This window comes from Pareuzebyella sediminis (assembly GCF_008367235.1).
Taxonomy (GTDB): Bacteria; Bacteroidota; Bacteroidia; order Flavobacteriales; family Flavobacteriaceae; genus Pareuzebyella; species Pareuzebyella sediminis.
This window is the reverse complement of the sequence record NZ_VTZS01000008.1, coordinates 1-57,671: the sequence shown is the minus strand read 5'-3', so window position 1 is coordinate 57,671 and position 57,671 is coordinate 1. Positions and strand designations below refer to the sequence as shown.

Annotated in this window: 46 protein-coding genes (1 of these 46 running past the window's edge); 29 read left to right on the top strand and 17 right to left on the bottom strand. The window is 39.3% G+C overall.

The annotated features are described in order from the left end of the window. A protein-coding gene (locus F2B13_RS19965) for an amidohydrolase family protein (protein ID WP_198440173.1) crosses the window boundary here: on the bottom strand, positions 1–803 show its 5' portion. It extends 310 nt beyond the left edge of the window; the window shows 803 of its 1,113 coding nt (coding positions 1–803); the start codon lies at positions 801–803; its stop codon lies beyond the left edge, outside the window. A 34-nt stretch (positions 804–837) separates the two neighbouring features. Further along, complete coding sequence (locus tag F2B13_RS19960) at positions 838–1,941, bottom strand: acyltransferase family protein (protein WP_149304966.1); 1,104 nt, start codon at positions 1,939–1,941, stop codon at positions 838–840. Between the two features lie 497 nt (positions 1,942–2,438). Here F2B13_RS19960 and F2B13_RS19955 point away from each other — a divergent pair, with 497 nt between their 5' ends. The 17 genes from F2B13_RS19955 to F2B13_RS19875 all read left to right on the top strand — a co-directional run bounded on the left by F2B13_RS19955 (position 2,439) and on the right by F2B13_RS19875 (position 23,847). Continuing rightward, positions 2,439–3,419, top strand: a complete 981-nt coding sequence (locus F2B13_RS19955; RefSeq protein ID WP_149304965.1) for a hypothetical protein — start codon at positions 2,439–2,441, stop codon at positions 3,417–3,419. A 175-nt stretch (positions 3,420–3,594) separates the two neighbouring features. Then, positions 3,595–5,037, top strand: a complete 1,443-nt coding sequence (locus F2B13_RS19950; protein WP_149304964.1) for an alpha-L-fucosidase — start codon at positions 3,595–3,597, stop codon at positions 5,035–5,037. Between the two features lie 215 nt (positions 5,038–5,252). Continuing rightward, positions 5,253–6,059 carry a hypothetical protein gene (locus F2B13_RS19945; RefSeq protein ID WP_149304963.1) on the top strand — a complete coding sequence of 269 codons (807 nt, stop codon included), beginning with the start codon at positions 5,253–5,255 and terminating at the stop codon, positions 6,057–6,059. A gap of 163 nt (positions 6,060–6,222) precedes the next feature. Further along, positions 6,223–6,675: a hypothetical protein gene (locus tag F2B13_RS19940; protein ID WP_149304962.1), complete on the top strand. Its 453-nt coding sequence runs from the start codon at positions 6,223–6,225 to the stop codon at positions 6,673–6,675. 693 nt (positions 6,676–7,368) lie between these two features. Then, positions 7,369–8,334, top strand: a complete 966-nt coding sequence (locus F2B13_RS19935) for an RNA-binding domain-containing protein (protein ID WP_149304961.1) — start codon at positions 7,369–7,371, stop codon at positions 8,332–8,334. An 83-nt stretch (positions 8,335–8,417) separates the two neighbouring features. Then, positions 8,418–8,927 carry a hypothetical protein gene (locus F2B13_RS19930; RefSeq protein WP_149304960.1) on the top strand — a complete coding sequence of 170 codons (510 nt, stop codon included), beginning with the start codon at positions 8,418–8,420 and terminating at the stop codon, positions 8,925–8,927. Between the two features lie 237 nt (positions 8,928–9,164). Further along, positions 9,165–9,935 (top strand): DUF6090 family protein, encoded by a 771-nt coding sequence (locus F2B13_RS19925; protein ID WP_149304959.1) that lies wholly within the window; start codon positions 9,165–9,167, stop codon positions 9,933–9,935. A 19-nt stretch (positions 9,936–9,954) separates the two neighbouring features. Next, on the top strand, positions 9,955–10,692 hold the full coding sequence (locus F2B13_RS19920) for a DUF6090 family protein (protein WP_149304958.1): 738 nt from the start codon (positions 9,955–9,957) through the stop codon (positions 10,690–10,692). Positions 10,693–11,188: 496 nt separating this feature from the next. Further along, on the top strand, positions 11,189–11,773 hold the full coding sequence (locus F2B13_RS19915; RefSeq protein ID WP_149304957.1) for a hypothetical protein: 585 nt from the start codon (positions 11,189–11,191) through the stop codon (positions 11,771–11,773). A gap of 148 nt (positions 11,774–11,921) precedes the next feature. After that, a complete protein-coding gene (locus F2B13_RS19910) occupies positions 11,922–13,052 on the top strand; it encodes an HNH endonuclease signature motif containing protein (RefSeq protein WP_149304956.1) in 1,131 nt (376 codons plus the stop codon). Between the two features lie 46 nt (positions 13,053–13,098). Next, entirely contained in the window at positions 13,099–13,593 is a 495-nt protein-coding gene (locus F2B13_RS19905; protein WP_149304955.1) for an FHA domain-containing protein, read from the top strand. A 147-nt stretch (positions 13,594–13,740) separates the two neighbouring features. Then, a complete protein-coding gene (locus F2B13_RS19900) occupies positions 13,741–14,763 on the top strand; it encodes an amidohydrolase family protein (RefSeq protein WP_149304954.1) in 1,023 nt (340 codons plus the stop codon). Between the two features lie 826 nt (positions 14,764–15,589). Next, positions 15,590–16,873: a metal-dependent hydrolase family protein gene (locus F2B13_RS19895; protein ID WP_149304953.1), complete on the top strand. Its 1,284-nt coding sequence runs from the start codon at positions 15,590–15,592 to the stop codon at positions 16,871–16,873. Positions 16,874–17,025: 152 nt separating this feature from the next. Beyond that, complete coding sequence (locus tag F2B13_RS19890; RefSeq protein ID WP_149304952.1) at positions 17,026–17,499, top strand: GNAT family N-acetyltransferase; 474 nt, start codon at positions 17,026–17,028, stop codon at positions 17,497–17,499. Between the two features lie 126 nt (positions 17,500–17,625). Continuing rightward, positions 17,626–18,384, top strand: a complete 759-nt coding sequence (locus F2B13_RS19885) for a CPBP family intramembrane glutamic endopeptidase (RefSeq protein WP_149304951.1) — start codon at positions 17,626–17,628, stop codon at positions 18,382–18,384. 273 nt (positions 18,385–18,657) lie between these two features. Next, on the top strand, positions 18,658–20,331 hold the full coding sequence (locus tag F2B13_RS19880) for a hypothetical protein (RefSeq protein ID WP_198440172.1): 1,674 nt from the start codon (positions 18,658–18,660) through the stop codon (positions 20,329–20,331). Between the two features lie 1,173 nt (positions 20,332–21,504). After that, entirely contained in the window at positions 21,505–23,847 is a 2,343-nt protein-coding gene (locus F2B13_RS19875; protein ID WP_198440171.1) for a glycosyltransferase, read from the top strand. Between the two features lie 31 nt (positions 23,848–23,878). On the opposite strand, the gene F2B13_RS19870 is transcribed toward F2B13_RS19875, so the two are convergent. From F2B13_RS19870 to F2B13_RS19840, 6 genes are all read right to left on the bottom strand, one after another. Then, positions 23,879–25,333, bottom strand: a complete 1,455-nt coding sequence (locus F2B13_RS19870) for a glycoside hydrolase family 130 protein (protein ID WP_149304950.1) — start codon at positions 25,331–25,333, stop codon at positions 23,879–23,881. Between the two features lie 669 nt (positions 25,334–26,002). Continuing rightward, positions 26,003–26,560, bottom strand: a complete 558-nt coding sequence (locus tag F2B13_RS19860) for a type 1 glutamine amidotransferase domain-containing protein (RefSeq protein WP_149304948.1) — start codon at positions 26,558–26,560, stop codon at positions 26,003–26,005. Positions 26,561–26,761: 201 nt separating this feature from the next. Beyond that, the gene (locus tag F2B13_RS19855; protein ID WP_149277703.1) at positions 26,762–27,247 is read right to left on the bottom strand and encodes a YciE/YciF ferroxidase family protein; all 486 of its coding nucleotides are present in this window, start codon (positions 27,245–27,247) and stop codon (positions 26,762–26,764) included. 221 nt (positions 27,248–27,468) lie between these two features. Next, on the bottom strand, positions 27,469–28,314 hold the full coding sequence (locus F2B13_RS19850; protein WP_149277702.1) for a transglutaminase-like domain-containing protein: 846 nt from the start codon (positions 28,312–28,314) through the stop codon (positions 27,469–27,471). Positions 28,315–28,326: 12 nt separating this feature from the next. Next, entirely contained in the window at positions 28,327–29,040 is a 714-nt protein-coding gene (locus F2B13_RS19845) for a peptidase (RefSeq protein WP_149304947.1), read from the bottom strand. 1,351 nt (positions 29,041–30,391) lie between these two features. After that, positions 30,392–30,913, bottom strand: coding sequence for a hypothetical protein (locus F2B13_RS19840; protein WP_149304946.1), 522 nt, complete (start codon positions 30,911–30,913; stop codon positions 30,392–30,394). Positions 30,914–31,275: 362 nt separating this feature from the next. On the opposite strand from F2B13_RS19840, the gene F2B13_RS19835 reads away from it, so the two are divergent. Beyond that, positions 31,276–31,650, top strand: coding sequence for a hypothetical protein (locus F2B13_RS19835; protein ID WP_149304945.1), 375 nt, complete (start codon positions 31,276–31,278; stop codon positions 31,648–31,650). A 226-nt stretch (positions 31,651–31,876) separates the two neighbouring features. Here F2B13_RS19835 and F2B13_RS19830 read toward each other — a convergent pair whose 3' ends face one another. Continuing rightward, positions 31,877–33,265 carry an exonuclease domain-containing protein gene (locus F2B13_RS19830; RefSeq protein WP_149277697.1) on the bottom strand — a complete coding sequence of 463 codons (1,389 nt, stop codon included), beginning with the start codon at positions 33,263–33,265 and terminating at the stop codon, positions 31,877–31,879. A 331-nt stretch (positions 33,266–33,596) separates the two neighbouring features. Between F2B13_RS19830 and F2B13_RS20550 the strand changes: the two genes are divergently transcribed. After that, positions 33,597–33,803, top strand: coding sequence for a hypothetical protein (locus tag F2B13_RS20550; RefSeq protein WP_198439916.1), 207 nt, complete (start codon positions 33,597–33,599; stop codon positions 33,801–33,803). A 114-nt stretch (positions 33,804–33,917) separates the two neighbouring features. Here the strand turns inward: F2B13_RS20550 and F2B13_RS19820 are convergent, their stop codons facing one another. The 3 genes from F2B13_RS19820 to F2B13_RS19810 form a co-directional block, all read right to left on the bottom strand. Continuing rightward, positions 33,918–36,590, bottom strand: coding sequence for a glycoside hydrolase family 2 TIM barrel-domain containing protein (locus F2B13_RS19820; protein ID WP_198439915.1), 2,673 nt, complete (start codon positions 36,588–36,590; stop codon positions 33,918–33,920). A gap of 37 nt (positions 36,591–36,627) precedes the next feature. Continuing rightward, positions 36,628–38,694, bottom strand: a complete 2,067-nt coding sequence (locus F2B13_RS19815) for a glycoside hydrolase family 3 protein (RefSeq protein ID WP_149277696.1) — start codon at positions 38,692–38,694, stop codon at positions 36,628–36,630. A 237-nt stretch (positions 38,695–38,931) separates the two neighbouring features. After that, complete coding sequence (locus F2B13_RS19810) at positions 38,932–40,056, bottom strand: helix-turn-helix domain-containing protein (RefSeq protein WP_198439914.1); 1,125 nt, start codon at positions 40,054–40,056, stop codon at positions 38,932–38,934. 278 nt (positions 40,057–40,334) lie between these two features. On the opposite strand from F2B13_RS19810, the gene F2B13_RS19805 reads away from it, so the two are divergent. Continuing rightward, positions 40,335–40,745, top strand: coding sequence for a hypothetical protein (locus F2B13_RS19805; protein ID WP_232623088.1), 411 nt, complete (start codon positions 40,335–40,337; stop codon positions 40,743–40,745). Between the two features lie 133 nt (positions 40,746–40,878). Here the strand turns inward: F2B13_RS19805 and F2B13_RS19800 are convergent, their stop codons facing one another. Further along, positions 40,879–42,396, bottom strand: a complete 1,518-nt coding sequence (locus F2B13_RS19800) for a Gfo/Idh/MocA family protein (RefSeq protein WP_149277695.1) — start codon at positions 42,394–42,396, stop codon at positions 40,879–40,881. Positions 42,397–43,216: 820 nt separating this feature from the next. Here F2B13_RS19800 and F2B13_RS19795 point away from each other — a divergent pair. The 6 genes from F2B13_RS19795 to F2B13_RS19770 all read left to right on the top strand — a co-directional run bounded on the left by F2B13_RS19795 (position 43,217) and on the right by F2B13_RS19770 (position 49,372). Beyond that, entirely contained in the window at positions 43,217–44,224 is a 1,008-nt protein-coding gene (locus tag F2B13_RS19795; RefSeq protein WP_149304944.1) for an NAD-dependent epimerase/dehydratase family protein, read from the top strand. After that, positions 44,221–45,543 carry an NAD(P)/FAD-dependent oxidoreductase gene (locus F2B13_RS19790; RefSeq protein WP_149304943.1) on the top strand — a complete coding sequence of 441 codons (1,323 nt, stop codon included), beginning with the start codon at positions 44,221–44,223 and terminating at the stop codon, positions 45,541–45,543. Before F2B13_RS19795 ends, F2B13_RS19790 begins: the two co-directional genes overlap by 4 nt. Continuing rightward, positions 45,540–46,520, top strand: coding sequence for a polysaccharide deacetylase family protein (locus F2B13_RS19785; protein WP_149277692.1), 981 nt, complete (start codon positions 45,540–45,542; stop codon positions 46,518–46,520). The genes F2B13_RS19790 and F2B13_RS19785 overlap by 4 nt, the downstream gene beginning before the upstream one ends. A 31-nt stretch (positions 46,521–46,551) precedes the next feature. After that, a complete protein-coding gene (locus F2B13_RS19780) occupies positions 46,552–47,589 on the top strand; it encodes a sulfotransferase (RefSeq protein ID WP_149277691.1) in 1,038 nt (345 codons plus the stop codon). A 439-nt stretch (positions 47,590–48,028) separates the two neighbouring features. Beyond that, a complete protein-coding gene (locus F2B13_RS19775) occupies positions 48,029–48,919 on the top strand; it encodes a hypothetical protein (protein ID WP_149277690.1) in 891 nt (296 codons plus the stop codon). Positions 48,920–48,967: 48 nt separating this feature from the next. Beyond that, positions 48,968–49,372, top strand: a complete 405-nt coding sequence (locus F2B13_RS19770) for a GtrA family protein (protein WP_149277689.1) — start codon at positions 48,968–48,970, stop codon at positions 49,370–49,372. Between the two features lie 61 nt (positions 49,373–49,433). On the opposite strand, the gene F2B13_RS19765 is transcribed toward F2B13_RS19770, so the two are convergent. Genes F2B13_RS19765 through cysC form a run of 3 tightly spaced genes read right to left on the bottom strand, consistent with a single transcriptional unit; the run spans position 49,434 to position 52,191 of the window. Continuing rightward, positions 49,434–50,687: a sulfate adenylyltransferase subunit 1 gene (locus F2B13_RS19765; protein WP_149277688.1), complete on the bottom strand. Its 1,254-nt coding sequence runs from the start codon at positions 50,685–50,687 to the stop codon at positions 49,434–49,436. An 8-nt stretch (positions 50,688–50,695) separates the two neighbouring features. Continuing rightward, a complete protein-coding gene (gene cysD / locus F2B13_RS19760) occupies positions 50,696–51,601 on the bottom strand; it encodes a sulfate adenylyltransferase subunit CysD (protein ID WP_149277687.1) in 906 nt (301 codons plus the stop codon). Next, the gene (cysC, locus tag F2B13_RS19755) at positions 51,598–52,191 is read right to left on the bottom strand and encodes an adenylyl-sulfate kinase (protein ID WP_149277686.1); all 594 of its coding nucleotides are present in this window, start codon (positions 52,189–52,191) and stop codon (positions 51,598–51,600) included. Before cysC ends, cysD begins: the two co-directional genes overlap by 4 nt. Positions 52,192–52,959: 768 nt before the next feature. On the opposite strand from cysC, the gene F2B13_RS19750 reads away from it, so the two are divergent. Further along, on the top strand, positions 52,960–54,024 hold the full coding sequence (locus tag F2B13_RS19750; protein ID WP_149277685.1) for a glycosyltransferase family 2 protein: 1,065 nt from the start codon (positions 52,960–52,962) through the stop codon (positions 54,022–54,024). 107 nt (positions 54,025–54,131) lie between these two features. Here F2B13_RS19750 and F2B13_RS19745 read toward each other — a convergent pair whose 3' ends face one another. Beyond that, entirely contained in the window at positions 54,132–54,683 is a 552-nt protein-coding gene (locus F2B13_RS19745; RefSeq protein ID WP_149277684.1) for a serine O-acetyltransferase, read from the bottom strand. Positions 54,684–55,064: 381 nt separating this feature from the next. Here F2B13_RS19745 and F2B13_RS20755 point away from each other — a divergent pair, with 381 nt between their 5' ends. Beyond that, positions 55,065–55,187, top strand: a complete 123-nt coding sequence (locus F2B13_RS20755) for a hypothetical protein (RefSeq protein ID WP_262713837.1) — start codon at positions 55,065–55,067, stop codon at positions 55,185–55,187. An 890-nt stretch (positions 55,188–56,077) separates the two neighbouring features. Continuing rightward, positions 56,078–57,157, top strand: coding sequence for a glycosyltransferase family 4 protein (locus F2B13_RS19740; RefSeq protein ID WP_149277683.1), 1,080 nt, complete (start codon positions 56,078–56,080; stop codon positions 57,155–57,157). The last annotated feature ends 514 nt before the right edge of the window (positions 57,158–57,671 follow it).

Genomic DNA, 57,671 nt, shown 5'->3' with positions numbered 1-57,671 from the left:
GACAAACGGGTCAGATCTACATGCATATTCGGATACCTATCGAGCCGTTTTGCCAACTCATCAAGGCTCCATTCCAGACTACCCAAGTGTGCGCCCATAAAAGTTAGGTTTGGGTGTTTCTCGAGCATATGGTCCCTCGCATCTATCTGATCTTGATACGATGGGTACTCCGGATGCAGGTACATGTGGTATTCGGGATGAGCGCTATAATACCCTTGACTGAAGGTCATCTCATCAAGGGGCAACCAACAGTCCCTCGGTTCCCCATTATGACCCAGTAATGGAATATTATTTGTTTCGAGAAAATCCAGAATAGGGTCGAGTCGGGCATCATCGACCATCACGAATTTTCCATTTTCATCCCTAAGATCCATCCCGATGTTCTTCCAAATTTTGACGGCTACCGCCCCTTCCGAAACAGATTTTTTCAATTTCTCTATCGTGTTTTCACTCCATTTCTCGTTACCCCAGTCATCGACCGAAAAGGTGGTGGCAAAAACCATTCTTTTCGGAAAATTCTTCAAATGGAGCATGGCTAATTTTTGCTGCTCCTCCATGGGCAGGCCAAAGGGCCGGTCATCTACAATATCTAAAAATCGAAAATTATCCGCTTGGGCCTGCGCTATAAAAAAATCTTCTTCGGTGTTGATATGAATATGGACGTCAAACTTTTTTACGGACCCGAAATCTTCAAGGCCATAATATTCCTCTTCCCCGATATCCTCCATTTTTTCGTCGCTCTCGAATATCCGTATGTGACCGAATGCAACTGTGAGAAGAAGTACAGGAAAAAGAAACCTCATTATTTTGAACGGGCCCAGGTTCATACAATTGGTATTAAATTCTGATGAACAGTTTCTTTTTGTACATCCAATAGCAAATGTACCAAAGGATAAAAAGCACGATACAACTCAGAATGATTTGAGCGCTCAACTCGCCTGTCCAACCGAAGAGCGCATTTGACATCGGAAGAAATATTTCTTTGATCAGATCGGCACCTCCCACATGGGCGAATAGATAAATAAACAAGGGGTTCATACCAACGATAGCAAAAAACAACACGCCTTTTTGGTATTTTTTGATATCTATTACCCAATAGCATAGGGCAAGGGCAATAATAGACCATCCCCCGCTTGCAAAAACGAAGGTAGTGGTCGCGATCTTTTTTATGATAGGTGTGAACGGGCTTAGCCCGAAGCCTATGAGCAACCCTATAAACCCGGCGGCAAACAAGATTTGTAATTTTTTCTTCGCCGAATAATTACTGATAAGCAATTGGCCCGCCGCAACGCCCCAAATCGTATGTGCCGCGGTAGGGATGGCATTGAACATGGCCCAGCCGGCGCCACTGTCCGATCCTGAAATAAGCATATTGAACCAGGCCGGAAAATTTTCTCCGTTGACAAAGGCATTCGTAAACCCTTCCACGGGAAAGAACCGATATAATCCTTCGGTAATTAAAAGTAGCAGTAGGGAAAAACCTATTTGGACCCATACGGATTTACGGATGACCAAAAAGGCCAAGATATAGGTAACCCCTAGTTGTGCCAATACATTTTGAAACCTGAACACAATTTCTCCCGGCCCGATACAGTATAACCACCAACCTAAAAGCAACATCAAAAACGCCCTCTTAACCGCATGAATGCTCAAATCTTTATACGAATCCCCTCTTGCCATCCTTTTTGAAAAAGATAAGGGCATGGCGACTCCGACAATGAACATAAAAAAGGGTTGGATCAGGTCCCAGAAATGCAGTCCCTCCCAGCGAACATGGTGAAATTGAGATCCGATAGCATGAATGAAGGTTCCCTCAAATTGGGGCAACACAAAAAAAGTAAATAGATGTGTAAACTCGGCAATGAGCAAAAACATGGTAAATCCCCTATAAAAATCGAGGGATAAAAGACGACCGTTTGATTTCTCTTGTGGTTCAGGCATGGTTGGTTGTTTTATGTGGTCTTTAGATAGGTACCTAGTTCTAAGGAAGTGACATCGAACTGTTTTATGATTTCACTACCATTATGGTAATTTATAAAAAAGTTACTGAAAATAAACCACTTATATCGTAATCCTTTTTCCCTACCAGATTTTTCCTCTGCACAGTTGACTATTTACGTACAGACCTATCGGTGTTGAATGCTCGATAGCAACTCTACTCCTTATTATTCCCGCAACTGAGGTACGATGTAAATTTTCCCTATTAAAAATTGGAAATTAATAAAGTCACCCCGACCTTCACCCCTAGTATGCACGTGTCAAAAAATAGAAGGTCCGGAATATGGGTAACTTATGGTCGCAATTCTAAAAACCCCCACGGATGATCAGTATGGTACGTACTTGCAAGGTTACCTTGTCACGCCTTCCCGTCGCGTTACCGGTCGGCGGTAGTGGGCCATCATACGCAAATCTCAAGAGTCATTGAAAACAAAACGATTATGAAAACACCGTTGAAGTTGTTCCTTTTACTTGTTTTGGGTATAAGTAGCAGCAATACTTTTTCGCAGACCATCGTGGAAAGATATGAACCATTGAAAAAGGATAGCTTAAGGGTCGGAACGGGAGAAAATGACTTTTTACCTTTTATCCAAAGCGGCTATACGTTGATGCTCCCAAAAGATAAGACGGTCGAAGGAGTACTCATTTTTCTCGAGGATTCAGGGTACGATAACAAAAATAAATACGCAAAGCAGCTGTACAACCAGGGTGCTGAAAGTGGCTTTGCAGTGCTTTCCATTTCAACTGAAATCCCCTTTGATTTTTACTTTTCCAAGGCGTCCGGACTTTCCACGCATGAAGTAATTCGGCAGGTTTTCAAAGAATACCACTTACCCAACAAGAACATTTTCTTCTTGGGCACAGGTTTAGTAGGCCATCGAGCGATGAGATATATTAAATTCATGAAGGAGGAGAATTATGAGTTTCAACTCCATATAGCAGGCATTGTCATTTGTAATTTCACCATGGATTGGGTAAGAAAATGGTATCAACATGAACGCGAAATAAGGATCAACCGAAATAACCTATGGGAGCCAAAATTTATAAATTATATGTTGGAAACGCACCTAAACGGCACACCCAAAACCAATCCAAATAGTTATTTCGATTTCTCCGCGTATAGCTATACCGATACAAAAAATGAAAACATCAAGATTTATACGGAGTATTCCGTAAAAGCTTATATAGAACCCGCGATAAAATATGGGCTCACCACGTACCTTAAGACCTTGTATGAAAACAATGCGACGGATATGGTCGGTTTTTTGGCGGAATTAGAACTGGCAGGAAATGAAAATACGGAACTAACGGTGTTTCAACCCGATGATAATCCGGCACAAAAAAAGAACCCGGAGACTACTTGGAATGCCATCAACAAAGATGAACTGATGAATTGGATTCAGCAACAAATGAAAAAATAAGCCACGCTCGACCATGCTCCAGGTCATCTATTCCCCCTGGACTTTATTTTCTGGGTGTGCATCGTTCGCTATATCCGGTGGTACGGTCGGGATTCGTCAAAGGAGTATTTTAGAAAAATCAATTAGTAGCACCAATAAGGAAAACTATAGGTTGAATTAGTAAAGCATCGCCAAGATGGATACATTAGGGATTGGAATAAATTGGAAAACACTTTATAGGCGTACCTATCTTATTGCCTTTACATGTTTCATCGGCATCTTATCGAACGTGAACGCACAAAATGAGCCCTCAGTTCCGATTCCGACCCCGGCCCAACTACAATGGCAAAATGCGGAGCTGGCCGCCTTGCTTTGCATAGACCTGCATGCCTTCGATGGAAAATTATATGTACAGCAGGAAGCACGGATTACCCCGGTAGAAGATTATAATATCTTCAATCCGCAACACTATGACATGGACCAGTGGATCAAAGCTCTCCGTGATGCCGGGTTCAAAATAGCTATTCTTACCGTAAGCCATGAAACAGGCTTCTTTTTTCACCAAAGTGATGCGACCCCCTATTCCATGAAAGCCCTAAAATGGCAAGATGGGAAAGGTGATATTTTACGTGATTTTAAAACTTCCTGTGAAAAATACGGGATACTACCGGGTGTCTATATCGGAACGCGATGGAACGCTTTTTATGGCGTCTATGATTTCAAGGTGAATGGAACGAATGCTTTTGCGGAAAATCGGCAAAAGCACTACAATAGCATGATCGAGAATATAGTCACGGAAATTTTCAGCCGCTATGGCGACTGGGCCATCGTTTGGTTTGATGGCGGTGCACATGGCCCTGAGCAGGGCGGCCCTGACGTACTTTCCATTTTTGAAAAATACCAGCCAAACTGTTTGTTCTACCATAATTTACAGCGTGCCGACATGCGCTGGGGAGGTAGCGAAAGCGGTACGGTTCCTTATCCTTCTTGGGGCACGTTTCCGTATGTTTCTACGGGGGCAGGAGAAACTGCGAAGAAAGAGATTGCCGAAAACAACTTCCAACTCTTGAAAACCGGAGATCCCCATGGAGCCTACTATATGCCCGCCATGAGTGATGCACCTTTACGCGGTAATGGGGGCCATGACTGGTTTTGGGAACCCGATCGAGAGCACTTGATCTTTTCCTTGAACACCTTGGTGGATATGTACTATAATTCCGTAGGGCATAATACCAGCCTTATTTTAGGGGTGCCCCCGGGGCCCGATGGATTACTACCTGAACCCGATGTCAAGAGACTAAAGGAATTCGGAGACGAAATCAAGCGAAGGTTTTCAAACCCCATAGGCGCCACTTCAGGGTCGGGAAGACAGATTGCATTGAGATTTCCCAAACATCGTATCATCAACCAACTAGTGTTGATGGAAGACATTTCCAAGGGAGAGCGCGTACGCAAATTCAGAATTGAAGGAAAAACAAAAAAGGGCTGGCAACCTATTTTTGAAGGTTCTTGTATAGGCCATAAATTAATCCATCGCTTTGACGAAATGGAAGTTTCTGCAGTTCGGCTACTTGTGACCGAATCGAAAGGAGAACCGAATATCCTGAATTTTTCCGCCTTTCATACCGCCCCTGAATAACGTATGCCATTCCCTTTTGCTATTTTGAATGGGCAAGGGTTCCCATCGGTCGCTATGCGCAGTGGTACGCCCTCAACTATGTACGGAGAGACCAAGCCCTTTTCTAGGTGCACTAGGTTTGTATGGTGCTTATTTATTAAGAGTTGAAGGCTTTTACTATCTTAGGGAGATAATGGGAATATCATCAATGATCATATTCCTACGTTAGGCAACATATGAAAAAACACATTCTGCTGATATTGATAATTCTGACTTTTTCGGCAAAATCAATTGCTCAAGATTGTGAATACACAGAATATTATCCTTTGGTAGAATTAGCTCGTAAGAATTATTCTGGTAAAAAGTATAAAGAAGCTGAAAAGAACTTTAAGCTCGCTTTTAAAAAGACTAATCATCCTTTTGGTGCTGATTTGCATTTAGCTTTTGCGGTGGCTCAAAAACTAAAGAATTCGGAATGGGCTGAACAGATTGCCATCCGATTAGCAAAGGGTGGAGTTCCATTACGATATTTCAGATATCATAAGAAATACGAATGGTACGATAAATTTAGCGCGGATTTCAACACCTATTCGGATTATTACAAAGAAAACTATAATCAAAAATTAAGGGATAAATTTCTTTCATTACTCAATCGTGATAATGAATTTAATAGCAAATATCACGATTGGCGAACTCGTGAAATTGAATTGAGTTTGGATGAGCTAATTAATGGAGCTTCAGAAATAATTTCAGATTTTAAACAAATGACGGATGAATATGGATTTCCAAATGAGAGATTAATGGGCTACAACTATATTCCAAGAAAAAATAGTATTGAGCGTTATCATTCTGGAGCATTAATCATTCATATTTATCAGCGTGGAGTATTAGTCTTTGAAAATGAAATTCACGAGATAGTTTGTGATGGTGGATTGCATCCTAATTACCAAGAAACTCTAAAGAAAATTCGAGGATTTGGAAATAGTACAGGAGTTGAACAAGAAATGAAAGCAAGATATGCGAAATACAGAGGAACTGAATAAAATACGTTGCCTAACACTGTGTATAATTAATTGCTTTGGCAAGTGCTTATTTGGAAAATTCCTTCGGAATTTTCTCGGGTCTGAGTTTGTTTACTAAATTAGTTGCTGGCCACCGCACCTAATCATACACCAACCGTTAGCACAAATATTAAGTTATATCCAATTGTTCAATTTCAAAAAGAAAAATAAAGACGAAAAAGCGGCTGACGAATTTTTTCAATTTCATTTCAGGAGCGGAAAGGACTTAGATAATCAAAATCAAATAAAAAAAATTGGACTTTGGATTTTATTGACACTATTGATTTCACTAATAGTTTTTGGCTATTTCACATTGTCCAAAACTGACCGACTTGAAAAGAATGGAGAAGTTGCAAAGGGAATAGTTATTGGACTCAAAAGAAATTCTTATAAAGTAAATGACTTCGATGGAACTAGGGTAAACAACTATCTAATAAGTTTTGAGTTTTTTGTCGGCGGAGAGGCCATAAGAGGGGTAGAAATATTGGAAAAAAGGGATTATAAACAATACTTTCACCATGAAATCAAAGTAAATGACTCCTTAAGAATTTTGTATGACCCCCGGAATCCAAAAAATAATAGGATTCTTAAAAAGTAAAAATACCTGTGCTAACACAACCTATAAACAATACGGGTTTCGGGCTTAATCGAATGGTTTGCGTATTTTCATGATGTCGCAAAATCTTATGAATTTTGCTCTGGATAGAAAAAAATAAATCAAAACAATAAGATTTTGCTATGTGCTTGGCGGAAAGCAAGTGCCAGTTTGCCCCATACTGTTCATAGCTAAACCGTTAGCTGTAATTCAGGAGTATATCTAGGGGTGTAGTGAAAGAAAAAAAGCCACCCATGAATGGATGGCTAATATGTGGCGGGGCACTGGCATCGAACCAGTTCACTAGCATATAATATTCAAAATTTGACACAAATCATAAGTTAGTTGACCAACCCGCCTGCAATGCCAACACCACCGCCAATTTGCATAATAGTTACGCTTAAAAAAGTTAGGATAAATCCAATTGTAAGATGAACGATTACAGTTTCTAATATTTCCATAAAAAATGTTTTTTTTAAGTTAATAATCAAATGACTGATCACGACAACCATCACCTCTTTTAAATGCCAAACTTCAAAGAACTCTGCTAGGGTTCCCAGATCTTCAGGTTTCCCATTATCACAATATAGTAAAAAAGTGACTTAATCTTAATGATTCTGTTTAAATTAAGTAAATATCTTTGAGTAATAAATCTACAGCTAACAAAACCTAAACTGCATTAGAAACAAAAATTGAATGAGATTCAAATATGAAATAAATGCCAAAGGATATTTAAGACAAAGGGAGTCTTATGATATTGAATTTAAGAAGGCGTTTCAATTCGGAGATAGTCTCGCAAAGTATATTAAGACCATTGTTGGTATGGCAAATAATCGTGGAGGAGAGATTATTTTTGGTATTAATGATAGTCCAAGAAAGCCAATCGGCTTGCAAAACAACAAATTTGAAGATTGCGATTCTCTTATAATAAATCAGTTCCTACAAAAGTATTTTAGTCACGATATTGATTGGGGAATGGTGACAATGGAATTTGAAGAAATGACATTTGGACGCTTTTGGGTTAACGAATCAGATATAAAACCAATTGTTTGTAAAGCAAACTATTCGAAAATTTTAAGAGAAGGAGCAATTTACTATCGTTATCGAGGTGAATCAACAGAAATAAAGTATCCAGAGTTGCAAAAGCTTTTGGACTCAGAAAGGCAAAAAGAAAAAGAATTCTGGGTAAAACACATTGAAAAAATCGGAGAGGTTGGTCCTCGACATATCCATATTTTGGATAGTTATAAAGGTGAATTGCATTCAACAAAAGGGAAAATACTAATAGATAAAGAAATTGCAAATCAGTTGAATTTCATAAAAGAAGGAGAATTCACGGAAAAAGAAGGAGCCCCAACATTAAAGTTAATAGGACAGATTACCGGAACAGTTGATACCGAAAATATCCCAAGTTCAGACGACTTATATCCTTATAGGTTTGGACAACTAAAGGCAGAGTTAGAGTTAAATCAACATCAACTTAAATGTGTGCTTTGGAAACTTAAAGTCAAGGGTGATAAAAAATATCACACTTCAATTAAGACAGGTAAAACAACCGAAACTCACAAGTATTCTCAAAAATTTGTCGATAGTGTAAAGGCGGTAATCAATAGATATCCAAATTGGTTAGATGAAACAATTGAGGAATATAGAGACAAATGAAAACGCAGTAGAACATTGTGTATATGCCATAGCCGCCTATCGGCAGGCTACAGGCACATACACTCATAGTTGGCAACATCTGAATGAAAATCAAACTTTTACATATCGAATTACTGAAGTACATTCAAAAGAAGAGTAATTATTTTGGATTTATAGAAATTAGACCATTCCTTCTAGAAAATTTTCCAGAAGAGCCAAACTTAAGAGAAAGAAAAAAAATGAAAGACTTTTTGAAATTCTTAAGTTCTGAAGAGTATATAGAAGTTAGAGATAAACGTGGCATCTGGATAATTCAAGAAGCAGGTGTAAAAATTGCGAGAAAAGACATATCTGCAATTGTAAAGATAAAACCAAAAGGAGTTAACCTTGTCGAACAAAATCAGTTGAATAAGTTTAGCAAAGGCGGTGTTATTCTGAGTTCTATTTTTGGACTTTCTACTTTGTTGTTAGGAATTTACAGTATTAACATCACGCAAAGTGTATCAGAATTGGAAACAATAATTGACAATATAAACAAAGAAAATACCATACTTGAATCGACTAACAAATCAATAAAATTTCAAGTTGACCAATTGAAAAAAGAAATCGCTTAAAAAGAATTGAATGACCCAAAAAAGGAGAAATAAAAAACGTTTTACAACAATGCTAACCGCAATTTACTCAGGATTGTTTATTTTTTTTGGAGTTCGTCAGTCGCTTCGCTCGTGTCGGCGGATTCGACTACGTCCGAATCCACTCGGAATTGTTAACGTCTGTGCCAAACCGAAAATTAACGCATATAAACCCTTAACTAACGGTTATACGAGACCGTTGTGAACCAACCATGACCAATGATAAAATTCTTTAGAAAAATTAGACAAAATTTACTTTCAGAAGGTAAAACTGGAAAGTATTTGAAATATGCCTTTGGAGAAATTGTACTCGTTGTTATTGGAATTTTAATTGCATTGCAAATTAACAATTGGAATGAACAACAGAACATACAAGGTAATCAAGAGAAATACTTAAGACTTCTAAAAACCGAAGCAATTAATAATCTGAAGCAAGTTATCGACACCAAAGAGAATGTTTACGCTTTGAATATATGGCAAAACAAAATTTTTAACCTAATCGACAGTAACCAAGATACTATAACAGAAGACTATTTATCAAAAACATTTGGCAAAGTATTTTCTAATACCTATAAATTCGGATATGAGAATAGTGTACTTACTGAAATGAAAACCTCTGGTCATTTAAAAAACATTAGGAATGATAGTCTTAGAAAATGCTTAATTGCATTAGACCCTTTGGTTTCTAGAATAAAAAATCAAGAGCAGGATGTAATACAAGAATACAATAACAGTATAGAATATATTAAAAAGAATGGCTCTTTAAGAACAATGGCGGACAGAAATGGATTAGCCGAAATAATAGGAATTCCCAAATTACCTAAATTTAAAAGTACTAACAATCATTTATTAAGTGAAAATGAATTTGAAAATAACCTTATGAGATATACTGGCACAACCAAAAATCTGTTCACTTATCAATATCCTACATTAGAAAATCATCTAAAAAAGACTATTGAAATCATAGAAAAAGAATTGGAAAAAAAATAACCCCGGCACCAATCAACCAATGATTAAATTCTTTAGAAAAATTAGACAAAATTTAATTTCAGAAGGTAAAACTGGAAAGTATCTAAAGTATGCTCTTGGGGAAATTATTCTTGTCGTGATTGGAATTTTAATTGCTCTGTCAATTAACAATTGGAATCAAGAGCGGCAACAAAAAAAAGTGTTGAATAATATTTATGCAACCATAAAATCAGATTTAGGGCAAGACATAAAAAACATAGATAAAATTGTCAATTCTTCAGAATCTATAGAAAAAGATTATTTGGCAATTATAGATAAAACAAGAAAAAGAGAAGACTTTTTAAACTGTGTAAATTGTAGATATGTAAATTTCGGTTTCCCAGATATTAAATTAAGAAAAAATGGCAGTGAGCTGCTACAAAACTACAATCAACAAAACAATACTTCTAGTGATTCTTTATCAATTAAATTAAATAAGTTGTATTTAGATTTGTCGAATAACATTTCTGTTGATTTAGAGGAATTAGCTACAAACTCAAATTCCTTTTTAGAAGTTGTAAAATACACACAGCCTTGGTTTGCTGATTTTGACTTTAGAGGTACTGGTGCTTATAGTGATGCTTTCATAGAATACGCCTTAACCGATTTAGGTTATAGAAATACAGCTAAAGTTATCTATGAAATGTATTTCAATAATTATATCCCACACTTGAAAGAGTATAGAACCAAGAGTTTAGAAATTATCACTTTGATTGATGAAAAATTGAAGAATGAATAAACCTTGAAAAATAAAGAAAGCACAACAATGGCTCCTATGAAAAGCCATAGTCCTGCCTCTCAAAGAGAATTAATAGGCCCTTTTTATCTTAAACCACCTTTTTTGTTTTGATATAACTTGCTCCGCCTTACGGAATCAAGTTCAGCACAGGCTCTATATGTGGCACACTTATTTTTGTGTTCACCAGTATCGGTATGATCATAAGCTATAATAAGCTTGGCCACTTGCTAACCGATGTGGTTACCGAGATATCGGCACCACCTACATGGTTCTGTGGTACTCAAAAGGGGTAAAGTCTTCACTCCCTCAAAAGACCGATGCCGTGCTGCGGCCCCAGAACTATAAAGCGGATCGTTGAGTAAGACCGATATCCACTTCATAGTTGCCGGATTTTGCTATATTTCAGTAGAAATCAATACCAGCGCCACAACCCGCACACTGCTTTCGCAGGTGTCGTGTGTAGTAGGTCAATGGCATTCATTTAATACAGAATATTATGAAACTTGGAAAACTATTTTGGACATCAGGTTCCATATTGATAAATATTACGATAGGAATTTATATCTATTTATCAAGTAAAGCACCCCTAAACCCAGTGGAACGACATAATTACGTGAATGAAAATTGGGATATATATGGTATGCATTGGAAAGTTGAATTTCTTTTTATGACCCTTATAGCGATTGGTGCATTATACTTTGCTTTTAAGCTCAAGAAAATAAGTTGGACGATAATTTCTGTTGGACAACTGATTCTACTTTCGACCTATCCGATAATGCTTGGTGGATATGAGAATACATCCTTTGAATTGTCCCAAATGGCCAATCAAATGGCTACCGTAATTTTTGTATTCGGAAACCTAATTTTTTTGGGTGGTCTACTAAAGCTATACTCAGCGGACACTTATCTAAAACACTGGCTTAAATGGACTGCAATAGCACTTTCAGGAATTACATTTTTGACTTTCTTAATAACGTTTATCGGAGTTATCGATTGGAAACAAGCATTGATGATAGGACCTTTGATTAATGTGCTTTATCTCATCAATGCCTATTATGGAACAAAATTGAAAATAGAATAAAAACGAAATGCCAACAACGGCTATAAGTAATTGTTGGAGGTTGGTAAATGTCAATCGGAATATTCTTCGAATATTCCTCACGCTGTGACTTTTTGCTAACTTAGTGCTGTAAGCAAATACCCATAGCCCAACCGTTAGCAATTATTAGATGAACACTCTCATAAAATATGGAATTGATATTGAATTAGCTGATATTGCTAAATCAAAAAATCTAAATATTTCCACTATTAGAAATACATCTAAAAATAATTTAATTGGTAAATACAACTTACCATCTCATCAAGCTGAAATTTTAAAACGTGCTGTAAAAAGGCAGCCAATTGATGAAGATATTGTTCAGGAACTTTTGGAAAGAAGTGCTTTTACCTGTTGCTTATGTCACGGAAATAAAAGCGATAGCTACATAATTCATCACATAGAACATTATAATATTAGCCAAGACAGTTCATATGAAAATCTTGCAGTTTTATGCCCTAATGACCACGAATTAGCTCATAGAGAAGGAGAAGCATTGGCAAATAAAATTTCACCAAAACAAATTATAAAAGCCAAAAACAGTTGGGAGAAAAGAGTTGAAAGTAATGCAATTAGGACGCTAGCATTGGAAAGCAACAATGTTAATGACTTGGACTATATAAACGTTAATAGAGTTTTAGAACTTGCTTTACAAATCAATAAAGAAGTTCCAGATACAATATTTTCAGAAAGACTTAATGCTGAGAACTTAATTTTAAGTACAGGTAATATAAATCCACAATTGTATGAAAAATACAACTTGAATAAAAATACGCCTCTGAAGTTTTTCGCAATGTATGGTTCGACAATGTTAATCCAACATTACTATAAAATACTACTCGAAACGTTCTCTAAAGTAAAACTTTATGACTTAGACGATTTATTAAAAGTTTCAGAATTGAAAAAAGGAATTGTCGGAAAATATTGTTTTTATACAGGAGGTGTTTATGGCAGAACTTATAAAGGAGATGTAATTGATGAAAATTCAGAGCCAACAATTATACATTTCAGAAGAAAACCATTTTTTGTGGAATGGAAAGTTGACCCAATGTTTATTACTTCATCTACTGCTACTTGGAGAATTGGAAGAAGGCCAATTTATTTAGTTTATGGCAAAATTCTGGATGTTAGTGAAACTATAGAAAAAAAAGAGAAACGACTTTTAATTGATATTAGGCCTTATGCCTTTGGGATACCAAATAAGAGTAAACAGAGAACGCCAGATATCCATTATAGAGACATAGATTACAATGATTATGAATAAATAACTGTGGCTAACAATGTATTTAAACGAACATTAAATCAAACTTATGGATAACACGGTGTTGGCAGCATTAATAGGAGGAATTTCAGGAGCAACTATAAGTTTGATTTCTTCATATTTTATAACCAAGCTAAAAATCAAGCAAGAAGTTAAAATTTGGAATACTGACTTTGCTGTTAATTACTCAAAATTACTATTTGAAAATCCAGAAGCTGCTGCTCAACTTGCCAGACAATTCGCAATTGGATTAATAGTTGTTAGAGACAAAGATGGAAATACAGCAAATAAATATTTCATCCCTTATCAATGTAAATTATCCGTGGGCAGGAAATCTGAAAACGATATTGATTTAACTGATCCAACTGTATCAAGAGACCACGGAGTATTTTTCTATCGTGGAAATAAGGTAATGTTTCAGGAGCTATCACCATTGAATAAAACAATTCATAATGGGAAACCGATTAATAAAATTTGTCACTTAAAGTCAGGAGATAAATTGATTTTAGGAAAAACACTAATTGAATTTGAAGAATTAAAATAATGACTTGCCTATAATGGACATAAGTAATTGTTGGAGGTTGGTAAATGTCAATCGAAATATTCTTCGAATATTCCTCACGCTCTGACTTTTTGCTACCTTAGTGCTGTAAGCAACCACCCATAGCCCAACCGTTCTGGACCATTGAAAATGATAAGGTTACACCAAATAATTGCGATACTTTTAATTTTTTCTTCTTGTAATTCAGATGGAGAAAGAAAAGAGACCACTGAAAATGACAACTGGTATAGAGGCCCAATAATAGACATGCACATGCATGCAGAGAGCAATAACACACTGCCACCTGAAAAACTAGCATTGTGTTTGCCTCTTTCAAATTTAGTTCCACACTTTGACCCCAAGGAAGAATTTGGAAAAGTTTGGGACTCTACGTTGAAAAACCCAAGATGCAAAACACCTATTTATTCATCTACAACATTTGAAGACTATAGTTTAAGAATTCAAGACCAACTAAATAAATTAAATGTAACACCAGTGGTTAGCGGTTCTCAATCTATTTTAGAGGAGTGGTCTACAAAATTCGGTGACAAAATAATACCGAGTATCGAGTTTAATCTAGAAAGGGATTCCATTTCTGTTGACAGTTTAAAAGCCATCATAAATACACATGATATAAAGGTGTTTGGTGAAATATCTAATCAATACGCTGGAATAGCACCTAATGACCCAAGAATGGATTCTTATTATGCTATGGCAGAGGCATTAAATATTCCCGTTGCCATTCACTTGGGTACGGGAGCCCCAGGAAGCCCATATCTCTTCAGTCCTAAATATGTTGCCGCTTATTCAAATCCTTTGTTGCTCGAAGAAGTCTTAAAAAAATATCCACGACTTCGTATTTCCGTTATGCATTATGGTGAGCCATTTATTGATGAAATGATAACCATGATGTACCATTATCCACAAATCTATGTTGATCTAGGAGGGATTCAATGGGCATATCCGAGTGACTATTTTTACGAATTTCATCTCAAAAAACTTATTAGTGCGGGATTTGGAAAACGAATAATGTTCGGGTCCGACACTTTCATTTGGCCAGAACTACTAGAAAAGTCAATAGAAATAATTAATAACGCAAAATTTTTAACTACAGAACAAAAGGCGGATATTTTTTATAATAACGCAGCAAGATTCTTGAGATTTAAAAAATAACTGTCTACAACAAAGAACCGAGGTAAAAAACAAACAAGTTTTTCCTTGATCGGAATCCGTTGCAATATGCTATCTTTTGGTTACGGCGGAAGATCATAGCTGATTTTCCGCAACGAGCCGTACACAATCCGTTGCCATTCGTTGTAAAAAACTTTTCGCTCGGAATCGATCGATGGAAAAAGGGAGTTTATTAGAATCGGAAAAGGACTTTTTAGACGGTTTGCAATGGGAATTTTAGAATGGCGCAACGCAAGGCTTCCAACTCGAACGGAATTAAATGCTTCAAGTTACATTGTAGATTTTTTTAATAGGTAGGAAAAATAAACATGTAGGCTTTTCACTCGAACGGAGTAGAAAATAAAACGGTGCATTTAAGGACAACGTATAATCTTTTAGAACTGTTTTCTTGCCCTTCTGTTCCTACTACTTCGAAAGTTCCTTCCCCTATCGTTCAAGGAGGCTATAACGGCCCAAAGAACACAAAGTGAAGCTATAGCAATAATTGCAATATTTATCTGAAAAATAAATTCCACTTTTTCCATACCAGAAATATACTGAAAATTTCAGAAATTTTTGTCAAAAAGAAGTGCAAATTGCTGAATTTCAATAAAATAAGAACTTTCACTCCATTCGAGTTGAAAAGGTATGGCATAATGTGTTTGGCAAAAACAACGAAATGGCAACAAGGGCTATAATTCAGCGTGGCACTCAATTAGCCTTGTAATTCCCTATATTTAGTCGGCATGATATTTCCCAATTGAAAAATCCCTTGGATTTTCCACGCCGAAATCATAGCCCAACCACCAATACAAAAAATGATACTTAGATGAAACAGTACACCTTATTCTTAATCCTCATCTTTACAATTACCTCAATATATGCACAGACCAAATTAATTAAAGCTTCTGCTTACCTCGATGTGAAGTCTGGAAAATTGATACAACCAGCAAACCTTCTTATTGAAAATGGATTGATTAAATCGATTAATCCAAAATCTATTCCTGAAAGCATTGAAGTAATAGATTTGGGTAGCCAAATTCTTTTGCCTGGTTTGATGGATATGCACGTTCATTTAAATATGGATTTCGTTCCTAACCATTTTACTCTGTTCGTAATTGATAACGCAAGCAAAAGTGCTTTAAGAGCTGCAAAGAATGCTGAGTCAACTTTAATGGCAGGTTTTACTACCGTTAGAAATATTGGTCAATTGCACCCCTCTATTGAACTAATTGATGTTGCTTTAGCAGAGGCCTCTGACAATGGCTGGATCAATGCTCCTCATATCATTCCTACAGGACATGCGCTCGGAATTACTGGAGGACATGCCGACCTTTCCATGCAGGGTGGTTTTGCCGAAACCGTGATAGATTTGGGGCCTGAATATGGTATAGCCGACGGAACAGATGAATTTGTAAAAGCGGCACGCTATCAAATCAAACATGGAGCAAAGGCAATTAAGATTATGGCCACAGCAGGTATGTCTTCTTTGGAGGGACCATCAGGGGCTCAACAAATGACAAAAGAAGAAATAACCGCTGTAGTGGAAGAAGCGAATAGACACCATATAACGGTGGCGGCACATGCCCATGGTTCCGATGGTATTGTCGCAGCGCTCCAAGCCGGGGTCACCTCAATAGAACATGGTTCCCTTCTTTCTGATGAAGCCATCAAACTATTTATCCAAAAAGGAGCCTATTTAGTACCAACAAATGCTTTATTGGACATCATACCTTTAAGCTATGATAAGATGAACCCGATCGTTGTTGAAAAATCAAAAAACAATTTACCCTTGGCAATTAAGAGTCATGAAAAGGCAATAAAGGCGGGGGTCAAAATTGCAATGGGTACAGATGCCCCGCTAGTACCGCATGGGAAAAATGCACTTGAACTTTCCGCAATGATGAAAAGAGGAATGAAATCCTTTGATGCAATAAGAGCGGCTACCATACATAGTGCAGAAATGTTAAAGATCGACGATAGAGGAGAAATAAAAGAAGGATTATTAGCAGATATAATCGCAGTAGAAACAAATCCACTCGAAGATATTAAAACGCTAGAAAACGTAACATTTGTTATGAAAGGTGGGACAGTTTATAAGAATGAAAAGTAAATCAGCAGGACACTTAATAAAAATAATAGCCGAGACCATCGTAAATTCAAGGATGATAACCGCTTCAACTTTCGTTTCAATTGAATGGGGATTGTAACGCAGTCGGCTGTTATTCTAATACTAAACGTTATTCCAAGTTAAAATCAACTGTAATGAAAATTAGAGAAGCACAAAGAAATGAATATACCATTTCAACTGACAAGGATAAACTAGATATTTTGAGCATCCACAAATTCCTTGCAAACGAAACTGATTGGGCTAAAGGAATTCCGATCAATACTTTGAAAACATCCATTGAAAACTCGTTGAATTTTGGGCTTTATTACAAAGACAAGCAAATTGGCTTTGCTAGAATAATTTCGGACTATTCAACTATTGCATATTTAGGAGATGTTTATGTGTTAGAGAAATATAGAGGAAAGGGATTAAGTAAGTGGCTGATAGATGAAATAATGGAACACCCTAATCTTCAAGGATTAAGACGCTGGATTTTAGTAACTGATACAGCTGAATGGCTTTATAAAAAATTTGGGTTTACCGAAATATCCAATCCTGAATTTTATATGGAAAAACATAACCCGAAGGTATATGACGGATTAGTTAAAAATAATGCCATCAATGTCTAAAAATAATAGCGGTGCAATCAGTAAAACGAAGTCGAATAAACATAAAAAAGTCTAGGTTTAACCAAAAAGTACGTACTCAAAATCCGCTACTATTCTAACGCTAGATCGTTAGCCACAAGCAAAAAAATGACTGGAAAAAAGATACTTTTAGGAATAATCCTGATACTTATCGGAATGATTGGCATTGCATCTATACTAACGATGGATATCCCGCTACCTTCCGAAGTTGAAGCTATTTTAAAAGACAAATTTACAGCAGGACAAATCAAACTATTAACCCTAATTAACCCAACTATTTTGTTGGTAATATTGGTTGTAATTGGAACCATATTATATCAGAAAGTCAATTTAAAAGTCCCGATTATTGAAAAGCTCATTGGCATACGGAAAGAAAGTATCAAAACTACAAGTATTCTTAAGTACGGACTTGTAGGAGGAATATTATCAGGAATCTTGTTAAGTCTTGTCAGCTTCGTTTTTAATCCAATTGTACCAGCCGAATTTCTTGAATTGAGAGAATCCTTACAACCAACATTAGCGGCAAGGTTCTTATATGGAGGATTAACGGAAGAAATAGTAATGAGATTTGGTTTAATGACCTTAATTATTTGGTTATGCTCGAAAATATTTAAAGGCACAAAACCATTTGTGTTTTGGATAGGTATTGTACTCTCTGCTATACTTTTTGCTTTTGGACATTTTCCAATTGCCTATCAAGCGGTTGATCATCCAACAACGGGATTACTAGCCTATATTTTAATTGGAAACTCGCTTGGTGGAATTATTTTCGGTTGGTTATACTGGAAAAAAGGACTGGAGAGTGCTTTTATTGCTCACATTTTCGCCCATATAATTATGGTATTTGCCGAACAATTTTCAATTTAAATAAAGCCAATGGCTAACAACCTGCCATAACATTAGCTAAAAGCAACGTCTTCACCACTGCCTTTTATTTTACGGGTGTTTATCGATCGCTACGCCCGGTGGTACGATAATCTATACTCCCAATATCGTAAAACACAAGACCGATATCCACTTCATAGTTGCCGGATTTTGCTATATTTCCGTAGAAATCAATACCAGCGCCACAACCCGCACACTGCTTTTGCAGATGTCGTGTGTAACAGGTCGTTAGGCTTTAGAATCAGAAAGATAATTATGCGTAAAATTCAACTATATTTAACGATTACTTTCTCTGCCTGTCTCCTGCTGTACTGTAATCGACCTTCCAAAAATCAGTTTGAACTAACTCCTGAACAAACTATTGCTTTTAAACGGGCACGTGCCAATGGCATTTTAGTTAACGAAGGCCTTGAAAGATGTAGACGGTTCGTAAAAGATTGGCTGGCTTTTGCAGATTCCACTACTGGTCTTATCCCTAGAAACTTGTATGAAGATCCGGATATATGGAATGCCAAGGATGCTGCAGCCGATAATTATCCGTTTATGGTCTTAACTGCGGCCATTACCGACCAAGCACTTTTTGAGGGACGGATGCTCGAAATGTTGAAAAACGAAATTCGGCTTACCTCACGTATCGATAAAATGCCCGATACGTATTCCTTTAGTAAGAAAGGTTTTTATACTGCCGAGGCGGACCTAAATAGTATTCTTTTCGGCTCATCGGAATACATCAAAGATGGTTTATTGCCGCTAACAGAATGGTTGGGCAAGAGCCCTTGGTCAGAAAGAATGATCGGCATCTTGGATGACATGTGGAAACATGCGCCCGTGGATACGGATTTTGGCCGTATTGTCTCCACCAATGTTGAACTTAATGGCGAAATGCTACAAGTACTCTCACGCGTATATTGGATGACAGGAGAACAAAAATACCTCGATTGGGCTATTCGATTAGGCGATTATTATTTATTAGGAAACCAACATCCGACCAGGGATTTCTCGGAACTAAGATTACGTGACCATGGCTGTGAGATAGTATCCGGATTGTGCGAGCTTTATGTTACAACCCATTTTGCGGCGCGCAAGAAAAAAGAGGAATACCGGCACCATATCCACGAAATGCTTGATCGTACCCTAGAAGTTGGCAGAAACAAGGATGGTCTTTTTTATGATGTCGTTAATCCGCAAACAGGGGACATCCTAAAAAAAGGTATTGCCGATAATTTCGGATATACATTGAATGCATTTTATTCCGTGTATCAGGTAGACTCCGTGGAAGCTTACAGAGCGGCTACTTTACAAGGTCTATCGGGTTTAAATGACAGCTATAGAAACTATAATTGGGAAAACGGTTCTTCCGATGGGTATGCCGATGCGATCGAAGGGGCTTTGAACTTATATGCCAGAGAGCCTATAACAGCTACCGCTACCTGGATAAATAGTGAAACTCAGGTGATGTGGTCTTTACAAGACTCCAGTCTCCGTGCAAACACTTCGCAATGGCGTTCATCGGGCATTATTGAAGGATGGCACGGGGATGGAAATTTTGCTAGAACTACAATTATGTATTGCCTTTGGAAAACGCAAGGCATAACGGCTTATCCATGGCGCTCAGACCTTCAAATAGGGGCCGTAATGCAAAAGGACGATCTACTTTTCAGTATAACACTAGACCAAGATTGGACAGGTATTTTAAAATTTGACACGCCCAGGCACCAAACCGTTATGCATATGCCCTTGGATTGGCCTCGAATCAACCAATTTCCAGAATGGTATACTGTAGAAAAAGACCATAGGTATCAATTAATCAATACTAGCGAAAAGAACCACCAGTCGTTTTCAGACAAAAAGCTAGCACATGGCATTCCCATTTCATTGAAAAAGGGAGTGCATCAATTTATATTGAAAAAGAAAAAATCAGCACCATAATTTTGATACTAGGTAGGTTTAAAATTGTATCCGAATCAAAGAAGAGGCCATACCGAAAAGCGTATAGGTTGTATCTGTAACGGCAGAAATGATCTTAAACATATAGATTAAAACAGGCTCAAACAGGGTCGCGATTTGAGGAGCAATAGAACAATACCGAAGCCCTTGTACTTTTGTAAATCGTCGTTCGTACGCAATAAAAACTTATTTAAATCCGTAACCCGCGGAAGAAGAGTTTCGGCTACAGTCTATAATAGATCAAAAATAGAATGGTGTAGGTTAAAACTGTTTCCTCGCCCTTCTATTTCTACTGCTCCTAAAATTCCTACTACTTTTGGTCAAGCAACCGACAAAAGCCACCGCTCCAGCAAGTAGAATAACAGGAACCATGATGAGATAACTTCGATAGGTGCATCCGTACCCTTGGGATACAAAGAATATTTGAGTTTTATGGCCATGCCAGCTTGACCACTTTGCAAGGTAATCACTGCCACTAACAGCTTTCAGCCGTCCGGTCAAGCGGCCAACGTACTATAACACAGGGCTAAAAGCAATTTGGTACGGCAATCTATACTCCCAATACCACAAAATCCAAGAGCGATGCCTCGCTACGGCCGGAGAACTATAAAGCGGGTCGTTTGGAAGGCCGATATACACTTCATAGTTGCCGGATTTTGTATATCTCCGTAGAAATCAAAAAAAAAGTGTCGGGAAGTTTTTCCTTTCGGGCCTCGCCTCCAACCTCTTTGAGTGCCGACGGGCACAGCGGAGGTGCCAAGGATTCCACTACCTTTTCATTGAAAATCGATATGCTCAAAATCGCTATCCACTACTAAGTTTTTTTGAATGGCCCATAAAGGAAAAATATACTAACAACACCCTAAAGTAAGAGAATGCAGAACCAAATAAAATAATGGCTTCATTGACAATTTTCCCACCCTCATTACCTCAAATGCCAATCGAGGTATTTTTATAAATCGATAGTAATAATCCTACATTACCAGTTGACGTACTTTTAACTAGCGAGACCAAATCCGCTTTATGAGACAGTTGCCCTGGAGCTTTAAGCAAGCTGAGACGGAAGGGTCGTTTTTAACCCCGATGGCCATTTCAGGCTTCAACAAATACGCTCTACCCTTTCATTTTTCACACATTTAAAAAGCAAAAAAAATCATGGATAGCGGATTCACCCCAACAACTGTAAAAAATGAAGCCCGGAAAGGGCATTCCTCACCCCATAACGCTATAGTATCACTCAATTTCCCGAAACAAATAGGGCCATTGATCTCAAAAAACGTTTTGCCCGAAATTGCCGTCATTACGACATATCCCCCTAGGGAATGCGGTATTGCCACCTACTCCAAAGATTTGGTCCACTCGCTTTCCGAAAAATTCGGGAACGCCTTCGATGTATCAATCTGCCCTTTGGAAACCGAAGGGATTCGACACACCTACGATCAAGACATACGGCATTCATTGAATACGGAATCAGCCCTTGACTTTCTACAAGCGGCCTATACGATCAATTCCAATCCCCGTATCGGAGCGGTCCTCATACAGCACGAATTTGGTCTATTTCAGCAAAACGAACAATGCTTTATCGAGTTTTTGGACCATATGGACAAACCGGTGATCATCACTTTTCACACCGTGCTACCGAATCCGTCGAAAGAACTGAAACTCAAAGTTTCGAACATGGCCGCCCTCTGCGAATCCATAATTGTGATGACCCATACTTCAGCCGAAATTTTGATCAAAGACTACGCCATTTCCGCAGAGAAAATACAGGTAATAGCCCATGGGACCCATTTGATAGAATATGGCAACCGAGACACTTTAAAAATCAAACATAACTTGGAGGGACGGACCGTGCTTTCTACGTTTGGACTTTTGGGGCCCGGTAAAAGTATAGAGACCACTTTAAATGCTCTTCCCCATATCATCGATAACACCCCTGACGTGATTTTTCTGATTATTGGAAGAACCCATCCTACTTTGTTAAAGGAGCAGGGCGAGGCTTACCGCAATTTTTTGGGGGATCGAGTACGTGATCTGGGTCTTGAAGACCATGTTCGTTTTATCGACAAGTTCGTTCCACTCGAAACCTTGCTTGAATATTTACAGCTGACCGATATTTATCTCTTTACCTCGAAAGACCCCAATCAGGCGGTTAGCGGAACATTTGCCTATGCCCTGAGTTGTGGTTGCCCCATCGTATCGACCCCCATACCCCATGCTTTGGAAGTCTTACAAAATGGTTCAGGAACGACCTTTGATTTTGAGAACTCCCTAGAGCTGGGCCAAAACGTTATCGATTTATTGAATGACGAGGAAAGGCGAGTTAAAATGAGTCTCAACGGAATGCACACCACGGCTGCTTCAGCTTGGCAAAATGCGGCCATTGCCCATGCCAAAATCTTTGAGGAAGTATCAAAAAAGCCCTTTTCCTTAACGTATCAAAAACCCAAAATAGATTTAAAACATTTAAAAAAGATGACCACTAATGTGGGGATCATCCAATTTTCGCAAATTAATCGGCCCGATATTGAAAGTGGATATACTTTAGATGATAATGCACGGGCATTGATCGCGGTATGCCAACATTACCAACTGACCAGTGACGAATCTGATTTGAAATATATAAGATTGTACTTCGACTTTATCTTCTGTTGCTTTCGCCATGATGGGAAATTTTTGAATTATGTGAACAAGGAATACCAGTTTACCGACCAAAACACCCAAGTAAATCTCGATGACGCCTGTGGCCGGGCCATTTGGGCACTTGGTTACTTGCTTCATATTTCCAGGGTATTGCCCCCAGAATTTGACATCGTTAAAGGCAAGGCCCAGTTTGTATTCGAAAATTCGGTAAGCGCCATGTTGGATGTGACTTCACCGAGGGCCATGGCTTTTATCATTAAAGGCATTTACTATTATAGTAGTATCGACGATAGAATTTGCCTGAAAGGAGCCATCGAAACGTTTGCGGATAAATTGGTGTGGCAGTTCAAACTCGAATCGGATAAGGATTGGCATTGGTTCGAAAACGGTCTTACTTATGGCAATAGCGTTATTCCACACGCCCTATTGATGGCCTATTCTTTAAAGTTAAAGCCCGAATATCGCAAAGTAGCGAAGAATTCCTTTGATTTTCTTATTTCAAAGATTTTTAAGGATGGTATGATATCGGTAATATCCAATAAAAAATGGCATTACAAAGGTCAAGGTTCTAACGAGACCTTTCAGGGCGGCGAGCAACCTATTGATGTGGCCTATACGGTATTGGCCCTACGATTTTTTCACAAAATATTTCCATTGCACGGTTACGATCAGTTGATGGAGCATGCCTTTGCTTGGTTTTTAGGAAAAAACCATCTTCGACAAATGGTGTATAATCCATGTACCGCCGGTTGCCATGACGGTCTGGAATTAAGCAATGTGAATTTAAATCAAGGTGCCGAATCGACCGTTAGCTATTTAATGGCCCGTATGGCTTTCGAAGATTTGAACGATTAGTCATCTTCATTTCATGAAAAGGTTCAAGGCCTTATTTTAGGGCGTGGAGTAATTCTTCCATATGAACGGTAGCATACGAGGAAGAATAATCGGAGACCGCATAGGGCAAAATTAATTCCCCGTTGTTGATCAAAGAACCACAAGAATACACCACGTTAGGCACATATCCCTCCCGTTCTTTTTCCAAAGGGGAAAGTAGGGGTTGGGAAAGCCGCCCTATTTCTTTCGTCGGATCGTCGAGATCAAATAGGGAAGCACCTATACAGTACCGTCGCATCTGACCTACCCCATGGGTAATAACGAGCCAACCCTCTTCGGTATAAAGTGGTGCACCACAATTGCCGATTTGGGTAAATTCCCAAGGGAACCGAGGTTCCTGAATTTTGATAGGATCGTTCCAGAGCGTATTTCGTTCGGAAAACATTACATAATTATTGACCCCGTCTACCCGGGCCAATACCGCATATTTTCCTTTGATCTTTTTCGGGAACAAGGCAAAATTTTTGTTCTGAGCAGCATTTCCATGCATCGGCATGATCCTAAACGAACTGAAATCATCGGTAGACAGCAGTTTGGGCAAAATGGTATGCCCATCATATGCGGTATAGGTCGCATAAACCTTAACTGAACCGTCATCTTCAATAAATCGTACGAACCTGGCGTCTTCAATACCCTTACTCTCCGATGGTGAAGTAGGGAAGATAACCCGTTCGGAAATATCGGAATCTAGATTGAATTCAATATCGTAATACGAATCAATAAGCCATGTCATCTCCTCTAAGGCCAATCGCTTATCCGTACCGATATCGCTGGCCATGATTTGGTGGACCGACCTTTTTAGTTCATGATAATCAAAATGATCGGGCAGATCGTTCATGATCAGGGCAGAATATTTCTCGTCGATATTCATCTCATTTAACTTCTGCACGAACCTTCCCTTATCGTATGATTTCTTGCGAACGATTTTTGCCATATCGATATGGTTTCGAACCTTATTGGGGTGAAAATCATTGTTCGAATCCAGAATTCCGCGACGAAAAACTATCGAAGAGAGATGGCCTTCCCCGGTGGCGCGGAAAGAAAGAATTACCCTTTTCTCACCCTTGGCCAAAAAAGACTGATCAAAATCTTCAATGATGGAAGGGTTGAACATTGCCGCAGATTCGATAGAATATTCCATAGTGGCGTAGGAACCTATAAGAAGCTTCGCTTCCTTTGTAAGTTCGGTTGCATCGATATCAAGCGATTCGATGAGGCCTCTGTGGTTCTCGAAATGATTCAGGAAAATCTGCGAAATATTGCGATGGCGACCCGCAAATTCGCGAAAAGTATGTTCCAACTGGCGGCTTACTTGTTGCTCGTCGAGAGTAAGTACCCTTTTGATGAGTTCCGAGGTTCGTTTTTCCCCATTATTGAAGAATCGGGCCACGACCCTACTTGAATCAGGTAAAAATTTTGTTTCTTTTCTTTGAACGGAAACCTGCATCGTATACTTAAATTAAATTTTTATTGGACGGATATCCGCACGGACCGTCACCGACCCCTGAGGAAATTCATATGCCTATTTTTTATATTTTGGCGTGAAACAACCCCAAATAGACAACCTCAGGTCGTAAAGCTATGCCGTCATAAAGCGTTTGCTACTGTACAATCGCTTCCGAATAGTGGGAAGGGGGAGTTTAACAATTCAATCATGGTCGTAAAGTGTGCGTAGTATACATCCAATACTCAAGATAGAATGTAAAACTTGGATTGTATTTAGGCGGCAAGTTTTCGACATTCGACCGCACAGGCGACACAGGCCTCCGCACATTTTTTGCAATGCCCATGATCATGTTGCCTACATTGTTCCGCACACCATTCACACACTTCTGCACATAACTTGCACGCCTGCCCGACGTAAGGACTGTCGGCCACCATGTACTTTATACTGATAAGGCAAGCATCGACGCACTGGTAACAACAGTTCGGACAATCGTTATCGCTTTGCATGGTCGCCATTTGCACCAAACAGTTCTGACAGTCCAACAGGCATTGCTGACATGATGTTATACAGGCTTCATATTTTGATTTCATTTATTTGATTTTTAGAAGGTTTACATACTTTATATAAGCTATGCTGCCACCCCAAAGGGGAAATCACAAGGCTCCAGGTCTAGGCGTGCTGTTCATCGTGCTTGCCCTCGATCACTTCTTCAATAATCTTATCACAAAATGCAGGTAAATCGTCGGGGTTTCTACTGGTAACGAGACCATTATCGACCACTACTTCTTTATCTTGCCATTCCGCTCCGGCATTAATCACATCTTCCTTGATACTTTTAAAAGAGGTAACCTTTCGGCCATTGATCACACCCGCACTTATCAAAAGCCAAGGTGCATGACAAATGGCAGCGACCGGTTTACTACTTTCAAAGAATGCCTTAATAAAATTTAGAGCGACCGTATGGGTTCTCAAACTGTCCGGGTTCAGCACACCACCGGGTAATACCAAGGCATCATAATCCTTAACGTGGGCTGCATCGACCTTTTTATCGACCTCGATGTGCTTTCCCCAGTCGGCTTTGTCCCAGCCTTTGATTTTTCCTTCTTTATCGGAGACGATATGCACTGTAGCCCCTTGGTCCTTAAGGGCTTTCAACGGTTCAAACAATTCGGACTGCTCAAAGCCGTCCGTGGCAAGAATAGCTATTATTTTATCTTTTAGTTTCATGGGTTTTATTTTAGTACTTCGTTAAAACCTATTTGCTTCTGCTATGAAAATTAGCGGTTCCTGCCTCCGAGACGTTGCTCTATTGACTCCAAATTTGATTGTATCAGGTATCGCCATTTAAAGGAGGTATGCTGCTATTTTCGAACAAAAAAAGCGCTCCTTCAAGGAGCGCTTTACAATTTTCATTTTACCTAATGACCTTTACGAAATGGCCTCTTCATTCAATCGGCTTTCGGCTAATTTATCCAACTTATTGTCCGCGTTGTATTCCTCGTCCAAGGTTTCCTGCAATTTTCCCGCAATACTTCCATGGCCCAGTTCTTTGGCGTATCGAACCGCGGTTCCGTAGCCCGATATTTCATAGTGCTCGACGCGCTGTGCTTCGGCAATAAGGCCTGCATCCATAACCTCGTCCGTTTCGGCCTCGTCCATAAAGCCCTTCGCTTCCCTTATAAGGCCTTCCATCGCTTTGCATGTTTCGCCACCGGGTGAAATATTGAGTGTTTTACATATCGATTCGATACGGCTTTTCTGGGTCTTGGTCTCTTCCAAGTGATTTTCAAAGGCCTCCTTCAGCTTTTTGTTGGTCGCTTTTTTGACCATCTTTGGCAAGGCCTCGATCAGCTGTTCTTCCGCGCTATATAAATCTTTCAATTGATGTTCGAATAACTCTTCTAAATTTTTCATGATATTCTTTTTTGAGGATTAAACTTATATCCAAGGTAGGTACATCATTCGATCCATTTGTGTGCGATGAGATGAAGTTTTGACCTCAAAGCCATTTTTTACAAAAGCCCTGACATACTTTATGAGCGTATTGGGATTTTGACTTGATTGCGTTAATATAAGCCTCAATAATAGTATTTTGATATAGAAAGGAAATCCTAATAATTTGGATTCTATGGGGCCTATTGATAACAGATACCTTTTTGGTTTTCGCCAAACTCAAAGGGTACGAACGAGCTATCTAGTACCTGACAGTCTACTTTCATAGAGGTACCGCTCGCGTTTCCAAAAATACTTGACACCGCAGCATCCGCAGCATCCCTTCCTGTGGCGATTTTCACCAAACCATTTAAAGGCGCTAGGTGGGTTGGATCGAAAATAATCCAATTCCCATCGATATACGCCTCTACGCAAGCATGAAAATCGGGTGGGTTCAGTTGAAAGGCATATCCCGTAAAATATCTTGCAGGAATTGACAACGCCCGACAAAATGCAATGGTTAAATGGGCAAAATCACGACAGACCCCTACCCGTTCGGTAATAGTTTCCATGGCCGAAGTTTGCGAATTTGTAGTTCCGCTTATGTAATCAATATTGCTGTGTACCCAATCTGTTATCGCCAAGACTTTATCATATACCGATGTATGGTGTCCGAATTGCTTATAGGCAAATGTCATCAACTTATCCGATTGACAATACCGGCTTGGGTAGAGGAAAGATGCAATATAGCTATTCAATTCCACCACAGGTACCGATTGGCCAGAGTTGTTCTCATCGATGATGGTAGGAGTGACCTCAACGATTGCCGAGTAATCTATGGTAAAGTTCATCGCACCCATTACTTTTAGTCTTACAAATCTAGAGCTGCCGTCGTGGGCCGTATACTCCTCAATTTTCATGGAAGGGTCAAGCGTTAATTGTTCTTCCCAAACCGTTTGATTTACGGTCTTTAGCGCATGAATATTAAATATAAAGGTGGTGGGTGCATTGACCACATAGGAAAGCGAGCTGTTGACTGTAAATTTCATAGGTCAATTATTTTACACATTGTGTTTGATCCAATTTTCAGGAAGGTTTTCAAGAACGGTCTTTAGGTCGTTATCCCATTTTTCAGCTATGTCTTTCATTTCCTCTCCACTATATCTCTTTTCTTCAATACTATAGGAGTCTTTTTTATAGATGGCGACATCTAGGGGATAACCTACATCAGTAGCACTTAAGCGTGTAGCATCGAAAGAAAGAAACCCTGCCTTTAATGCCTGTTTCAGCGATGATTGACTACTCAGCACCCTGTTCAATATGGTTTTGCCATGCCCTGAATTACCAATTATCACATACGGAGAATCGTCGTTTAGCTCGACCCAATTGCCTTCGGAATAGATCAAAAAGAGTTTATGTTCATCATCATCTTCTAACTGACCCCCGATAATCGTATTAAGATTAAATTTTAAGCCCGCCTTTTGTAGCGCGCTTTTATCTTCTTTTTCTACACGTTTGATTTGTTTTCCGAATGCATTGACCGCCTTGAACATTTTGTTGTGGTCGATAACCCCTTCCAAGAATAATTCTTGAAAGTAGATCACAGCCTTATCGCGTACCGATCGTAAGCCACTTGTCATTATAAAAAGGGAGTGTTTCTCCCTCTGTTCAATGTAAATTTTCTTTTTGGTCGATTTGTTGTTTCCGGAGGTAATTCGTGTGTCCGCCATGGCAATCAACCCTTGTTTTGTCTTTATACCAAGGCAATAAGTCATAATCTACAGTTTAATTATACAGTGATTCAAAGAATTTCGATCCTTTGATACCATCCAATTTCATAGGAAAAGCGCTGTTCGAAGAAGGTGATATCAGCCTGCAAACTTACTCCTATTTCATTTGGAAAATTAACCGTATCGCATCTTATTTGTAGCTGGTTCAATTTGACATGAATTCTAAAAGACCAAGCACGGCTCTACTAATTTTAAGAGGGCATGACGAAACTTTGCCACCTATGAATATCAGGGGGCAAGGTACGTACCATCCCTTATCGTTTCGTAATATTTCTAGGAGTACTATTTTATTCTGTAGCGATATATTTTCTTGAAATTAAACAGTTCCTTTATAGGATATAAAACATATATACTAAAGCAATGGGCGACAAGAAAAACAAAACGGTAAAACGAAAATCATCAAAAGGCAAGGGCACCGTTGGTGAGATGAATGATGCCAAGGGCAACGTCAAAAAAGATTCAACTAAGAAATAGGTCGGAAAATACTATCTACGATTTTGATCCTATTGAAAGTAGGGTACTGACCATTCACGGGTATTTTTTCGTATCGGTCGGAATAGGCTTCTATTCAGGTCAATTGAAATTAGGCCAGTTATAGGTTACAACCCATTGGGTGGTCGATATAGTTCTACTACCACCCGACAGGTATGTGCTTGTTTTTGAATGAAACAGTTTCGCCTAAATAAGCATTTATTAGAATCTGAAGATACTTCAAGTGATGGTCCGGTCTGTTGAAATTGCCAAAGACCATGCTCCGCCCTGCTCATTGCCTGTTATGGGTATGCCCAGGGCAAAGAAAGAAAAACAGGGCATATCTCCAGTCCATCTCAATTTTTAAGAATAAATTTTCGACAGCGAATTGGTTACGTTCCTCTACCGAACAATTCACCATTATAATGGTGCAATACGCGATCGGTAAGGTTGTTGGTCCGATTATATTCTTTTCTCCCCCACACTATTGTACTCATGATTTGGCTATCGAAGAATTTGCTACCGACCCATAGAGCAAAAAGAACAACAAGCCTTTATTCGTGCTTAGGTGACTACATTAATTGGTACCAATAAACCTATCAAGTTCGTATAGGCCATTAGATACATCCTTATTCAACCTTACCGTTTTTTTAGAAATGAATCTAAGTGAGCGAAATCGTTTTACACATTATGCCTATCGACCAAAAAGAAGCTATTTTTCAAACAAAACGCCATCTTTTTCATACAGCGGTAAAATAAGGGCTGCATAAAACTAAAATCCGTTACGATGATTTGAAATAAGTGGCGTCCATTTTTAAATTCTTCAAGAAGATAAAAGGGGATAGTCCAATCCAACGAACCTACCCTAGTTCTCTTCTTTCCAATGCTGATATTCTTCGAATTGTTCTGGCGTCAAAATATTTTCCAATTGCCTATCGCGTTCCGTACTCAGGGTTCCCATCATCTCACCGTTGGGCGAGTTGTTTTGAACACTTTGAAAATTCTCCATTTCCATTTCAAAGTTTCTGATTTGGTCATCGGTCATTCCGAGATCAATGTACATTTGAGAATAATCCATATCGGTACTGACTGCACCTTCGTTATTGGCATCTAGATTTGCCTTACCGTCCGTAACCTCGTTCGTCGACTCGATCGCACTATTCTGATTCACATTTGAATTTCCACCTGTGGAACCATTCATGGCCTCGACCGTACTTACGCGGTTAGAACTAGTGTCTTGACCGGAATTCACTTCATCTTCTGTATCAACCCTTTCACTGCTGGCCATATCATTATTCGTTTGTTGCCCTTTTGCACTGTTGACCGCTTTACAGGCCGTTCCCAACATCAGTGGTAAAACGGCTAATCCTAAGAGTATTTTTTTCATCTTATTATATTTTAAGAAATGTTACATTACGTTATTTACACATTATAAATTTAGCCCAGCCAAAATGGGATCTTTAATGCTATTGGATTTTAGTTTAATCTATATACAGCGACCTACGATCATAGTTTTTACACGGTGAGAAAGTTAGACTTAATGCACGAACCGCACTATTGAATCTTACTGTAATGATTCTTTTCTGTGTAACCTAATGATGATGAACATATAGCCCGTATAGGGTACTGATATAAATACCTCCATGTGCTTTCATATCGAGTCAATTTTGTATTCGATTAAGGTGTTATTTATTCTTTAGCATATGTATTTTTCTATTCGGCTCTAGACTTTAAAAATCTTTTGGTCAAGTGGGAAATGGTATAAAAAATATGGTCAGCGTCGCAGACGGGCCGACCCAGAGGCATATCGGATACACATTTCCATTGTATTTCTTAGCTTGTTTAGCGAGTAAAAGCGTTGTCAAAGGAAGACTTAAACCAGAGGTTTCTGAGCCAGATAAAGACACTGGAACATTAACTATAAAAATCAAAATGGCAAAAATTGATGAAAAAGAAACAGATAAGGACACGGAATTCATAAAGGAAGAAAATAAGTCCACCAGAAAATATATTTTTCAAAAAAACACCATTACCAAGGTAGCGACCATCATTGTAATCGCCTTTTTAATCTTATTGGTGATAGGACTGGTCGCTTCTGGAACCTCTCTTTTCGATGGTTCATAATCGCAATGACGACAAATGCTTTTATTGGTTGTATTCAGGGCCTTCTCAACCTCGCGCACGAACAGAAATACGATGTGCGAGGGTGCTATAAATCAGCCAGACGAAACATAGAACCTACAATTTGAGACCGCATCCTTTCCGACAAAGCAGAGTAATTTTAAAAGAAAAAACTAGTTTTTCCGAGGTAGTCGGGTGGTAGCACATCATCCTTTAATTGGCACGCCAATCAATTCGAGTAAGGCATTTTATCAATATCCATGATGTGACGCTTGTTTCGTGGTTTTCTTATGAAACTGTCGATAATACGCGTGGTATGATAGGTGTGCTTTTTACGGACCATATAGTTTTCAAAATCGTCGGCTGAAACGATTTGATCGCTCATGTCAACGAATCCATAGCCCAGATAAATGCCGTTACGCACCAGTACAAATCCCATCTCACCGGGCTTCCTCCCTTTGACCCATATGGCGAAGTTCTTCAAATCGTTTTGTAAAAAAGTCATCGCCTTTTTCACCCTTTTATTGTATTCTTCGCTACCTATCTCTCCGATACAGGCGGAGGGGCAGCTATGAAATTTAGGATGGTCGCATTTACCTTTTATTCTATGAAAACCGCATAATTTCGGGCACAGATCAAATATGTCGCAGACCTCCATCAGCCTCTCGGCCACCGAATTTCTGTTGTAAAAAACCTCATTCACAGAGTCGGAATAGTCCTTTCTTACGATAGATAGTTGTAGATAACCCCTTTTGTTCTCGGAAGAAATTACAATATAAGGAGCAGTCCTCCCTTTCTGGGCGATGTTAAATGGGGGCCTATTCTTTTTAATTTCATCGGACTCCAAAAGCTCTGCTATCAAATTGCTCCCTGTACTTTCAAAGTCGACTTTTACGGTTGCCTCGCAAAGTTGAATTTCACGGGCGGTTTTGTTGGTAAAATGACTTCGTACACGATCACGAAGCCTTACCGCTTTGCCGATATATATAATCTTATCTTGGGTGTCTTTAAAATAGTATACCCCAGGCTTCCTGTTTAGGGCTCTGATTTGCAATGCCTCCATTTTCAATTGGGCCTCCTCAAGACCTACAATGGGCCGTGGTCGACCTTCATTTTCAAGCTTAGGTATTTGAAGAAAAAGAGCTGCAGCAGCCTTCGCCCTGCCATGAGGCCTATCCAAATTGACGTTGGGTAGATTAAAATGTTCGGTCAAATTCTTAAGTTGAAAGGATTCTAAATGGGGATAGGCTTTCTGAACACGCGCAGTTATGGATAAGGCCGGAGTTGAGAATTTATATCCAATATTCTTCAATTCTTTACAAAGCACCCTATAGGCCGAATCGTCTTCTAACGTGAGTACGACCGCTCCGTCCAACACTTCTAAAATTTCTTCGGCTATCTCGCAAAAGACAGGTTTACCACTTAAAGTGGCCCTATCTATGCCGGTCAATTTGGTGAAAATTTTAGGCACGGCATATTCAGGATTCACCAAACTACAATATGCATTCAGCTCTTGGTTACAGGTAAATCGGAGAACGCATATTTCAACAAGACGACTCCTGTAAGGCTTTAGATCTATACTATTGGCGGTGACTACAGCGAAATGTTGTGGAACCATAAAAAATGAGTGAATCACTTCCTTCAAAATTAGGTATAATTCCGATATATTGGAAATAATCCAAACCACTGAATGTTACGTATCCTAGGTGCGTAGCGAACAGCGCTAGATCGTGAAGAAATCCCTTATCTTGTTATTCTGAAAAAGGAACCTTTTCAAATTGGACGCGTTTGAAAAACCTTTGTACAAATTAGATTGGGCCAAAGAACCGCCAGGGAAGTATTTTGCCACCATCTTTTTCCAGTTCTGAACGGTCCGGTTTAAAGGGAGGAGGTCAGGGCCTTGGGTTCAGGAAAAAGAACCTATAACTCCCCCGAATATCGGACATGGTATGCTATTCAGAACATTGGAAGGAAAGTTACTGATGTCGGTCCATAGTCATAGAAACATAGACGGCAGGTATATCCGCTACCCCAATCTATTCGAAGTGAATGATTCCGGAGACAAGTTGGGTCGGCCAGCCGTATCCAACACCTTGATTCGGAAAAAACCAAAGTATATTAACCTATTGGTATTTCTGCAGCATGGACTCATATAGCCCATTAGTCCTATACGTATACAATACCATGAAGTTCTAGAAGCAGTATGCCATTCGAATAGCCCGTATTTTCAATAAATGATACTCCTGAAACTACCCATAAAGGCCTCCGGATTAATTTTGACTTTTAATCCGAATTCCACTTAAGGTTGACTCGCCCTTCTCAGCGTTAAAATCGACCTTAATCCCTTCACCGTTCTCCGCATGTACGGCTAAATCAAAAACTACCGCCCGTAAACTTCCATAATCGCGCTGCAAATTCAAACCATTGATGACCTTTTTACCGTTGACCAAAATGTCGAACTCACGAATATGCGGACTTTTCTCTTCGGCATCGGTACTAGTGTTTAAATTGTACATATTATCGGCACTATCTTCGGAAATATTTTCCTGAAAACAAAGCGTAAGTACATATTTGCCATCGGGTACATCAAAACGATACCTTTCCAACCCTTCGGTAAAAGTTTGAAATAGGGGGTCTATGTTCGTACCCAGAATATTGTCATCGATTCCGGTTTTTAGTTGTCTTCGTTCTACGGTATAGGGTGTTCCTCCAACGTATCCCCATGAATTTGGGGAATATTCCTGATCGGAGATCCACGTAACTTGTTTCTTGGGATCAAAAAATGATACCTCTGCCCCGACGTTAACGGCTATCTCGCCAATTTCAGACGTGGAATCGTTCAGCAGGTATGGTATCAAGTTAAAATCGACCGTTGCCTGATCAGAATTGCCCATTGCATCAGTAGCCGTCAAAACGTTCTTACCCGCTTTAAATGGCACCGCAAACGTAGTTTCAAAATCTGCTACGTCTTGCTCCCCCAAAATGGTACCGTTCAATCTTAAAGTGATTCGTTTTTGATTGGAAAACACCTTGACGGAATCGGTACTGAATCCAGCGTTTTGGGAATCCTCTACCCCCGCACGTTGCGTGTAATTATGGGTCGCGATGTGCACTACCGGATCTTCCAAGAAATACGCCCGATAGAGACCGACTACATCTTTCTCCGTTCGATCGAAATTGACCAATCCCTTTTGATTCACCGAGGGAATGGCGTCGCCTCTTCTCTCGGATCCAAAATCGGCAAAGTTCCATGCTGCAAAGCCCGCCAAATACGGCATATTCATCATCTGTTTGAGGTAGGATGCGTGTAACATATACTGATAATCTTCAGAATAATCCCATGGCTTAGGATTCTTGGCATGTATACGCATATCCGTTCCTGGGCCATACTCCGATACGATCATGGGACGGGTGGGATATAACTCGTGTTGTTCTGCCAAAAAGATGCCCAAGTCTTCCAAGTCTTCATAATACCAACCGAAATAGAGATTCCAGCCGACGACGTCGGGAATATCCGTTATACCCGAATTATTATATAAGTCACTACGATGTAAAGCCATTACCGTATGCCGTTCTGGTGCCTCGGTTTTGGTCAACTCCTCGAGCTGTTTTGCCAACTCGACCGTTGCCGATATTGTTTTCTCGCGATCGGCTTCCGAAAGGCTTCGGTTATACTGAAAACCAAGAAAAACTTCGTTCATATAGCCATATAATATGATGGATGGATGATTACGCGTCTGGCGGATATGCTCCCGCTGCATTTCCATACTGTTTTGAAAAAAGGCTTCCGAATTGGTGATATTGCTTACTACCGGAATTTCCGACCATACCAACAAGCCGAGCGCATCGCAAGTGCGATAGACCTCCTGGGCCTGTGGATAATGGGCGGTTCGAATAAAATTGAATCCCAGTTCCTTAATTCTTTTGTAGTCATTAAAATGGTAATCATCGGGAAGGGCATTGCCCATATCCTCAAAATCTTGATGACGGTTGGCACCAATAAGTTTTAAAGGTTTACCGTTGAGTTCAAAACCTCCCTCTTCATTGAAACCGTACCATCTGACACCCAATGGCAAGGTCAACTGATCTAGAACGACACCGCTTTTAGCATCCTTGATATGTACAAGTACCTGATACAGATAAGGGTGGTCAGGGTGCCAAAGTTCAGGGGATGAAATGCCCAGGCCTTCGGTAGTAAAAGCACTTTTACTATTGGGGGATAGTACCATCTTTGAAGATTTCTCAACAATAACGGTGTTATTTCTGTCAAGAATCTGGGTTTCCACGATGACCCTTCGTCGATCCGAAGTCGTATTCGACACGTTTCCATGAACTACTACGGAAGCCTCATTTTCATTCACTTCGGGTGTCTCAACAAACACCCCATCCGAAGCATGATTGTCCATTTCGAAATGTACCGGTTCTGCAACGATCAGGCGTACATTGCGATAAATTCCTCCATAAAAAGTATAATCTGCGTTTAGGGGAGGAATATTTTCATTATGGGAGTTGTCCACCCTTACTATAAGGGTGTTTTCCTCACCATAGGCCAAGTGTTCCGATAGATCGAAAGAAAATGCCGTGTACCCTCCAACATGCTCCCCGACCAAATTTCCATTTAGGTACACTTTGACTTCTTGATTGGCACCCTCGAACTTCACATACACGCTTTTACCTTGCCACTCTTGGGGTACCTGCAGGTTCTTTGCATACCAACCTACTCCCCTATAATAACCCGGAGTATCGTCAAAAGCGTCTACCGCATTCCAAGTATGGGGTAAATTAATACCGTCCCAATCCTCAATATCCAAGCTACTTACGGCCGCGTCGTCATCGCCCTTGTGAAATCGCCACGAAGAATTGATGGTCTCATTGATTCGCTGCGCCATCATACCCTGCGATGCGATCATCAATAAAATTAGAATAAAGGCCTTCTTTTTCATAATTCGTAATTTAAAATGTAACATTCTGTAAAGGTTGTTAATACTGTAGCCCTGCATCGTATTCGAACAATGCATATCCCTCCTTCTCTTGAGCACCGGGTGCATCGGCCAAGTTTTCGTTGACGGCCTCCTTGGAGGCGGGTATCGAAAATGGCAATTTTCCACTTGGATTGAATTTACCGGAAAGCACATCCAACAAAGCATCACTAGTGGTACCGAAAGTAGCCAAAACCGTCTTTAAATTACCGTTATCAATTTCGTCGATTACCCAAGGATTACTAAAATTAATTACGGTCACCGTGGGTTTTTTGGCCTTGATGTCATTGACGTATGGTACATCGATATTGTTTTTCGATAGTTCATTCGATATGGCGGTACCGCTTGAACTGAACATTCCTCCACTATTCGGAATCAACCAAAGCACCACCAAATCGGCTTCTTCTGGCGAACCTACAAACTCGACGTCCCAGCTATGGGCCTCTGGCTTGATACCAATGTGGGGGTCGTTATCATCTCCACGTTCGACCAAATACTTTTCAAAGTACACCTTCGTTCCAGATTTGAATGGAAGTAGGGAGTCTTCATTTCTAAGCAAAACAATAGACTTCCGCAAAGCGAGGTTGGCCCTTTCTTGAAATTCTTGGTTTCCTGTCACGGATACCGCTTCTTGCACATCTACGTACGGGTTTTCGAAAATACCGAGTTGAAATTTTTCCCTCAATAAGCGAGCTACGGATTCATCGATTCGCGCCTCGGTCACAAGCCCCTTATTGACGACCTCCAAAAGAAACGTAGGGTCCGCAGCGCCCGAAAATAGGTCTACGCCCGCATCAATAGCTTTCTGATAGCGCTCGTGTATAGAAAGATTCTCAACGCCCCATGGCATCATAAAAATAGGGCCGGTATCTGAATTCACGATACCCTTGAAGCCCAATTTGCCTCGCAGTAAGTCCGTGATGATACCTTTATTATAGGCAAAGCCTACCTCATCATATTCCGTTTTTACCGGTGCGGCATAATAAGGCATAATGGCAGAGGTTCCGGCCTCAATAGCGGCCTGAAAGGGTTTCAAATGATACTCCATCATTCCCCCGGGATACTCTTGTTCCTTTCCCCAGTCATAATGGGCGTCCAATCCATCTTTCTGTGGACCTCCACCGGGAAAATGTTTTGTGGTCAGGGCTACCGAGGCGGAACCCAACGTATCCCCTTGGAACCCCAGCACGATTTCCCTAATCATATTTGCCGATAAATCGGCATCTTCGCCAAAAGTACCTTCCGTACGTCCCCATCGTGGTTCTGTAGCCAAATCTGCCATATACATATACCCCTTTCGGAGGCCGACGGCTACCCATTCCTTCGCAGCGATCTCGGCGAACTCCCGAGTCAATTCCAAATCACGCATCGCCGCCAAACCTAATTCGCCCGGCCATTTCGAGAAAACGGTTTCCCCCAGACCAATACCACTGGAATTATCGATGCTGATATGATTTCGTGGATTGGAGGCAATGATTACAGGAATGCCCAAACGCGAAGATTCAGCAACCGCTTGAACGTTATTCGCCCATTTTGCAATGGTATCGGCTTTGGTATTGGCACGTAGAATGAAATGTCTTAAGTGCCTTTCCATAATGCCCTTCGTGGTTCCTGAAACCATCATAATAGGTTCAGGAAGGGGTTTGCGCGTGAAAAAGTTCGTCTCATTTATGGCATCCTGTTCCGATAATCCAGTGGTTACCACCCGGTTCCTCCTTGAATATGTTCCATCGTCATCATCGGAGGCGCTGCCCATGTTAATGGTACTGATCAACATAAAGCCGACTTTCTCTTCAATAGTCATCTGTTCGAGCAAATCCCTAACCCGTTCATCCGTAGATAAACGCCAGTCCTCATATTTGTCGAGCTTGCCATTCTTGTTCAGGTCCTTAAATTGATAGCTATCCTCAACCAAAAGTTCCACGGACTTTGCGCCCAACTCCGGTTGATCTAGAGGTTTGTTTTCAGTACATGCAAGTGTCCACAATACCAAAAACGCCAATAAAAAAGACCAATGCGACGTTCGCCCTGTGTCATCAAAATAATTAGCCAATTTGTAAGTTTTCATCTTTTCAAGTGTTGAGAATTTATGTGAGCAAGTTTGCGTAGCCTTATTTTTTATTTAGGGCCATATACTAAAAGGCCCTTGGAGGAGTCCTTATCTCAATGTCCGTTCAAAAGTAGTTTCATGTTGTCTTTATACTATTTTCAATCCTATTAATAATAGGGGGTATCGATTTCCTAACGTATCCGTCAAAAATACCTAACCTTCATCATAAAAAAGTATCAATCGATTAATTGAACCTTATCGACGCGGCATGTTCTTGATGTATTGTGTTGGTGTAAGACCCGTTTCTTCCTTAAAAATGCGGTTGAAAGAAGTTTTGGAATTGAAACCACATTCGTGGGCAATTCCTAAGATCGAGTAGTGTTCGAAAGCCGGATCGGTCAGCTTTTCCTTGACTTCTTCGACGCGAAACCCATTAATAAACCTATAAAAGTTCTTTTTCTGCCCCCTATTAATAACTTGAGACAAGGTATGTTTTGAGAGCGCTAGGTCACGGGCCATCATTTGTAAATTATACTCATTGTTCAGGTAGGGTTTACTTTCCTTGAGGTACTTCAAAATGATTTCTGCAATTTCTTCGAGCTGTTCATCCGTCAAAGCGGAACTGGCATATTTCGGCTCGGAACTATCAGTGTATGCCCCTCCGTTTTCGTTCTTTGGTCCTGTCGGCCGCATTTCGTAGATGGCCGTTTGATTGATACCAAAATATACCATAATAAAGGTAAAGATGGTAAGATTAACCGATAGGGTGGAATATCGTATCAGGCCCAGTTCCAAGACATTGCTAATAAAGAAAACGAAGAAACTGGTAATGAACAGAAACAAAAAAAGCGAGAGTACAAAAATGAGCCAACTAAGGGTATTTTTACTGGTATAGTTCGAAAAATATAATGGAATCTTCTTTCGATGCTTTATAAGGAGCTTTAGGCCAAAAAACCAATATCCGAAAACGGAAACTATTAAAAGGGAATAATAAATTTTGTTGAATAGATAGTCCGGGTTTTCGACCAAATCAGGAGTGCTCGAAATCGGAACCACCTGTACCGTAGCGCGGTGAATAACAATTAATAAGAAAGGAAGCAGATGTAAAAGCTGAATCGGCTTTAATCGAAAATCTTCAATGGTAAGCGAACTCACATATAAGTAAAGTAACGGACCTATTAAAAACATAATCGGGAAAATTCCCGGTTTGAAGTAATCAACGACTTGAAAGGGCAATAAGCTTGCCCCCAGATAAATGGCGATGACAGCCATCCAAATCGACAAAAAAATAAAGCTCAAATGTTTGGGACGCTTGGTCAAAAAAATCAAAATCCCAAAAAGTGATTGCACCAAGCCTATAATCGTAATCGTATCTGACACTTTCTTTGTATGAAATCCTATTAATCGGTTTAAGCTACGTGTTTCGCCATAAATGCCAAAAAAGATGAAGTGGTTTTTCTATAAAATTTACCCCTTTCCTATTTTTGGATTAGCCTTCAAAAGTATTCCTTTCCAAAATAAAAAAAGATGTTCCATTGAACCCAAAATCTTCTACACACTTCAAAAAAATACAATTTCGCAGATATGCCCATTATTATTAATTTGTAATTTAAATAAAGCGTTTTCGTGTGTATCCTATATTCCAAATTCAACACCCCATGATGAAATATTTTCTATTGCTCGTTCTATTTAGCTATATCAGCATAATCACTGCCCAAAAAGATGAAAGGGTTACAAGCATCGAATTCGTACAAGTCTTAAATGATAATGAGGAAGAAGCGATATACTACTTTCAAAACAATTGGAAAGCGCTTAGGGAAATGGCCTTGGAAAGGGGGTTTATAGATTCATTTCAAGTTCTTGAAGCACCTGCCAATATAGGTGAAGAAGAGTCGTTTCAATTGATGCTTTTTACTACCTATGCCAACAAGGCGCAATATGCGCTGAGGGAAAAACGCTTTCAAGAACTGATAAGGGAAAAAGGCACTTTGGAATTACTCAATGACAAGAAACCCGAAGAGTTCAGAAAATCTTTATTTACCAAGGAAATGGTCAGACATTGGAACTAAATTTAAGCGACACTAAAATTAATGCAGCATCGCCAAAATCGTCGCTCATTCCTACCGAATGTTAATATATAACATCCTTACAGCGTGTAGAAGAAATAACATTACCAGAACAGTTAGTTTGGCTAATTGCAAACTAAGCGGGCATATCAGGCAACTTCCAACCTTCTCTATACGTATGTTTGACCAATTCAGCTGCAAATTCCTTGGCAGAATATGGCTCGGTCCAATCTTTTTGAAATCTGGGCCGCCCACCATCGGTGGTAACAAAATTATCACGAATGACGGTTTTGATCATTTCATCATCGCCGATATTGGTAAATTGCATGTGCTCACCATCCCACTCCAATATTTTATTCAGTGATTGTAAGCGAACCGCCAAAACACCCATAACGACCATTTCATTAAAAGGTCCGGCCTCTGAAAAATCGGAAGTACAGGGCTTACGGTTTTCAGGACTTTCCTTACAGGCCCGAACCCAATCCATTTCATGGGCTCCTTTGTTCCAAGCAAGGCCAATTTCTTCTTCAACCCTTCTTTCGGTTTTACTAACATTGGGCAGCTCACCCCCGATGATTTCAGGCTCTACACCATAGCAACCTGCATGAATTATACCCTTTGTTCCATAAAAGAAGGTGCCACCCCCTGATTTGTTGGGGTCCTTTCCGCTGGGCCAACCTTCTGGCAAAGATGGTTTGATTCCGCCATCGAACCATGAGACCTCGACCTCAGGTAGTTTGATCTTACCGACCCTACCCCGCTTAGGAAAGGTCATTTTTACCGATTGCGCCGTTGGGGCACTGTCCATCAAAAGTAACGAAGAGCTGCCCTGCACCTTGGTCGGATACCCCAATTTCAAAGCCTCGAAAACCGGGTGTAATATATGGCATGCCATATCTCCCAAAGCCCCGGTACCATATCGCCACCACCCGCGCCAGTTCCAAGGATGGTAGACCTGATTGTAAGGAATTAATTCTGCTGGCCCTGTGAACAAGTCCCAATCAAGGGTTTCAGGCACCCACTGCCCCTGCGCGGGTGGATTTAGCCCTTGTGGCCATATCGGCCTGTTGGTGAAGGACTCCACTTTGGTAATATCACCTATGGCCCCGCTCCATATCAATTCGCAGGTTTTTGCCACACCGGCACCAGAAGCGCCTTGGTTACCCATTTGGGTTGCGACGTTGTGCTTTTTAGCCAACTTGGTCAATAAGCGTGATTCGTATACGGAATGTGTCAATGGCTTTTGTACATAGACGTGTTTACCCCTTACCATGGCGTCTGCCGCAACAATGGCGTGGGTATGGTCGGCCGTAGCTACTAAAACAGCGTCAAAATCATCGCCCATTTCATCGTACATCACGCGATAATCTTTGTATTTCTTTGCTTTAGGGAAATAATCGAAGCATTCTTTAGCGTAGTTCCAATCTACATCACAGAGACCCACGATGTTTTCACTTTCAAGATTTCGCAAGTTTCCAAAACCCATACTACCAACACCGACCCCGACGATATTCAATGTATCGCTGGGTGCCTTATGGCCCAATCCCGATATCACATGACTAGGGACAATTGATATTCCGGCCGCGACGGCTCCCGTTTTTCCAATGAAAGACCTTCTAGATAATGAAAAGTCATTTTTGGGTTCTTTTTTCATGATTTGTTTTTATTTGATGACAGCATGTACTTCGATCTTGAAAACTAAAAAAATTACTGCTTATGGTCTCTAAATCTAGCAAGCTTTTCCCAGTTTTTTGTCATATTCCTAGCATTTTTCTATTTCCAAGACATCCAGACCACCCTTCCCTTTCGAGTTGCACTATGATTGGGCTATTTTTAGTATCAAAACCATATGGACGGCAAATTTCAGCCATCCCTAGCCTCCTTTTTAGGAAAGGAAGGAAAGAAAACTGAAAGGAACACACCACAATTTAATAGGCTCCGCAGATTGCTATATCCCTTAAAACCAAAAGGATGTAGAAATCATACAACAACCCCGACATAGAATTGCCCTAGGATAACGATCTTATTTTTGGCGGACCATTATAGTTTAAAGATTCTAATACTCGGGCCAAGGGCTTTTTTTGGGGGACCATGGGACGCGCATTTCACTAGGTAAAAAACTTTTTTGACTAAGAGTAAAGGTGAATCCGCCTATTTTAGGATGTCGCACGATTAAATCCTGTTTTTTTGAGGCTATCGATCACTAAGGGAGGGCAGACATACATAGAAGTATCTTTTAATAAGGTGTTGGACCATGAATTTGACCCAAGATGGTATTACACGTGATATTTCTGTTTTTTATCTAGTAATTTGCCGATTTATTCGGAATACAGCTATTTTCGATTTCCCCTATTTAAAACAAGACCTAATTTACTGGTTTTGTAACATTTTCAAAAAATTGTATAACAAAGTAGGTAGATTTATTTCCCCCTGATTACGACAACCATCTAACCTTTAAATTCACTTCAAACCAAATGATCAAAGAATCCAAGAAAATTTTAGTTACTGGTGTTGCCGGTTTTCTAGGCTCGAACCTATTGGACAAACTTCTAAGAGAAGGTCATGATGTGGTCGGCATAGACAATTTATCCATGGGGCGGATAGAGAATATTCAGTTCGCCCTAGAAAATGACAACTTCGCTTTTCTCGAAAAAGATATTCTGGAACATTCGACTTTTGAAACCTTAGATACCGATTTTGATGTAGTGGTACATTTGGCCGCCTTCAAAATTCCACGCTACGGCAATGCCGTAAAGACTTTAAGAGTTAATGCCAAGGGAAGCGAGAATATACTCGAGTTCGGCCGCAGGACAAAATGCAAGGTCGTCTTGGCCTCTACGTCAGATGTGTATGGAATGAGCCCTGATTTACCCTTTGTCGAAGATGGTAATTGCGTTATCGGAGATTCAAAGGTACCACGTTGGGCATATGCCGTATCCAAACTGTTCGATGAACACTTGGCCCTGGCATATATGGAAGATTATGGTTTTCCTATAGTCCTACTCCGCTTTTTTGGTTCGTATGGCCCTAATCAACATCTTTCATGGTGGGGTGGTCCACAATCGGTTTTTATCGACTGCATACTGAACAATAAAGAAATTCCGATTCATGGGGATGGTATGCAGACCCGAACGTTCACCTATGTAGACGATACGGTCGAAGGTATATATGCGGCAACGGTAAAACCGGAAGCCAATGGCGAGATCTTCAATATTGGTGCGAACGAGGAAATTACCATTCTAGAACTGGCCAAAATGTTAAAAGAGATATCGGATGAACCGACCACTTCGGAAATAAAGTTAATTCCTTATAATGAAATTTCGGTCGGGAGAAAGTACCAAGATGTTATGAGACGCGTTCCCGACACCTCAAAAGCACAGCGCCTTTTAGGGGTCACAGCGAAGACCTCTTTGAAAGAAGGTTTACGAAAAACCTTTGAATGGCAAAAAAAGGTCTCTCTCGAAAAAGTGCATAGCAAATGAAGATAGGCATCGTCGGGGGCGGTTTTATGGGTCTTGTATTGGCCCATAAAATATCTCAAACCCACGCCAAGGTCAAGGTTTTCGAACAAGGCACACAGCCAGGAGGACTTTCGACCTACCAAGATTATGGGGACTTTACCTGGGATAAATTTTACCATGTAATTTTACCGACAGACAACCACTTGATAGGTCTTATTAAAGAACTTGGCTTGGCAGACCAAATTTGTTGGCGAAGATCCTTAACGGGCTATTATGTCGATAAAAAATTCTATTCGATAAGCAGTTCCAAAGATTTTTTGCTCTTTCCCCCATTGAATTTATTTGATAAAGTCATGTTGGGATTTACCATTTTTTACGGGTCTAGAATCGATGACTGGAAAAAACTCGAGGGCGTATCTGTCAAAGATTGGTTGATTCGCGTGGGAGGCCGAAGAACCTATGAAAAATTCTGGTCCCCTTTATTATTGGCCAAATTGGGAGAAAACCACGAAAAGGTTTCCGCTGTTTTTATTTGGACCTATATCAAAAGGCTTTTTCAAGCCCGTAGTTCTGCAGCCCAGAAAGAGCATATGGGCTATGTAAAAGGAGGTTACAAGACCGTATTTGACCGAATGGAAACATTACTCAAGCAAAACGGATCATCACTCGCGCTCAACAGTACAGTAAAGAGTATCACCTCTGAAACCTCAGGTGGCATCACCATCAATTATGATGACAAAACCGAAACTTTCGACAAGGTAATTTTCACGGCCCCTTTAAACAAACTGGAAAAGACCGTCTCCCCAGAGCTCTTTGAAATTTCGAAAAACGAAAAGAAGGTCGAATATCTTGGGGTAATTTGCTTGATCTTATTGACAAAAAAGCCACTTACTCCCTATTACGTATTGAATATAGCCGACGAAGATGTACCTTTTACAGGGGTCATAGGTATGAGTTCTTTGGTAGATTTAAATCAAACAGCGAATCAGCATATTACCTATTTCCCGAAATACGTAACCGCCGATCATACGTATTGGCAAAAATCGGACGAAGCGTTGCAGGAACTCTTTTTAGAAGGGGTATACAATCTGTACCCCGAATTTGACAAATCAGAGATTGTATCCTCACGGATCCATAAGGCGTTCAAGGTACAACCCCTTCAGGTGTTGAACTATTCAAGCATCATTCCAAAGACTAAAACGAAACACCCTGACTTCTATGTGGTCAATACGTCTCAATTCGTGAACGACACCCTGAACAATAACTCAGTGGTCAACCACATCGAGGCTTTTATGAAAGATTTTGAACAAGAAATACAAACCGATACCGAAGAAATATGAGCAAACCATATCTAAGCCTTTCCCTTGACATGGATAACCAGTGGTCGTACATGAAGATTCACGGGGAAGAGGGATGGGAAACCTATCCTTCCTATCTCGACATATTTGTTCCCCATGTATTGCAGGTCTTGGACGAACTGAACCTTAAGATTACCTTTTTTATCGTGGGGCAAGATGCCGCATTCGAAAAAAATCATAAGTATTTGAAAGATATTGCCGATGCAGGGCACGATATCGCCAATCATTCGTTCAAGCACGAAACGTGGCTCCATCTGTATACCAAGGATGAAATGCACGAGGAAATAAATACGGCGCACGATGCCATCGAAAAAGTTACAGGGGTATCGCCTATCGGGTTTCGTGGGCCTGGCTTTAGCTGGAGCGCCACTTTATTAGAAGTTTTGGCCGAAAGGGGATATGCGTATGACGCTTCGACACTCCCAACGGTTATTGGGCCTTTGGCGCGATTGTATTATTTCAGTACTTCGAACCTTTCAAAGGAAGAAAAGGAAGACCGTAAAGAGATTTTTGGCAAGTTTTCTGACGGATTCAGGAAACTCAAGCCCTATTTCTGGCAATCGGAAAAAGAACATAAGCTACTGGAACTTCCCGTGACTACCATGCCCGTCTTCAGAATACCGTTTCATCTAAGCTATCTATTGTACATCAGCAATATATCTACTCATCTGATGATGTTGTACCTCAACATCGCCATTTTTCTTTGTAAATTGACCAAAACGCAGCCCAGCTTTTTACTTCATCCTTTAGATCTTATTGGTGGGGATCAAATATCGAGCCTGGCCTTCTTCCCCGGCATGAATATATCTAGTGATCGAAAAGTATTTATTTTCAAAAAGGTAATGAACAAGCTGGCCAAACATTTTACCTTGGTAGATATGAAAACGCATGTCGACCACATCTTGAATAATCGAAACCTAAAAACAGTTCCCATGCCAGAAAATATGGTTCATGTTTGACAACATAACCTAAAAAAACCAAGCGCAAGCCATGAAAAATACCATTTCCAAAATTATACCTTCGAACTTTACGAATTTGTTCGGGCTTGCGAAAAAACTCCTTTTCTCCAAAAATCCCGCGGGTAGGGCGGCTATGCTCTATTCATTGCTAGGCATACTCATGATACCCTTGGATTGGATTTTCCAATTTTTTGAAAAGCGGCTCTATCGAAAAGCGAATGAGCCCGAATATCCCCTCATCTTGGTCTGTGGCCCCCCCAGAAGCGGAACCACTTTGGTGGCTCAGGTTTTGATCAAACATTTGCCCGTATATTATTTTAACAACCTCACCAGTATTTTTCCAAATTCACCGATTGTTGCCAATAAAATTTTTGGAAGATTTCTAAAAAAAGGAAATAAAGATGTTTACTTTAAAAGTCTCTACGGAAGAACCCCTGAATTATGGGCGCCGAATGATGCCCTATATTTATGGGATCGTTGGACCGAAGTGCATCGAAACACCATTCCGAAAACCATAAGCCCCAAAAATAAACTAAAAATGCAACAGTTTTTCGGCGCCGTTGAAAATTATTCAGGACTACCTTTGGTGAACAAAAATAACAGGTTGAATACTTTTGCAAACCTAGTAGCAGAGACTATGGATACTGCTTACTTTATATGCCTTGATAGGGACCCTGTTTATCTGGCGCAATCGGAATTGATAGCCAGTCGATTTATCCATGGAAATGAAAAAGTACCTTACGGAGTTAGATTTGACGAGAAAAACGAACCAACGAAAGATCAGCATGTAGACCCCATACAACAAGTTTGCGACCAGGTACTTCGTCATAAGAAAATGATGCGAGAGCAAGAACGTCTCATAGGAAAAGAGCGTTTTATCATTGTGCCTTATGAAGAATTCTGCGCAAAACCTGCTGAGTGGGTTTCGGAGATTTCAAATCGAATTTTGGGGCAAAAGTTAGGCACGGAAGAACTCGAAAAGATTCTTCCTGCCTTTAAAAGATCTAACACTAGAAAAATAGAAAATAAAGAACTTAACGAAATCAAAAAAAAATTCAACCTGAGTTGAATTTAAGATTTTACGAACCTTCTACCAGACCACTCAAAGCTTTTTAGAAAAATTTGCACTCATGAATATCAACCCTTCAATCAAAAGTTTTCTGTCTTTTTTACCATTGATATCTATATATACTTTAATTATTCTTCTCTTCGCTTCAAATGAACTTGTACCTGACGAGACCCGATACATAGAGTATGCCACAAATTTAACCCATGGGTATTATGCAGATTCTGAAGACCCCGTAATTTGGAATGGTCCAGGTTATCCTTTGGTCATTTCTGTGTTTGTTCTTGCCAAAGCACCTTATATAGTGTTACAATTACTCAATGTAGTGTTCTTAACACTAGCCGTGTGGTTTCTCTTCAAATCGCTTTCTCTATATATTAATACGAGGCAATCTCTAGTATTCAGCTATCTGTTCGGTCTATACCCTCCCATGTTAAGATATATGGTTTATATCTACACCGAGCCACTTGCTATTCTTTCAGCTTGCGGTTTTATGTATTATGCCCTAAAGGTCAATCCTAAAAGTTCAACAAGAACTAAAGATATTGTCATGTCTGCTTTCTTTTTGGGCCTACTGGCTTTAACCCGCGTAGAATTTGGTTATGTCATAACATGTGCCCTATTCATATATGCTATTTGGTATGTTATAAAAAGGTCCAAAAAGGCATTCCACAGCTTAATGATTCTTGCCGGAGCCCTTGCATTCTGTCTCCCCTATCTCTATTACACATACAATTTAACAGGCAAGGCATTTTTATGGGGGACTCAAGGTGGGGCGGTTCTCTATTGGCGGGCCACTCCTTTTGAAAATGAATACGGCGATTGGATCAGTTCGGGTGTGGTTTTAGGCATCCAAAAAGATTATCCCTACGACACGGACATATCGGCATTAGCTGAAAATCACCTTCCATTTATTGAAAAGGTAGAATCATCGGCTTACTCAGCCGCCCAAAAAGATCAAATGTATCGTCAAAAAGCTTTTGAATACATGAAAATGTATCCAGTCAAATACTTAAAAAATACAGGCATTAGTGCATTACGTTTATTTTTTGAATACCCCATATCCTATAAAACTCAAAAGTTAACCACCTATTTCTATTTGCTTCCCAATATTTTTTTGGTGATGCTTTTACTTATAGCGATTTACCTTACCTTTTTAAAAGCTCCGGCTATTCCCTTTGAAGTGATTTTTATAGCTTTAATTATGTTAATTTCCGTAGGGGGGATGATATTGGCCAGCGGAAGGGTGCGTCATCTATTACCTATTGTCCCCATGTTTTCCTTTTACATTGCTTATACTATAGTTCGGTTTACTAAAATTGAAATCAAATAATTTTTAACCCATGGTAAAACGCCCTAACGGCGGATCGATCTCAAATGGATGAATAAAACGTTGTACCAACTATACCAGAGTAACCGCCAGATAATATCGTTTATCCTCATTGGCTTTCTATGTTATCTAATTGGTATTGCCCTATTGATGGTTTTTGTGGAGTGGTTTTATTTAGAAGTGAACTTGGCCAATATTGTGTCTTCGCTAATAACGATATTTATTTGTTATTTACTCAATGTCTCCTATGTTTTTAAAGGGGGCAAATATTCAAAGGGCAAAGAAATATTGGCCTTTTATATTTTTTCTATTATAGGCTTTGTTATCAATGTGGTTCTATTATACCTCATGACCAAATATTTGGCCCTATGGTACGTTATCTCCAAGACCCTAGTTACGTTAATTGTAGCGGTATTCAATTTTATAGCTAGAAAAAAATTCGTTTTTATAGAGTAACACTTGCAACCAATTGAATGTCAATTTAAGAGAGCTTGCCAAAAAACAATGTAGCAGATTGTCAAATAACCATTCCCGCCGCAACAGTCTCATTGGTAGAAATATCAATGAGAATAAAGCTTCCGGTAATTCTATTTTTTTGATAGGAATCCACATTTATTGGCCCTGCGGTAGATATTTTAACTTTTGCGATATCGTTCATGCCCAGTTCGATATCTTCCGTATCCCTACTTAATGTATTCACATCTATTTTGTAAACGACTTCAGCGACCAAGGCCATTTTTTTGTTGGTTGTATGTTGCAGGCAATACTTGGTTCTTGGTTTTAAGGAAGAATTACTGAACCAACAGAGCATAGCTACCATCTCTTTTACTGGAGTGGGTTTATTTTTTGACCTTACGATCATGTCACCTCGGCTAATGTCAATATCATCTTCCAAACTAAATGAAACGGCCATTGGGGCAAAAGCCTCCTTTAATTGATTCTCGTAAACATCAATAGTTTTTATTCTTGAAGTAAGGCCGGATGGCATGACCGTAACCTCATCTCCTTGCCGAAAAACGCCGCTTTCAATTTTACCGGCATATCCCCTAAAATCCCTAAAATCATCTCGCTGGGGACGTAATACGCATTGCACCGGAAAACGGGCGTCGACCCTATTTACATCACTACCGATATACATGGTTTCCAGAATATGAAGCAATGGGCCACCCTGATACCAACCCATTTGGGAAGAACGATGGACTACATTATCTCCCAAAAGAGCACTGATGGGTACAAAATGGATATCCTGTACCAAAAATTTTGACGCAAATTCCCTGAACTGGGCACCTACCGTTTCAAATACTTTCTCGTCGTAATCCACCAAATCCATTTTATTGACACAAACAATAATATGGGGTATATGCAACAACGAGGCTATAAACGCGTGCCGTTTTGTTTGCTCGACCACCCCATTGCGCGCATCTATTATAATCAATGCTGCATTCGCGGTCGAGGCACCAGTTACCATATTTCTTGTGTATTGAACATGACCGGGTGTATCTGCTATAATAAATTTTCTTTTCGGGGTCGTAAAATAACGATAGGCCACATCTATAGTAATTCCTTGTTCCCTTTCGTCCCTTAACCCATCGGTAAATAAGGCTAAATCAATGCCATCAAACCCTTTTTTTTGGCTTGTTTTCTCGATGTCGTCCAGTTGGTCTTCAAAAATAGATTTTGAGTCGTACAAAAGTCTGCCGATAAGGGTGCTTTTACCATCATCAACACTGCCTGCCGTAGTAAACCTGAATAATTGGTTGATTTCTATCATTGTCGTCGTTAGAAGTATCCTTGCTTTTTTCGATCCTCCATGGCCGTTTCGGAGCGTTTGTCGTCTGCCCGATTTCCCCGCTCCGTGCTATGCATTGCGGCAACCTCTAAGACAACTTTATCGATGTCGTCAGAGTTCGATTCGATGCCCCCGGTAATTGTTATATCTCCCAAGGTTCTGAACCTCACCTTTTTCTCCACCACCTCATCTTGATCGTTTAGTTGCAAGAAATCCGAAAAAGGAATCCATGAACCATTTCTCCATATAACACTTCTTTTATGGGCAAAATATAATGACGGAATCTCAATGTTTTCTCGTTTTATGTAGTTCCATATATCAAGCTCCGTCCAGTTACTTATGGGAAAAGCCCTAAAGTGCTCACCCTCGAAATGCGCACCATTATAGAGATGCCATAATTCTGGCCTTTGATTCTTGGGGTCCCATTGGCCAAACATATCACGATGCGAAAAAAACCGCTCCTTGGCACGCGACTTTTCTTCGTCCCTTCTGCCTCCTCCAATGGCACAATCTATTTTCTCTTTATCGATGATGTCCAAAAGTGTCACCGTTTGCAAGGCATTCCTAGTTGCGTTTTTACCTTTTTCCTCAACGACTCTTCCCTTATCAATAGAATCTTGAACGGATGCTACTAAAAGTTCTACCTTCAACCTTTTTGCCAATGTATCCCTAAAGGCAATTGTTTCTGGAAAATTATGCCCTGTATCGATATGTAGAAGGGGAAAAGGAATATTTAAAGGATAAAATGCTTTCCGCGCCAAATGCGTAAGTACAATGGAGTCTTTTCCACCGGAAAACAAAATCACCGGATTCTCAAATTGAGCCCATACCTCCCTCAGTACGTATATCGATTCCGATTCCAATTCATCTAAATAGTTTAAGTAATACTTGCTCATACTATCTTGAGTTGGTGTTTTATTTGGTTCATAATCAACTGCACGGCTTCCTCAACTGAGCAAGATTGGGTAATTTCCACATCAGGGTTTTCCGGTGTTTCGTAGGGAGCCGATATACCGGTCATATTCTTTATTTCACCTGCCCTAGCTTTTTTATAAAGTCCTTTTACATCGCGACGTTCGCACTCTCCGAGACTAGTATTGACAAAAACTTCGATAAAATTCATGGGTCCTACGGTGCGCTTTATATTTTCCCTATCCTTTTTGTAAGGTGAAACGAAAGCCGCCAAAACAACCACACCGGCATCTATAAATAATCTGGCTATCTCCCCGATTCGCCTGTTATTTTCAGAACGATCTTCAGGCGAAAATCCAAGGTTTTTGTTGATTCCCTTTCGAATATTGTCACCATCAAGTACATAGGTGCGTATCTTCTGCTCATATAATCGTTTTTCAAGGGCATTGGCGATAGTTGATTTACCCGCTCCGGACAGGCCGGTAAATAAAACTAAAAAAGCATTATGCCCATTTAAGGCTATCCGCTGTGCTCTTGAAATTTTGTATTGATATGCAATCAGGTTGTCTTCCATATTTTTTCCTTGAATCTATATTCGATCGTCACTGCGGACTTTTTTAGCCCCTGGGGTTTTTTAAAACTCATTAAAGTTCTATATTCGTGCTAATCCAAAAAATAAATCCCAAGAATCTTATTCGTGCCCCGTTAGCACCCAGGAGATAAAAAAGATAGTTATTAGAAATACCATAATCACGCAACATCTTCATTAGACCTACTTTTTAGGTTGCATAGGTATCTAATTCTTAAGTCCAATTAAAATTATGGTAATAGAAAATGGTTGTTAGTTGGGGGAAGTTTTAGTTCATTATAAACTTTTCGAAATATACATAAATTATTGAATTCGCCATACGATAATAGGCGCTGAACTTGCTTTTTCGACGAACTGCATCCGTTACGTTGCTTAATTTACCATCAGAAGTGAGGTTTTTCTTCTTTGCGGTTAATTCGAAAATTAGGGAAACTTCTAATTTTAAAAAAGTCATTATGTACAAAAGAAGAATTTCATCAAACTAAAATAAATTTGGTAAAGGTGCTATTTGTTATTCGTAGGATAAAAAACTCCGTTTAACGGGAAGTATATGTATTCATTCTAATTTTTTTTTAATTTTATAACTATAAGTTATTGATTTTTTTTGCTCAGAGTGAAATAGGAACGAAGAATACATTTTTTGGGATAACAACCATCAAAATCACTTATTTAGCCCCCTGTTCGTTAAGAAAAGTAAAACTTAGATTCAAGGCCACCTAAAGACGTACATTGTCTCACAAACCTGACCGCTTTATGACTTCGGAAAATGACAAGATTATTACCGAAAAACCTCTTGTCAGTATAATTCTACCAGCATTTAATGAAGAGACCATTATCGAAAAAAATATTGGTCGGCTCTACACCTATTTAAACACCCTGAACCACCTATATGACTGGGAAATTCTAGTGATTAATGACGGAAGTTCAGATAGCACGGGGTCCGTTGCAGATGCCTTAGCAAATACCTATACTAATTTGGCGGTCTATCACCATACCATTAATAGAAATCTTGGCAACGCCTTACGTACAGGTTTTCAAAACAGCAAAGGTGATTATGTAATCGTTCTTGATATTGACCTGAGCTATTCACCTGAACATATTGAGCAGCTTTTATTAAAACGGGAGGAATGCGATGCAGATATGGTCATTGCATCCCCCTATATGAAGGGCGGCAAAAATACCGATGTACCTTTTATCAGATTACTTTTGAGCAAAACCGTAAACCTGATGATGCGTAAAACCTCAAAACTTAACATTTGTACTTTTACGAGCATGGTGAGGGTCTACAAGGGTGAATTCATAAGATCTCTCAATACAAAGTCGAGTACTTTTGATATTAATTCCGAGATACTTTTCAAAGCCTATATTCTTCGGGCCAAGGTCATGGAGATTCCTGCCCATCTCGATTGGTCAGAACAAAAAAAATTAGGTAAAACGAGAACATCTAGCCTTAGAATTGTAATGGGCATATTTAATGGGCTCGCAAATAGTTTCATCTTTAGGCCCTATGTTTTTTTCTGGATTCTTGGCCTTTTCATTTTTCTAATCTCTGTTTATATTATTGTTTGGATTTTCATCAATACCTATTATGCCTACCCTATGACTGCTGATTTGACGCAGGGTTTCGAAGAAAGGTTCTCATTGGCCGTTTCCGAAGTATTTCGGCAGAGACCCTACTCTTTTATTGTGGGCGGAACTACATTGATCATTTCGATTCAATTGATGGGTCTCGGGTTTATTTCTCTTCAGAAGAAGCGGTATTTCGATGAATTATTTCATTTGAATTCAGCTATTCTTAAAGCGACTAAGAATTCATGATTCTTTAAACACAAAAGGCTTTAAAAATAGTTATAATCTGTATTGATCAACTTTTTGAACTTAAAACTCACTTTAAATTGGCAGAATCTCTGGTTTTAAAATAATTTTTAAGGCTCTAAAACATATTGAATATATCCATCGCAAGGATTTTTTTTATTAATAATTTTACAAGGACTGCCTATAACTATTGAATCTTCAGGGATATCAATATTTACAAAAGTATTTGGGGCAATTAAGACATTATTCCCTACATTTATTTTACCTACCACAACAGAACCTGTACCAATCCAAACATTATCCCCAATTGTTGGACAACCTTTTTGCTTGCCTCTGTTTGCCTGCCCTATGGTAACACCATGAGTTATAGTAAAATTTTTTCCTATTATAGCTTTGGGATTAATCACTACCCCGCCAAAATGACCTATATAAAAACCTTCTCCGATTTCGGTATTTTTAGAAATTTCGAAGCCATATTTATAGGTATATCTTCGCTTAAGAATTGTAAAAACAAACCACAAGATCGAGGGCTTTCTACATTTGGATAATCTCCTCATCAAATACACATATCTGAAACCAGGTACTAAAATTCCCTTAATAAATCCTGTAGTACCTTTCAGCCCTCCATATCGAAACAAATCAGCCTTTATTATATTCTTCATATTTTGATAAGTCAAGTTAAAAAGATAGTGGATAGTTTAGGAAATTGTCAAATAATTTAAATAAATATTAAGTCCATCCCTAAAAGTAATTTAAAGTAGAAAGGCTAAAATAATTTATTTGTTACTCCAATTTAACACTTTTATTTGAATTCCTAAACAAGATATACCCCTAGTAATAATGCTATAAGTATTCCTAAAAATAGCTAAGGCAAAAATTAGAATACAACCGTAAATTTAGAGACATGAAAAGAAGTAGGTTCACCGAGACCCAAGTAGTCAAAATATCAAGCAACCTGGGACAGTTATTACCGTGAAGGAACTTTGCAAAGAGCATTTTATAAGCGCTGCCAAGTTTTATAACTGGAAAGGGAAGTACGGTGTATGGACGATTATAAGCTCAAAGAAATGGTATCGAAACTCTACAGATCCAACCAAATTTACGACGAGCTGGCACATCAGAACTACGCTTTAAAAGATTTGATCGATAAAAAGCTCTTGGACTGACCGGTCGAATTCCTTTCCGATATATCCACGTCATCCTTTGGCTTGGGACGGTAATTGCAAACTGAAATGCTAAAGGCCGAGCAGCATTACGAAGCTCTCAAGCTAAGTCAGTGCTCCGTACCAGGAAACTGGCAGAGGGGTTCGCACTAGAACATCCTACCTATGGGTTTGGAAAGATGTACTTGATGACACACCATAAGTGTAAACCCATGGAACTACAAACGTCTGTACAGGTTCTATAAGAGCATAAAGCTATATCTGGCGGAAGCTTAAGCGACCCATCAAGGAAACCTCTTGTGCTGTCGTTTAGCCCGAACATTGTCTGGAGCTTGGACTTCATGCACGATTCACTGAACTATGAAGAGACCTTTAGGATGCTTAATTTCAGTGACTATTTCAATAGAGAGGCCGTATGGAACGTAGTCGATGTTTCCATAGGGTCAAGACTAGTGAGGGTAAGTCTTCAAAGGTGCTTACCGAATAATTGTTAGAATACTACAATGGAAAAGACCCCTTGATGCTCTTCATAAAATACACCGCAAGATTTATTATGAAAGTATGGAAAAGTCAACTTTTTATATCAAATAATAAACTAATTTGTAAATCCTAAAACGTAGCTAATCTTGGGCCACATACAATTCCAAATAAAATTTATTATTATTTAATATTCAGTTGTTCCATAGCAATAAACCAAAAAGTTCTAATTAAACTAAAAATTAACCGATTCATGAGAAATTTGACCTTAACTATAAATAAATTAACCTTACATAAAGTTTTTTGATTTCTTGTCGAAAAAAATTTGAAGCTAAGCCATTAAATGATAATTTCACTATAATATAAAAAAGCGAAGATTCATATGAATTATCAAAAACAACCACTTACATAATTTAATGAAGATAGATTTTATTATTAGTAATTTAGGTGGAGACGGAGCACAACGAGTAGTTTGTTCGTTAGCAAATTATTTCGCCAATAATAACAACAAAATTAGGATAATCACTTATAGAGAAGGTGATAAATACCAATTAAATGAAAAAATCCAAAGAGTTCGTTTACATAAAAAATTATTTTTATTCGATAATAACTTAGTCAGGTTGATGTGGCATTTATTCCATTTTTACTGGAATAAAAAGAATCGTCCTGATATAATAAGTTCTCATTTGGATTCAATTGGATTAGTGACCATACCAATATCCATTTTATTTGGAATTAAAATTATCGTTTCTGAACACAACAATCATCTTGCTGAAAAAATGACTATTTCAAAATGGATCCTTTGGAATATTCTTTACAGATTCCCAAATGCAGTTACAATCCTAACCAAATTTGACTTTAATTATTTTAGCTCTAAAAATAAAAAAGTCGTTGTGATGCCAAATCCACTTTCCTTTAAGCCAAATTTAAAGTCAAACCTACGCAATAACAGGAAGATAATTGTCGCAGGTAATTTAAATAGATACTACCAAAAAGGGTTTGATAACCTAATGGAAATAATTCATGGAATTATCGATAAACTGGGTGATTGGAAATTTATGATAGTTGGAGAGGGGGATGAAGGCCTTGCTTATTTGAAACAGAAGGGAAAAAAGTTAAATATACTGGATAAAGTTATTTTTGCTGGTTACCGAAGTGATATAAAACAAATCTTACAAACTTCGGAAATTTTCTTATTGTGCTCAAGATACGAAGGTCTGCCTATGGTTTTAATGGAGGCTGCATCGCAAGGTATTGCATGCATATCTTATGATTGTGTTTCAGGTCCATCAGAAATAATAAAAAATGGTAAATCGGGAATTTTAGTTGAAAATCAAAACAAAGATGAAATGGCAAGAAGTATAATTGCCTTAATCGACGATGAAATGCTAAGAATTAAACTCGGTAGAAATGCGGCCTATCAAAGTAAAATTTTTTCATTAAATAAAATAGGTGCGAAATGGCAATTATTGTTTAATGAAGTTTTGGAAAGATAAACCTACTCTTCTAAAGATCCTCATTCTTCAATTATTATTAATTCCGAAATAGTGCTTCTCTGTATTGATTCTTTGGTTTGCTAGAAAAATCGCATTCTTAAGTTTCTTAATTTGATTTCTTTGGTCAACTTCTGCAACTTCCAAATAAAGGTTAGCCATTAGAATACAATAGCCTTTTGACCGATTTGTTTAAATCTGTAACCACAGGCAAAATTCACTTAAAAGTCCCGTCCATTAAAAACTTATGTTAATACTGAAAACCATTATCCCGATATATTACTAACAAATAAAATTGGACGAGACAGTTTTTATAGGCTCGCCCAATTATAATAAATATTATATAAGAACTAATTTCAATTGTTGAAACATCGCTGGATTAAATACTTCCAATTAATTCAAAAGATTTAATCCGGTGCGACCTCAGAATATGAATCTTTACCATAATCGGGGTCGCCGGGCCTTCGGGTGATCATCCGCACCGTGCCGAGGTAGGTCTCCAGACGGTCCGCGCCCC

Coding starts and splice junctions, on each gene's coding strand:
- F2B13_RS20755 (WP_262713837.1), top strand. CDS start 55,065: ATGGACGATTATAAGCTCAAAGAAATGGTATCGAAACTCTACAGATCC.
- F2B13_RS19750 (WP_149277685.1), top strand. CDS start 52,960: ATGACTTCGGAAAATGACAAGATTATTACCGAAAAACCTCTTGTCAGT.
- F2B13_RS19905 (WP_149304955.1), top strand. CDS start 13,099: ATGGATAACACGGTGTTGGCAGCATTAATAGGAGGAATTTCAGGAGCA.
- F2B13_RS19785 (WP_149277692.1), top strand. CDS start 45,540: ATGAGCAAACCATATCTAAGCCTTTCCCTTGACATGGATAACCAGTGG.
- F2B13_RS19860 (WP_149304948.1), bottom strand. CDS start 26,560: ATGAAACTAAAAGATAAAATAATAGCTATTCTTGCCACGGACGGCTTT.
- F2B13_RS19930 (WP_149304960.1), top strand. CDS start 8,418: ATGAAAATCAAACTTTTACATATCGAATTACTGAAGTACATTCAAAAG.
- F2B13_RS19955 (WP_149304965.1), top strand. CDS start 2,439: ATGAAAACACCGTTGAAGTTGTTCCTTTTACTTGTTTTGGGTATAAGT.
- F2B13_RS19945 (WP_149304963.1), top strand. CDS start 5,253: ATGAAAAAACACATTCTGCTGATATTGATAATTCTGACTTTTTCGGCA.
- F2B13_RS19800 (WP_149277695.1), bottom strand. CDS start 42,396: ATGAAAAAAGAACCCAAAAATGACTTTTCATTATCTAGAAGGTCTTTC.
- F2B13_RS19950 (WP_149304964.1), top strand. CDS start 3,595: ATGGATACATTAGGGATTGGAATAAATTGGAAAACACTTTATAGGCGT.
- F2B13_RS19875 (WP_198440171.1), top strand. CDS start 21,505: ATGGATAGCGGATTCACCCCAACAACTGTAAAAAATGAAGCCCGGAAA.
- F2B13_RS19935 (WP_149304961.1), top strand. CDS start 7,369: ATGAGATTCAAATATGAAATAAATGCCAAAGGATATTTAAGACAAAGG.
- F2B13_RS19765 (WP_149277688.1), bottom strand. CDS start 50,687: ATGATAGAAATCAACCAATTATTCAGGTTTACTACGGCAGGCAGTGTT.
- F2B13_RS19770 (WP_149277689.1), top strand. CDS start 48,968: ATGAATAAAACGTTGTACCAACTATACCAGAGTAACCGCCAGATAATA.
- F2B13_RS19890 (WP_149304952.1), top strand. CDS start 17,026: ATGAAAATTAGAGAAGCACAAAGAAATGAATATACCATTTCAACTGAC.
- F2B13_RS20550 (WP_198439916.1), top strand. CDS start 33,597: ATGCTATTCAGAACATTGGAAGGAAAGTTACTGATGTCGGTCCATAGT.
- F2B13_RS19795 (WP_149304944.1), top strand. CDS start 43,217: ATGATCAAAGAATCCAAGAAAATTTTAGTTACTGGTGTTGCCGGTTTT.
- F2B13_RS19870 (WP_149304950.1), bottom strand. CDS start 25,333: ATGCAGGTTTCCGTTCAAAGAAAAGAAACAAAATTTTTACCTGATTCA.
- F2B13_RS19880 (WP_198440172.1), top strand. CDS start 18,658: ATGCGTAAAATTCAACTATATTTAACGATTACTTTCTCTGCCTGTCTC.
- F2B13_RS19925 (WP_149304959.1), top strand. CDS start 9,165: ATGATAAAATTCTTTAGAAAAATTAGACAAAATTTACTTTCAGAAGGT.
- F2B13_RS19910 (WP_149304956.1), top strand. CDS start 11,922: ATGAACACTCTCATAAAATATGGAATTGATATTGAATTAGCTGATATT.
- F2B13_RS19900 (WP_149304954.1), top strand. CDS start 13,741: ATGATAAGGTTACACCAAATAATTGCGATACTTTTAATTTTTTCTTCT.
- F2B13_RS19850 (WP_149277702.1), bottom strand. CDS start 28,314: ATGAAATTTACAGTCAACAGCTCGCTTTCCTATGTGGTCAATGCACCC.
- F2B13_RS19790 (WP_149304943.1), top strand. CDS start 44,221: ATGAAGATAGGCATCGTCGGGGGCGGTTTTATGGGTCTTGTATTGGCC.
- F2B13_RS19895 (WP_149304953.1), top strand. CDS start 15,590: ATGAAACAGTACACCTTATTCTTAATCCTCATCTTTACAATTACCTCA.
- F2B13_RS19915 (WP_149304957.1), top strand. CDS start 11,189: ATGAAACTTGGAAAACTATTTTGGACATCAGGTTCCATATTGATAAAT.
- F2B13_RS19855 (WP_149277703.1), bottom strand. CDS start 27,247: ATGAAAAATTTAGAAGAGTTATTCGAACATCAATTGAAAGATTTATAT.
- F2B13_RS19815 (WP_149277696.1), bottom strand. CDS start 38,694: ATGAAAACTTACAAATTGGCTAATTATTTTGATGACACAGGGCGAACG.
- F2B13_RS19820 (WP_198439915.1), bottom strand. CDS start 36,590: ATGAAAAAGAAGGCCTTTATTCTAATTTTATTGATGATCGCATCGCAG.
- F2B13_RS19775 (WP_149277690.1), top strand. CDS start 48,029: ATGGTTTATATCTACACCGAGCCACTTGCTATTCTTTCAGCTTGCGGT.
- F2B13_RS19920 (WP_149304958.1), top strand. CDS start 9,955: ATGATTAAATTCTTTAGAAAAATTAGACAAAATTTAATTTCAGAAGGT.
- F2B13_RS19805 (WP_232623088.1), top strand. CDS start 40,335: ATGATGAAATATTTTCTATTGCTCGTTCTATTTAGCTATATCAGCATA.
- F2B13_RS19830 (WP_149277697.1), bottom strand. CDS start 33,265: ATGGTTCCACAACATTTCGCTGTAGTCACCGCCAATAGTATAGATCTA.
- F2B13_RS19840 (WP_149304946.1), bottom strand. CDS start 30,913: ATGAAAAAAATACTCTTAGGATTAGCCGTTTTACCACTGATGTTGGGA.
- cysC (WP_149277686.1), bottom strand. CDS start 52,191: ATGGAAGACAACCTGATTGCATATCAATACAAAATTTCAAGAGCACAG.
- F2B13_RS19740 (WP_149277683.1), top strand. CDS start 56,078: ATGAAGATAGATTTTATTATTAGTAATTTAGGTGGAGACGGAGCACAA.
- F2B13_RS19960 (WP_149304966.1), bottom strand. CDS start 1,941: ATGCCTGAACCACAAGAGAAATCAAACGGTCGTCTTTTATCCCTCGAT.
- F2B13_RS19885 (WP_149304951.1), top strand. CDS start 17,626: ATGACTGGAAAAAAGATACTTTTAGGAATAATCCTGATACTTATCGGA.
- F2B13_RS19780 (WP_149277691.1), top strand. CDS start 46,552: ATGAAAAATACCATTTCCAAAATTATACCTTCGAACTTTACGAATTTG.
- F2B13_RS19845 (WP_149304947.1), bottom strand. CDS start 29,040: ATGACTTATTGCCTTGGTATAAAGACAAAACAAGGGTTGATTGCCATG.
- cysD (WP_149277687.1), bottom strand. CDS start 51,601: ATGAGCAAGTATTACTTAAACTATTTAGATGAATTGGAATCGGAATCG.
- F2B13_RS19745 (WP_149277684.1), bottom strand. CDS start 54,683: ATGAAGAATATAATAAAGGCTGATTTGTTTCGATATGGAGGGCTGAAA.